This window comes from Streptomyces sp. NPDC001904 (genome assembly GCF_040297005.1).
Classification (GTDB): domain Bacteria; phylum Actinomycetota; class Actinomycetes; order Streptomycetales; family Streptomycetaceae; genus Streptomyces.
The window spans coordinates 282,387-338,506 of record NZ_JBEOYI010000006.1 but is presented as its reverse complement, the minus strand read 5'-3'; the positions used below and the strand labels follow the sequence as shown (position 1 = coordinate 338,506).

General features: G+C 71.3%; 49 protein-coding genes (2 of these 49 cut by a window edge). 16 read left to right on the top strand and 33 right to left on the bottom strand.

What is annotated here, in order from left to right; genetic code table 11:
- Positions 1-2,591, bottom strand: partial view of an SCO1167/SCO6262 family helicase gene (locus ABT127_RS12965; RefSeq protein ID WP_351448230.1) — the 5' portion only. It extends 307 nt beyond the left edge of the window; only the first 2,591 of its 2,898 coding nucleotides appear in the window; its start codon is at positions 2,589-2,591; its stop codon lies off the left edge, out of view.
- A 290-nt stretch (positions 2,592-2,881) separates the two neighbouring features.
- Here ABT127_RS12965 and ABT127_RS12960 point away from each other — a divergent pair, with 290 nt between their 5' ends.
- On the top strand, positions 2,882-3,919 hold the full coding sequence (locus tag ABT127_RS12960; RefSeq protein WP_351448044.1) for a fatty acid desaturase family protein: 1,038 nt from the start codon (positions 2,882-2,884) through the stop codon (positions 3,917-3,919).
- A gap of 167 nt (positions 3,920-4,086) precedes the next feature.
- Complete coding sequence (locus ABT127_RS12955) at positions 4,087-4,269, top strand: tail-anchor membrane protein (RefSeq protein WP_111663510.1); 183 nt, start codon at positions 4,087-4,089, stop codon at positions 4,267-4,269.
- Here the strand turns inward: ABT127_RS12955 and ABT127_RS12950 are convergent.
- The 4 genes from ABT127_RS12950 to ABT127_RS12935 form a co-directional block, all read right to left on the bottom strand.
- Entirely contained in the window at positions 4,266-5,669 is a 1,404-nt protein-coding gene (locus tag ABT127_RS12950; protein ID WP_351448040.1) for a tannase/feruloyl esterase family alpha/beta hydrolase, read from the bottom strand. The two genes, ABT127_RS12955 and ABT127_RS12950, sit on opposite strands and share 4 nt — an antisense overlap.
- 112 nt (positions 5,670-5,781) lie before the next feature.
- Positions 5,782-6,729: a hypothetical protein gene (locus ABT127_RS12945; RefSeq protein WP_351448038.1), complete on the bottom strand. Its 948-nt coding sequence runs from the start codon at positions 6,727-6,729 to the stop codon at positions 5,782-5,784.
- 196 nt (positions 6,730-6,925) lie between these two features.
- Positions 6,926-7,267: a hypothetical protein gene (locus ABT127_RS12940; RefSeq protein ID WP_351448036.1), complete on the bottom strand. Its 342-nt coding sequence runs from the start codon at positions 7,265-7,267 to the stop codon at positions 6,926-6,928.
- A 112-nt stretch (positions 7,268-7,379) separates the two neighbouring features.
- Positions 7,380-7,913: a PadR family transcriptional regulator gene (locus tag ABT127_RS12935; RefSeq protein WP_351448035.1), complete on the bottom strand. Its 534-nt coding sequence runs from the start codon at positions 7,911-7,913 to the stop codon at positions 7,380-7,382.
- A 135-nt stretch (positions 7,914-8,048) separates the two neighbouring features.
- Between ABT127_RS12935 and ABT127_RS12930 the strand changes: the two genes are divergently transcribed.
- The gene (locus ABT127_RS12930; protein ID WP_351448033.1) at positions 8,049-8,801 is read left to right on the top strand and encodes an alpha/beta fold hydrolase; all 753 of its coding nucleotides are present in this window, start codon (positions 8,049-8,051) and stop codon (positions 8,799-8,801) included.
- Positions 8,802-8,843: 42 nt separating this feature from the next.
- Here ABT127_RS12930 and ABT127_RS12925 read toward each other — a convergent pair whose 3' ends face one another.
- Positions 8,844-9,443 (bottom strand): class I SAM-dependent methyltransferase, encoded by a 600-nt coding sequence (locus tag ABT127_RS12925; RefSeq protein WP_351448030.1) that lies wholly within the window; start codon positions 9,441-9,443, stop codon positions 8,844-8,846.
- Positions 9,444-9,659: 216 nt separating this feature from the next.
- Here ABT127_RS12925 and ABT127_RS12920 point away from each other — a divergent pair, with 216 nt between their 5' ends.
- From ABT127_RS12920 to ABT127_RS12900, 5 genes are all read left to right on the top strand, one after another.
- Complete coding sequence (locus ABT127_RS12920) at positions 9,660-10,436, top strand: MHYT domain-containing protein (RefSeq protein WP_351448028.1); 777 nt, start codon at positions 9,660-9,662, stop codon at positions 10,434-10,436.
- Between the two features lie 48 nt (positions 10,437-10,484).
- Positions 10,485-12,977, top strand: a complete 2,493-nt coding sequence (locus ABT127_RS12915) for a sensor histidine kinase (protein ID WP_351448026.1) — start codon at positions 10,485-10,487, stop codon at positions 12,975-12,977.
- A complete protein-coding gene (locus ABT127_RS12910; RefSeq protein ID WP_351448025.1) occupies positions 12,974-13,411 on the top strand; it encodes a roadblock/LC7 domain-containing protein in 438 nt (145 codons plus the stop codon). The genes ABT127_RS12915 and ABT127_RS12910 overlap by 4 nt, the downstream gene beginning before the upstream one ends.
- A gap of 166 nt (positions 13,412-13,577) precedes the next feature.
- The gene (locus ABT127_RS12905) at positions 13,578-13,922 is read left to right on the top strand and encodes a DUF742 domain-containing protein (RefSeq protein WP_351448228.1); all 345 of its coding nucleotides are present in this window, start codon (positions 13,578-13,580) and stop codon (positions 13,920-13,922) included.
- Entirely contained in the window at positions 13,903-14,505 is a 603-nt protein-coding gene (locus tag ABT127_RS12900) for a GTP-binding protein (RefSeq protein ID WP_351448023.1), read from the top strand. Before ABT127_RS12905 ends, ABT127_RS12900 begins: the two co-directional genes overlap by 20 nt.
- A gap of 14 nt (positions 14,506-14,519) precedes the next feature.
- Here ABT127_RS12900 and ABT127_RS12895 read toward each other — a convergent pair whose 3' ends face one another.
- The gene (locus ABT127_RS12895; RefSeq protein WP_351448020.1) at positions 14,520-14,948 is read right to left on the bottom strand and encodes a PPOX class F420-dependent oxidoreductase; all 429 of its coding nucleotides are present in this window, start codon (positions 14,946-14,948) and stop codon (positions 14,520-14,522) included.
- A 118-nt stretch (positions 14,949-15,066) separates the two neighbouring features.
- On the opposite strand from ABT127_RS12895, the gene ABT127_RS12890 reads away from it, so the two are divergent.
- On the top strand, positions 15,067-15,480 hold the full coding sequence (locus ABT127_RS12890) for a roadblock/LC7 domain-containing protein (protein WP_351448017.1): 414 nt from the start codon (positions 15,067-15,069) through the stop codon (positions 15,478-15,480).
- Positions 15,481-15,621: 141 nt separating this feature from the next.
- Positions 15,622-16,500, top strand: a complete 879-nt coding sequence (locus ABT127_RS12885; RefSeq protein ID WP_351448014.1) for a DUF6397 family protein — start codon at positions 15,622-15,624, stop codon at positions 16,498-16,500.
- An 18-nt stretch (positions 16,501-16,518) separates the two neighbouring features.
- On the opposite strand, the gene ABT127_RS12880 is transcribed toward ABT127_RS12885, so the two are convergent.
- The 3 genes from ABT127_RS12880 to ABT127_RS12870 form a co-directional block, all read right to left on the bottom strand.
- A complete protein-coding gene (locus ABT127_RS12880; protein ID WP_351448011.1) occupies positions 16,519-17,043 on the bottom strand; it encodes a tetratricopeptide repeat protein in 525 nt (174 codons plus the stop codon).
- Positions 17,040-17,912, bottom strand: coding sequence for an acyl-CoA thioesterase (locus tag ABT127_RS12875; RefSeq protein ID WP_351448008.1), 873 nt, complete (start codon positions 17,910-17,912; stop codon positions 17,040-17,042). Before ABT127_RS12875 ends, ABT127_RS12880 begins: the two co-directional genes overlap by 4 nt.
- Positions 17,913-17,994: 82 nt before the next feature.
- Positions 17,995-20,568: a DEAD/DEAH box helicase gene (locus ABT127_RS12870; protein ID WP_351448005.1), complete on the bottom strand. Its 2,574-nt coding sequence runs from the start codon at positions 20,566-20,568 to the stop codon at positions 17,995-17,997.
- Between the two features lie 133 nt (positions 20,569-20,701).
- Between ABT127_RS12870 and ABT127_RS12865 the strand changes: the two genes are divergently transcribed.
- Positions 20,702-21,496: a metal-dependent hydrolase gene (locus ABT127_RS12865; RefSeq protein ID WP_351448002.1), complete on the top strand. Its 795-nt coding sequence runs from the start codon at positions 20,702-20,704 to the stop codon at positions 21,494-21,496.
- 29 nt (positions 21,497-21,525) lie between these two features.
- Here the strand turns inward: ABT127_RS12865 and ABT127_RS12860 are convergent, their stop codons facing one another.
- Together ABT127_RS12860 and ABT127_RS12855 are read right to left on the bottom strand one after the other, a co-directional pair.
- Positions 21,526-23,316 carry an ABC transporter ATP-binding protein gene (locus tag ABT127_RS12860; RefSeq protein ID WP_351447999.1) on the bottom strand — a complete coding sequence of 597 codons (1,791 nt, stop codon included), beginning with the start codon at positions 23,314-23,316 and terminating at the stop codon, positions 21,526-21,528.
- Positions 23,313-25,211: an ABC transporter transmembrane domain-containing protein gene (locus ABT127_RS12855; protein ID WP_351447997.1), complete on the bottom strand. Its 1,899-nt coding sequence runs from the start codon at positions 25,209-25,211 to the stop codon at positions 23,313-23,315. Before ABT127_RS12855 ends, ABT127_RS12860 begins: the two co-directional genes overlap by 4 nt.
- A gap of 318 nt (positions 25,212-25,529) precedes the next feature.
- On the opposite strand from ABT127_RS12855, the gene ABT127_RS12850 reads away from it, so the two are divergent.
- Positions 25,530-26,273 carry a hypothetical protein gene (locus ABT127_RS12850; RefSeq protein ID WP_351447995.1) on the top strand — a complete coding sequence of 248 codons (744 nt, stop codon included), beginning with the start codon at positions 25,530-25,532 and terminating at the stop codon, positions 26,271-26,273.
- A gap of 14 nt (positions 26,274-26,287) precedes the next feature.
- On the opposite strand, the gene ABT127_RS12845 is transcribed toward ABT127_RS12850, so the two are convergent.
- From ABT127_RS12845 to ABT127_RS12830, 4 genes are all read right to left on the bottom strand, one after another.
- Positions 26,288-27,796, bottom strand: coding sequence for an ArnT family glycosyltransferase (locus ABT127_RS12845; RefSeq protein WP_351447993.1), 1,509 nt, complete (start codon positions 27,794-27,796; stop codon positions 26,288-26,290).
- Between the two features lie 173 nt (positions 27,797-27,969).
- Entirely contained in the window at positions 27,970-29,406 is a 1,437-nt protein-coding gene (locus ABT127_RS12840; RefSeq protein WP_351447991.1) for a Gfo/Idh/MocA family protein, read from the bottom strand.
- A 105-nt stretch (positions 29,407-29,511) separates the two neighbouring features.
- Entirely contained in the window at positions 29,512-32,472 is a 2,961-nt protein-coding gene (locus tag ABT127_RS12835; RefSeq protein WP_351447988.1) for an FAD-binding and (Fe-S)-binding domain-containing protein, read from the bottom strand.
- Positions 32,473-32,512: 40 nt separating this feature from the next.
- A complete protein-coding gene (locus ABT127_RS12830) occupies positions 32,513-32,956 on the bottom strand; it encodes a MarR family winged helix-turn-helix transcriptional regulator (protein WP_351447985.1) in 444 nt (147 codons plus the stop codon).
- Positions 32,957-33,051: 95 nt separating this feature from the next.
- Between ABT127_RS12830 and ABT127_RS12825 the strand changes: the two genes are divergently transcribed.
- Positions 33,052-34,869 (top strand): ABC transporter ATP-binding protein, encoded by a 1,818-nt coding sequence (locus tag ABT127_RS12825; RefSeq protein WP_351447983.1) that lies wholly within the window; start codon positions 33,052-33,054, stop codon positions 34,867-34,869.
- Positions 34,870-34,981: 112 nt separating this feature from the next.
- Positions 34,982-35,818: an endolytic transglycosylase MltG gene (mltG, locus tag ABT127_RS12820; RefSeq protein WP_351447980.1), complete on the top strand. Its 837-nt coding sequence runs from the start codon at positions 34,982-34,984 to the stop codon at positions 35,816-35,818.
- 61 nt (positions 35,819-35,879) lie between these two features.
- Here the strand turns inward: mltG and ABT127_RS12815 are convergent, their stop codons facing one another.
- The 5 genes from ABT127_RS12815 to ABT127_RS12795 all read right to left on the bottom strand — a co-directional run bounded on the left by ABT127_RS12815 (position 35,880) and on the right by ABT127_RS12795 (position 41,157).
- On the bottom strand, positions 35,880-37,076 hold the full coding sequence (locus ABT127_RS12815; RefSeq protein WP_351447977.1) for an NAD(P)-binding domain-containing protein: 1,197 nt from the start codon (positions 37,074-37,076) through the stop codon (positions 35,880-35,882).
- A 63-nt stretch (positions 37,077-37,139) separates the two neighbouring features.
- Positions 37,140-38,309 carry an LLM class flavin-dependent oxidoreductase gene (locus ABT127_RS12810; RefSeq protein ID WP_351447974.1) on the bottom strand — a complete coding sequence of 390 codons (1,170 nt, stop codon included), beginning with the start codon at positions 38,307-38,309 and terminating at the stop codon, positions 37,140-37,142.
- Positions 38,310-38,311: 2 nt separating this feature from the next.
- Positions 38,312-39,358 carry an ABC transporter substrate-binding protein gene (locus tag ABT127_RS12805; protein ID WP_351447971.1) on the bottom strand — a complete coding sequence of 349 codons (1,047 nt, stop codon included), beginning with the start codon at positions 39,356-39,358 and terminating at the stop codon, positions 38,312-38,314.
- Positions 39,359-39,412: 54 nt separating this feature from the next.
- On the bottom strand, positions 39,413-40,282 hold the full coding sequence (locus ABT127_RS12800) for an ABC transporter ATP-binding protein (RefSeq protein WP_351447969.1): 870 nt from the start codon (positions 40,280-40,282) through the stop codon (positions 39,413-39,415).
- On the bottom strand, positions 40,255-41,157 hold the full coding sequence (locus ABT127_RS12795; protein ID WP_351447966.1) for an ABC transporter permease: 903 nt from the start codon (positions 41,155-41,157) through the stop codon (positions 40,255-40,257). The genes ABT127_RS12800 and ABT127_RS12795 overlap by 28 nt, the downstream gene beginning before the upstream one ends.
- Positions 41,158-41,507: 350 nt before the next feature.
- Between ABT127_RS12795 and ABT127_RS12790 the strand changes: the two genes are divergently transcribed.
- The gene (locus tag ABT127_RS12790) at positions 41,508-41,930 is read left to right on the top strand and encodes a YjbQ family protein (RefSeq protein WP_351447964.1); all 423 of its coding nucleotides are present in this window, start codon (positions 41,508-41,510) and stop codon (positions 41,928-41,930) included.
- Positions 41,931-42,059: 129 nt separating this feature from the next.
- On the opposite strand, the gene ABT127_RS12785 is transcribed toward ABT127_RS12790, so the two are convergent.
- The 9 genes from ABT127_RS12785 to ABT127_RS12745 all read right to left on the bottom strand — a co-directional run bounded on the left by ABT127_RS12785 (position 42,060) and on the right by ABT127_RS12745 (position 51,620).
- Positions 42,060-43,391: a M28 family metallopeptidase gene (locus ABT127_RS12785; protein WP_351447963.1), complete on the bottom strand. Its 1,332-nt coding sequence runs from the start codon at positions 43,389-43,391 to the stop codon at positions 42,060-42,062.
- Between the two features lie 172 nt (positions 43,392-43,563).
- A complete protein-coding gene (locus tag ABT127_RS12780; RefSeq protein ID WP_351447960.1) occupies positions 43,564-44,046 on the bottom strand; it encodes a phospholipase in 483 nt (160 codons plus the stop codon).
- Positions 44,047-44,245: 199 nt separating this feature from the next.
- A complete protein-coding gene (locus ABT127_RS12775) occupies positions 44,246-45,244 on the bottom strand; it encodes a nuclear transport factor 2 family protein (protein ID WP_351447957.1) in 999 nt (332 codons plus the stop codon).
- Positions 45,245-45,329: 85 nt separating this feature from the next.
- On the bottom strand, positions 45,330-46,697 hold the full coding sequence (locus ABT127_RS12770) for an MFS transporter (RefSeq protein WP_351447955.1): 1,368 nt from the start codon (positions 46,695-46,697) through the stop codon (positions 45,330-45,332).
- A gap of 138 nt (positions 46,698-46,835) precedes the next feature.
- Positions 46,836-47,645 carry an HpcH/HpaI aldolase family protein gene (locus ABT127_RS12765; RefSeq protein ID WP_351447954.1) on the bottom strand — a complete coding sequence of 270 codons (810 nt, stop codon included), beginning with the start codon at positions 47,643-47,645 and terminating at the stop codon, positions 46,836-46,838.
- Entirely contained in the window at positions 47,642-48,418 is a 777-nt protein-coding gene (locus ABT127_RS12760) for an SDR family NAD(P)-dependent oxidoreductase (RefSeq protein WP_351447951.1), read from the bottom strand. Before ABT127_RS12760 ends, ABT127_RS12765 begins: the two co-directional genes overlap by 4 nt.
- Positions 48,415-49,725 (bottom strand): histidinol dehydrogenase, encoded by a 1,311-nt coding sequence (gene hisD / locus ABT127_RS12755; RefSeq protein ID WP_351447948.1) that lies wholly within the window; start codon positions 49,723-49,725, stop codon positions 48,415-48,417. Before hisD (ABT127_RS12755) ends, ABT127_RS12760 begins: the two co-directional genes overlap by 4 nt.
- Before the next feature lie 45 nt (positions 49,726-49,770).
- Positions 49,771-50,475 (bottom strand): alpha/beta fold hydrolase, encoded by a 705-nt coding sequence (locus tag ABT127_RS12750; protein WP_351447945.1) that lies wholly within the window; start codon positions 50,473-50,475, stop codon positions 49,771-49,773.
- Between the two features lie 5 nt (positions 50,476-50,480).
- The gene (locus ABT127_RS12745; protein ID WP_351447942.1) at positions 50,481-51,620 is read right to left on the bottom strand and encodes a cupin domain-containing protein; all 1,140 of its coding nucleotides are present in this window, start codon (positions 51,618-51,620) and stop codon (positions 50,481-50,483) included.
- 226 nt (positions 51,621-51,846) lie between these two features.
- On the opposite strand from ABT127_RS12745, the gene ABT127_RS12740 reads away from it, so the two are divergent.
- A complete protein-coding gene (locus ABT127_RS12740; RefSeq protein ID WP_351447939.1) occupies positions 51,847-52,845 on the top strand; it encodes a LacI family DNA-binding transcriptional regulator in 999 nt (332 codons plus the stop codon).
- A gap of 4 nt (positions 52,846-52,849) precedes the next feature.
- Here ABT127_RS12740 and ABT127_RS12735 read toward each other — a convergent pair whose 3' ends face one another.
- From ABT127_RS12735 to ABT127_RS12725, 3 genes are all read right to left on the bottom strand, one after another.
- A complete protein-coding gene (locus ABT127_RS12735) occupies positions 52,850-54,283 on the bottom strand; it encodes an amino acid permease (protein WP_351447936.1) in 1,434 nt (477 codons plus the stop codon).
- A 151-nt stretch (positions 54,284-54,434) separates the two neighbouring features.
- Positions 54,435-55,796, bottom strand: coding sequence for a histidinol dehydrogenase (hisD, locus tag ABT127_RS12730; RefSeq protein ID WP_351447933.1), 1,362 nt, complete (start codon positions 55,794-55,796; stop codon positions 54,435-54,437).
- Positions 55,797-55,899: 103 nt separating this feature from the next.
- On the bottom strand, positions 55,900-56,120 hold the 3' portion of the coding sequence (locus ABT127_RS12725; RefSeq protein WP_351447930.1) for a LysR family transcriptional regulator. Its footprint extends 691 nt past the window's final position; 221 of the gene's 912 nt are visible here — the last part of the coding sequence; the start codon falls outside the window, past its right edge; its stop codon occupies positions 55,900-55,902.

The window sequence follows — 56,120 nt, the reverse complement described above, 5'->3', positions numbered from 1 at the left end:
AGCAGGAAGACCGGCACCTCGCCGTCCTGGAACCGCCGCACCATGTCCTCGCGCCGCGCGACAGGGGTGCCGCCGTGCAGGAACTGGCTCGCGATGCCGCGGTCCGCGAGGTGCCGCTCGACGAGGCGGGCCATCTGCACGTACTGCGTGAAGACCAGGACGCCCGCGCCCTCGGCCAGGATCGTGTCCAGGAGCTCGTCCAGCAGCTCCAGCTTCCCGGAGCGCCCGGCGATGCGCGGGCGGTCCTCCTTGAGGTACTGCGCGGGGTGGTTGCAGATCTGCTTCAGGGCCGTCAGCAGTTTGACGACGAGGCCGCGCCGCTCGAACCCGTCGGCGCCCGAGATCTCCGCCAGCGTCTCGCGCACCACGGCCTCGTACAGACCCGTCTGCTCCTTGGTCAGCGACACCGCCCGGTCGGTCTCGGTCTTGGGCGGCAGTTCGGGCGCGATGCCCGGGTCCGACTTGCGGCGCCGCAGCAGGAAGGGTCCGACCAGCCGGGCGAGGCGTTCGGCCGCCGCGGGGTCCTTGCCGCCCTCGACGGCCTGCGCGTACCGGGTGCGGAAGGTGCCGAGCCGGCCCAGCAGGCCGGGGGTCGTCCAGTCCAGGATCGCCCACAGCTCGGAGAGGTTGTTCTCCACCGGCGTGCCGGTGAGCGCCACACGCGCGCGTGCGCCGATGGTGCGCAGCTCCCTCGCCGTCGCCGAGAAGGGGTTCTTGACGTGCTGGGCCTCGTCGGTGACCACCATCCCCCAGGACGCGGCGGCCAGTCGGGCGGCGTCGAGGCGCATCGTCCCGTACGTGGTGAGGACGAACTCGCCGTCCGCCAGGTCCTCCAGGGACCGTCGCCCGCCGTGGTAGCGGCGCACCGGGGTGCCCGGCGCGAACTTCTCGATCTCGCGCTGCCAGTTGCCCATCAGCGACGTCGGACACACCACCAGCGTCGGGCCCGCGGTCCCGGCCGCGGACTGCCGGTGCAGATGCAGCGCGATCAGCGTGATGGTCTTGCCGAGGCCCATGTCGTCGGCGAGACAGGCGCCCAGGCCCAGTGAGGTCATCCGGGCCAGCCAGTTCAGGCCGCGCAGCTGGTAGTCGCGCAGCTCGGCGGCGAGCGCGGCGGGCTGCTCGATCCGTTCGGCCGGATCCGCTCCCTCGGGGTCCGCGAGCCGGTCCCGCAGCCCCTTGAGCCAGCCCGTGGGGCGTACCTCGACCCGGCGGCCGTCCAGCTCCGTCGAGCCCGTCAGAACGGCGCTCAGCGCGTCGACCGGGGTGACCTTGCGGTCCCGGTGGGCGCGCGCCCGTCGCGCCTCGCCCGGATCGATCAGCACCCACTGGTCGCGCAGCCGCACCACCGGCCGGTTCGCCTCGGCGAGCCGGTCCAGCTCGGCGCGGCTCAACTCCTGGTCGCCGAGGGCGAACCACCAGTCGAACGCCAGCAGCGCGTCGGCGGACAGGACCGACGGGGCGCCCGACGCGAGCGGATCCCCGTCGGCGCCGTCCGGCGGACCGATCACTGCGCGCGCCGTCAGCTTCCGGGCGAGTTCCTTCGGCCAGTGCACCTCGACACCCGCCGCCGACAGGACTCGTGCCCCGTCCCCGAGCAGCTCGGTGACCTCCTCGTCGGCCAGCTCGACCGCGTCCGGGACGGCGGCCGACAGCAGCGGGGCGAGCGGCGCCCACGCGCGCGAGGCACGCCGCAGTGCCAGGAGCGCGTCCATCCGGGCCCGTGCACCGAAGGCCCGCGCGGCCGGGCCGGCGCCCGCCCACACCTCTGCCGCGTCCGCCAGCAGCGTGGGATCGGCGACGCTGTGCAGCTGCGGCACGGCGCGGAACGACGGCCGTGCCTCTTCGTCGGAGGTCCGCTCCAGGCCCAGCACCTCCACCCGCAGGGAGATTCGCACCCCGGCGTCGTGCCCGGCCGCGACATCCGCCGCCCAGGGACGCAGCTCGGGCACCCGGCGCGGGCCGCGGGCGGCGAACACCGCGGATCCGGCGGCCGCCTGCGCGGCGGGGGAGCGCGGCAGCGTGTCGGCCACCGCGTCCAGGAAGGTCCGCAGCAGCCGCTCCGGAGCGTGCAGCCGGGGTGGCTCGTACCCGTCCAGGGGGACGGCGTGTGCCTGCGGTGGCATCGCGGCGGCCAGCTCGCGCACCCGCTCCAGATCGTCGGCGCTCAGCGGACCGGACCGCCACGCGTCGTGCTCCTCGGCGCTGAGTCCGGGCAACAACAGTCCCCGGGCGGCGAGTTGCAGTGCCAGCAGGGCGGCGGCGCCCCAGAACGCCGTGGTCGGATCGGCGTGCGCGGCCGCCCGCGCGCGCGTGAGCACCGGAAGCGCGACCCGTACCGGCAGCGCCACGGCAGGCAGCGTCACCTCCTCGCCGGGCAGCACCAGGGGTAGCTGGATCCGGGAGCCCGCCGCCGGGAGGGGCACCTCGTCGCCGTCGGGGCGCCAGAAGGCGACGGTCGAGGCGCGTGCCGGATCGGCGGGAAGGAACAGGGCGCAGCAGCGCACGAGTTCCGCCGTCTCGGCGGGGGTGGGTGCGGGATGCGTGTGCTCGGAGATGGCTGCTTCCTCGTTCTTCCGTCTCGAAGGCATCGGATGCTCGACGTCGTCCGGATCGACCGGATCGACCGGATGGATCATCTGCGTCGTCAAATTTGACTACCCGCTCTGGAGGCGCCGAGGGTACACCGCGCGACCCGCCGGACGGTCACCCTCCGGTCGTGACCTGGATCACCCCACCCCTAAGGGTGTGGCTAACCCCCTGCGGCGGTCGGGTGGTGGCGCCATGGCTGCCCGAGGCCCCCGATCCGTACGTTCGTCGAGGTCGGGCCGGCGCGCAGCCCGCCGCCTCGCAGTCGCCCACCACAGACCGGAGAGCAGCCATGTCCCTGGCCGTCGCCGTACCGCCCTCGCCACCCGATACGAGCAGTGAATTCACCCCTCTGCTGAGGGATGTCAAAAGGCAGGGGCTGCTCGACCGGCGCAGCGGGTGGTACGTGCGCGTCATAGCGGGCAACGCCCTCGCGCTCGCCGCCGTGGTGACCGGTATGGCACTCATCGGCGGCTCCTGGTGGGTACTGGCGCTCGCGCCCGTCCTCGCCGTCCTCGGTGCCCGTACCGCGTTCATCGGGCACGACGCGGGCCACTCCCAGATCACCGCGAACCGCTCGGTGAGCCGCGCCATCGGTCTCGTCCACGGCAACCTGCTGCTCGGCATGAGCTACTCGTGGTGGAACCAGAAGCACAACAGGCATCACGCGAACCCGAACCACATCGACAAGGACCCCGACGTCGCCGCTGACGTCCTCGTCTTCACCAGCGGCCAGGCCGCCGCGCGCACGGGATTCCGCGGCTGGCTCACCCGCCACCAGGCCTGGCTCTTCTTCCCGCTCACGCTCCTGGAGGGACTGGCCCTCAAGGTGTCCGGCTTCCAGGACCTGCGCCGTCAGAGCGGACGGGAGCGCCTGGTGGAGGGCACGCTGCTCGTCGCCCACGTCGTCGGCTACGTCACTCTGTTGCTGACGCTGATGCCGCTCGGCCACGCCCTCGTCTTCGCCGCGCTGCACCAGGCGCTGTTCGGGCTGCACCTGGGGATGGCCTTCGCACCCAACCACAAGGGCATGGAGATGCCCGACCCCGACGGCGACAAGTGGGGGCACCTGCGCCGCCAGGTCCTCACGTCGCGCAACATCGAGGGCGGCCCGCTGACCGACTGGTTCCTCGGCGGCCTGAACTACCAGATCGAGCACCATCTGTTCCCCAGCATGCCCCGCCCGCACCTGCGCCTCGCGCAGCCCATGGTCAAGGCGCACTGCAGGAAACTCGGCGTCCCCTTCACCGAGACCGGTCTCATCGACTCCTACCGCCAGGCACTGCGGCACATGTATGAAGTGGGAGAGCCGCTGCGGGCCGACATCTGACACGCCCCCGCGGAGGGCACCCCGTTCCGGGGCGCCCGGGGGCGCGGCATCAGGGACATCTCAGGGTCGTCCACAGGAACCGTGGACGCCGCGGGCCCGTTGCTCACAGCAGAGGCGAGCCCGCTCCAACCGTGCGAGGGCGAGCCGCCCCGAAGGAGGCCAGACACATGTCGAGGAACGCGAAGATCGCCGTGGGAGGCGTGGCGGCCGGGATCATCCTGCTGATCTGGCTGCCCTGGTGGGCCGCCCTGCTCATCGTGCTGGGCGTGCCGACCGCGGCCTACCTGATGCTCGACCCGTCACAGCGGCGCAGGCTGCGCCGCGTGTCACGCCGGGAGATCGGGCGCTAGGGCCTGTCCGAGGAGCCACGCTCCCAGGAGGCGCCGACGGCACAGGAGTTGACGACGTCACCGCTCGCCGGCCGCGCCACGGTGTGGTCCGCGGGCGGCCTCGTGCCGTGCTCCACCCACGCGGTGAGCGTGTCGAAGGCGTCCCGGTAGCAGGGCAGGATCGGCCGCAGCCGGTCCGGATACGTGTCGTACAGACCGTCGGTGTGGGTGCCGTCCTGGATCCGGTACGTGCGATGCAGTCGCCCGCGCCCTTGTGCGGCCGTCATCCGCGCGTACACGTCGGCGTCCGTGGCGATCGGCAGCAGCGTGTCCAGGTCGCCCTGGAGCGTGAGCAGGGGCTTGCCGACGCGCCCGGTCAGCGCCACCCGCTCGACGGCCCGGCGGACCGACTCCGGGCGCTCGGTGTACCGGTAGGAGGCGTCGGAGGCGCAGGGCGCGAGGATCTCGTCCAGCGTCCTGCCGGCCGAGGCGCCCGGACAGTCCGGGTCGTACGCCGGGTCGAACGCGGCGCGGTACACCTTCTGTGTCAGGCCCCAGTACGCCTTCTGGTGGTAGGGCCACAGGAACTCGGAGCCGCGGGCGAACCCGGCCGCGTACATGTCCTCCGCGTCGGCCGTTCCCCGGCCGTACGCCACGGCGGTCGGCAGCGAGGTGAGCAGGCCGGGGCCGTGCGCCGTCCACAGCGCGCCCTCCCAGTCGACGCCGCCGTCGTACAGCTCGGGGTGGTTCTCCAACTGCCAGCGCGTGAGGTATCCCGCGTTGGAGATGCCGGTCATGTAGGTGCGCCGGGGGGAGTGGCCGTAGCGCAGGGCGACGGCCTTCTTCGCCGCTCGCGTGAGCTGAGTGGTGCGGTCGTTCCATTCGGCGACGGCGTCCCCGGCGCGCGTACCGTCACGGTAGAAGTCCGGGCCGGTGTTGCCCTTGTCGGTGGCCGCGTAGGCGTATCCCTGGGCCAGGACCCGGTCGGAGACGGCCGTGTCGGTCGAGTACTGCTTGCGGTTGCCGGGCGCCGCGGTCACCACCAGACCGCCGTTCCAGTGCTCGGGCAGCCGGATCACGAACTGTGCGTCGTGGTTCCAGCCGTGGGTGGTGTTCGTGTGCGAGCTGTCGCGGAAGTAGCCGTCGAGCTGGATTCCCGGCACGCCGGCAGGATTCAGGGTGCCCTTGGCGGTCAGCCCGGCCTGGTCGGCCATGTCGGTGTACGGGGTGCCCGCGAGGCCCGCCGTGGTCAGGTCCTCCAGACAGGCCCGCTGCTGGAATGCCGCGCCCGGCACGCGCGTGTGCTCCTGCCGTGCGCACCGCGCGACCTGTGGCGTGGCCGCACTCGCGAGGTGCGACCCGGAAGCGGTCAGCACCACGAGGGCGGCGGCCAGCAGGGGAACGGCTCTGGGCGTACGCATCGAACGGCCTCCTCATGAGGGGATGAAGAGGCCTCATCGTCGGCGCGCGACGCGCGCGCACCTATGGGGCGGAGCCACATCGGGCGTCAACGTCCTATGTGGCCCCGGCAGTTCAGACCGGACGCACCGCCATCTTGTCGAGCGCCTCGAGGAGTCCGGGCAGCTCCGCGCCCCGGCCGACCGGGAGGACTTCGCCGGGTTCGTCGTCGAGCAGGACGAAGGCGATGTCGTCCGTCCGCGCCACCATCGACCAGCCAGGTCCGTCGGCCCGCAGGGTCCGGGCGTCGCCGGACGCGAACGCCGAGCGCACGCGGCCGAGCGGGGGAGGCGAGTCCACGTAGGCCCGGACCTCTGCCAGCACGCGGCGGATGCCTTCGTGGGGCCCGCCCCGGGCTGTGCTCCCCTGCGCGGCGTCGTCGTCCGCGGCGGGCGTGTGCTCCGGGGAAGTCGTGTCGTCCGAGCTGCCCGTGGTGGTGTCGTCCGTCGCGTCGTCGGACTTGTCGCCGTCCGCCCCGTGCGCCGTCCCGTCGGTGCCGTCGGCGCCCGGAGCGGCGAACTGGCCGTCGTCGATCTGCGCGCGCCACGTGGCCCACTGGAGGGCTATCTCGTCCGCTCCCAGGCGTCGCTGGGCCGGCCCCCAGGTCTCCGTGTCGGGCGGGGTGAGCGGCGGCCCGTCGTCCGCGTCGGGGTCGGGCGCCGGGTCGTGGGGCGCGGGGACGCCCGGCGCGGACACCGCGAGCGCCAGCGGCCAGCCGGGCAACGCCGACACCATGCTGTTCTCGTCGGGGGAGAGGTCGTACTCCATGCCGCAGTCCCAGGACGCGATGGCGACGGCGACCAGGGACACGTCGTCGACGACGACCGTCCAGCGCGCGCCGTCCCCGTCCTGGCCCAGCACCAGCCCGTACCCCTCGGCCAGGGGCGCGAGCCCCAGCGCGGCACACGCCTCCGGGTAGTCGTCGCCGAGCACGCTGGGGAACTTCGCGGGCGTCAGCAGCACCGCGGTCAGTACGTACAGCGCGTCGTCCCCGGTGGCGACAGCGTCGTCCGTCCCGGCCATGCCAGCCTCCCCTGAGCTACTTTCCGTCCGCGTGACCTTAGTCAGTCGTGGACGATGTCGTACAGGGGCGATGACCAGGAAAATCAGTCACCGGGACGGACGTGTACGCGGCTGGTGGACGGCATGTCGACAAGACGTGTGCACTTTGTGCTCCTCGCGTGTCTCGCGTGCCGGGGGTGGGGCGTGACCGGTGACGTCAGCCGGCAGGCAGGTTGAGGAGGCTGCGGGCGACGGTCCGGGGCGACTCGTCGCGCTCCCGCGCGAGCGCGACGAGCGCCCGGCACGCCAGTTCGTTGACGCCGAAGGCCAGGGCGTTCGGATCCACCCAGCTCACGGCCTCGTCGACGCGTTCCTGGTCGTCCTCGGCGCATGCCGCCACATAGGCGGCCGCCGCCTCGAACAGATTGGGTGCCCGTCGCGCTCCACTCGCGGTCGGCCGGGACGCGTGCGCTGCCTGTGCCTCGTCCCGCCGCCGTTCTTCGCGGCGTGCGGCCCTCTTGTGCCACGTGCTCCATGCCTTGCGGACTCTGTCGAGCATGAGGGCCACCGTCCTCGGTTGATCGTCTCCGGTCGATCAAGTGCACCGACGCGGCGTCGAGTTGAAGCCATGGTGGCAGAAGGCGACCGGTCCGGCTCCGGGGCGGAAGCCGTCAACTCGCCTCTGGGGCGAGCGAGGTGAGAATGTCGCGCAGCCAGACGAGTTCGGTACGGCTGGTGGCTCGGGCGATGGTCAGGATGCCTCTTCGGAAGGGGTCGTCCAACTCCTCCGCGCGCAGAGGCCGTTCGCCCGCGTAGAAGAAGCTCGCGGGCTCCTCCAGGAAGACGAGGCGCTGTCGCAGGACGTCCGCCTGCTCCCGCGGATCCTCCAGGTGCCGCAGGAACGCGAGCACGGTGAACCAGCGGTTCTCGTCGGTGATGTCCGCGCGGGCGGGCTCCCGGAGCCTGTGCCGCAGATCCGCGCGACCCGCGTCCGTGAGGCTCAGCATGTGCCGGGGCGCCGCCACCGCACCGGGCTGCGTCTCGCGCGTGAGCAGCCCCGCCTTCTCCATGCGCTTGATCGCCGGGTACATCGTGCTCTCGGCGACGGGCCGTACGTGGCCGGTGAGTGCCGTGATGTGTTTGCGCAGCTCGTAGCCGTGCAGAGGGGTGTCGTAGAGGAAACCGAGGATGGCGAGCTCCAGCATGCGCTCATTGTGGCGCACGTGCTCATGGTGTCGAAGTACCTCGAATGCGTAGTACTTCGGAGGCGATGTATTGTCGCAGGCGAAGAGAAATGGCGGTCGGAGAGGGTCGGGAAGCGATCCGGGCGGGAGTGCGTCATGCATCAGGCGTCGTTCGACGCGTCGGGGAACCGTGTCCGATGGACGGAAGTGGCGGGTGCGGAGCCGGCCCGGGTGTGGCTTCACGGCCTCGGCGCAGTCTCGTCCGCCTACCACGCCCATGTCGCCGCCCGGCCCGAACTGGCCGGACGCCGTTCGTTGTTCGTGGACCTGCCGGGACACGGCATCAGTGACCGGCCCGCTGACTTCGGCTACACGCTGGAGGACCACGCGGACGCGCTGGCCGTCGCGCTCGACGCCGCGGGGGTCAGCGAGGCGGAGATCGTCGGGCACAGCATGGGCGGTGCCGTGGCGATCGTTCTCGCCCACCGGCGGGGTGATCTCGTGTCACGCCTCGTCGTCACCGAGGGGAACCTCGATCCGTACCCGCCCCTCACCGCCGGCAGCAGCGGAATCGCGTCCTACGAGGAAGACGCGTTCGTGACCGGGGGCGGCTACGCGCGGGTGCTGGAGAACGTCGGTCCCGTATGGGCGGCCACCATGCGCCTCACCGACCCGCTCGCCCTGCACCGCAGCGCCGTCGGCCTCGTCCGCGGCACCGAGCCCACCATGCGCCACATGCTGGAGGCGCTGGACATCGACCGGGTCTACGTCCAGGGCGCGCTGAGCGGCGAACTGCCCGGCGCGGAGCGTCTGACGGCCTCGAGTGTCCGGATCGTCGAGGTACCCGGCGCGGGACACAACGTCATGTTCGACAACCCCGACGCCTTCGTGGCCGCTGTGCACGGGTGACGAGCCCGGACGGTCGGTCCCGGACCGGCTCGACGGACCGGCTCAGCTCTCGCGCACCGCCAGCGCGAGGAAGCGGGCGTCCTCGTCGACGTACGACGTCAGCCGCCAGCCCGCATCGGCCAGCAGCGGGCGCAGCCGGGGCTCCGCCCGCAGGTCGTCCGGGGTGAGCTGCCGGCCGTGGCGTGCGGCCAGGGCGGCCCGGCCGATCGGATGGAAGAGGGCGAGCACCCCGTCGGGCCGCACCACGCGCGCGAGTTCGCGAAGATTCTCCTCCGGGTGCGGCAGGTGCGAGATCAGCCCCGCTCCGAAGACCGCGTCCAGGGCGCCCGTCCGCAGGGGCAGCCGGGACACGTCCGCCAGCAGCAACTGCCCGTCGCCGTCCCGGCCCGCCCGCACGGCCGCCGCCAGCATCGCCGGTGTCAGATCGGCGCCCAGCACCGATCCCGACGCGCCCACGGCCGCCCGCAGCGGAGGCAGCGCCCGGCCCGTCCCGCACCCCGCGTCGAGCACTCTGCCACCGGGGCGCAGCCCCAGTGCGGACACCGCGGCCGCGTACGCCGGACCGTCGTCGGGGAAGCGGGCGTCCCAGTCGGCGGCCCGGGCCGAGAAGAACTCCTGCACGCGTGTGGGGTCATCGCTCATGCGGACCATGATTGCGCAGCCCACTGACAAAGGCGGCGACCCGACAACCGGACGAGACGTCGAAAGATGCCCATCCGAACCGAAAGTCCGCAAGCGCGTACGGTGCACACGTTCGACCCTGGCGCGGTCGTTCAGTGCCGCATCTCAGTCATCTTCCAACACCTTTCGAAATGCGCCCCAGTCGTGCGCCCCCACCGGGGCTAGCGTCCCTGGCCCATGGGACACCTGGACCACGCCACCTTCGGCTGGCTGACCCCCGTGCTGTCGTATCTGATGGCCTGCGTCGGCGCGGCGCTCGGCCTGCGCTGCACCGTGCGCGCCCTCAACACGACCGGGCGCACCCGGCGCAACTGGCTCATCACGGCGGCCTCGGCCATCGGCACCGGGATCTGGACGATGCACTTCGTGGCGATGCTCGGCTTCGGCGTCACCGGTACCGAGATCCGCTACAACGTGCCGCTGACCATCCTGAGCCTCGTCGTCGCGATGGCGGTCGTCGGCGCCGGGGTCTTCGCCGTCGGCTACAGCCGCGAGCGGACCCGGGCCCTCGCCCTGGGCGGCCTCACCACCGGGCTCGGCGTCGCGAGCATGCACTACCTGGGGATGGCCGCCCTGCGCCTGCACGGCAGCATCAGTTACGACCCCCTCCTGGTGGCGCTGTCCGTGGTGGTCGCCGTCATCGCCGCGACCGTGGCGCTCTGGGCCGGCCTCAACATCAAGTCACCCGCGGCGGTGGTGGTCGCGTCCCTGGTCATGGGCGGCGCGGTGAGCAGCATGCACTACACCGGCATGTTCGCGGTGAGTGTGCGGGTCGCCCCCGCCACGACCTCCCTGACCGGCGCCTCGGCGATGCAGTTCGTCTTCCCCCTCGCGGTGGGACTGGGCTCGTATCTCTTCCTGACCTCGGCGTTCGTCGCACTGTCCCCGACCGCGCATGAACGGCGGGCCTCCGCGTCGGCCCAGCAGGCACTGGAGGGCAGCACGGCCCGCTGACCACAGGCCGCGACGCGTCCGCCGACACCCACCCCGATCGAGGAGACCATGCGCCCGCCCCGCCGTACCGCCGGCTCAGGCCCGCCACCGACATCCGCGCCCATGGCGCGCGGCCGGCGCGCACACGCCGGACCTCCGGCCGCCGAGGACGCCGTCACCGACTCCGGCCTCCTGCCGAACGGGCGACCCACGCGCGCGGGGCGCCGGCACCTGCGCCCCCGGACGGTCCGGGCGAAGATCATCTGTCTGCTGATGGTGCCCGTCGTCTCCCTGCTCGCCCTGTGGGGTTACGCGACCGTGGCCACCACCCAGGACATCGCGCGGATCCGGCAGGCGCAGCAGGTCGACTCCCGGGTGCGCAAGCCCGTCACCCGGGCCGTGACGGCGCTCCAGGCGGAGCGGGAAGCGGCGGTCGGCTACGCCACCGCGCCCGCGGCCGACCGCGGCGACGTGCTCAAACGGCTCGGCACCAGCACCGATCGTGCCGTCGCCGCCCTGCGTACGGGTCGGGACACCACCGTCGCCGACGGTATCGACCTGCCGCACGGCGTGGCCGACCGCCTCGCTGCCTTCGTGGCGGGCGCCGAGAGACTGCGCGCCGTACGCGTCGAGGTCCTGGAGCGCCGAACCGGCTGGGACACCGCCTACGGGCAGTACACCGGGAGCATCGGCGCGGCCTTCACGACAGTCGGGTCACTCAGCGGGATCCAGGACCCGGCATCGGGCTCGGACGCGCGCGTGCTGCTCGAATTCGGCCGCGCGGCCGAGATGCTGTCCCGGGAGAACGCCCTGCTGACGAGCGCTCGCCTGACCGGAGACCTGGACGACGCGCGGCTCCGCCTCTTCATCGGAGCCGTCGAGACCCGCAGGACGCTGACCGACACGGCCGCCACCGATCTGCGCGGGCCGGCACGAGCCACCTGGAACCGCCTCGCGGAGGGGAGCGCGTACGACGACGTACGCGCCGTCGAGGACCGGACGCTCAGCGCGCAGCCCGGGCGCAAGGCGCTCGCCGCGGCGTCCACGGACACCTGGGTCGTGGCACACGCGACCGTGCAGGACGGCATGCGGGCCGTCGGGGCCGACACCGCCACGGGGCGCGCCGATCCGTTCACCAGGGGGCTGCTCTCACCGGCCGGAGCGGCCGTGCTGTTCGGCCTCGTCGCCGTGGCCGCCTCGCTGGTGATCTCCGTCCGGATCGGCCGCGGTCTCGTCGTCGAACTGATCAGTCTGCGCAACACCGCCCTGGAGATCGCCCGGCGCAAACTCCCGCACGCCATGCGCAAGCTGCGGGCCGGCGAGGAGATCGACGTGGCGGCGGAGGCACCCCAGGGGCCACCCGCCGAGGACGAGACCGCACAGGTCTCCGAAGCGCTCACCACGGTGCACCGCGCGGCCCTGCACGCCGCCGTGGAGCGCGCCGAACTCGCCAACGGCATCTCCGGCGTCTTCGTGAACCTCGCCCGGCGCAGCCAGGTCCTCGTCCACCGTCAACTCGGGCTCCTGGACAGCATGGAGCGCCGCGCGGAGGACCCGGGCGAACTCGGCGACCTCTTCCGCCTCGACCACCTCACCACCCGGATGCGCCGCCACGCGGAGAGCCTCATCATCCTCTCCGGAGCGGCACCGGGCCGCGCCTGGCGGGTGCCCGTCCCGCTGACGAACGTCTGCCGCGCCGCGGTCTCGGAGATCGAGGACTACGCGCGCGTGGAGGTGCGCCACCTCGCGGCCGTCGACGTCGCGGGCGCGGTCGTCGCCGACCTCACCCACCTGCTCGCCGAACTCGTCGAGAACGCCGCCCAGTTCTCACCCCCGCACACCAAAGTGCGCATCAACGGTGAGCCCGTCGCCAACGGCTATGCGATCGAGATCGAGGACCGCGGTCTCGGCATGGGCAGAGAGGCCCTCGACGAGGCGAACGAACGCATCCGGCAGTCCGAGACGCTCCACCTGTTCGACAGCGACCGGCTCGGCCTGTTCGTCGTGAGCCGCCTGGCCCGTCGGCACGACATCAAAGTGAACCTGCGCACCTCCCCCTACGGGGGCACCACAGCGGTGGTCCTCATGCCGACCTCCCTGCTGCACAAGAACGGCGCGGAGACCTCCGGCGCCCCCCACCCACCGTCCGAAGAAGAGCGCCGCTACGCGCGCGTGCCCGAGCCCGAAGCAGCGCCCATGAACGGAAACCCCGTACCCGCACCGACATCCCGCCCGGCGCTCGCCCCCTCGGCGGGACCGGCACCCGACGAACCGCCGCATCCTCCCGGTGTCACCGCGCTCCGGCTGCGCGTGCCCCCGGCCGCTGACGACGACGAGGCCGCGGACACCAGAGGCCTGCCGCGCCGCGTGCGCCAGGCCAGCCTCGCGCCCCAACTGCGTACGCGCCCCGAGGACCAACCCCCCTCCGTGCGCAGTGCTCCGGAGCCGGGGGAGCGCAGCCCCGAACAGGTCCGGGCCCGGATGGCGTCCTTCCGGGACGGCTGGCTCCGGGGCGGCGGACGTCCACCAGGCAGTGACAGCAGCGGAGGAGACCTCACATGATCAAGGAACCGACCACGGGCACGGCCCACGGCTCCGGCGAACTCGACTGGCTCCTCGACGACCTGGTCACACGGGTCACGGAACTGCGGCACGCCGTGGTGCTCTCCAACGACGGCCTGGCCGTCGGCGCGTCCAAGGGCCTCGTCCGCGAGGACGCCGAGCATCTCGCCGCCGTCGCCTCGGGGTTCAACAGCCTCGCCAAGGGCACCGGCCGCCACTTCGGCACCGGTGGCGTGCGGCAGACCATGGTGGAGATGGACGACGCGTTCCTCTTCGTGGCCGCCGCCGGGGACGGCTCCTGCCTCGCGGTGCTGAGCACCGCCATGGCGGACATCGGGCTCGTCGCCTACGAGATGGCGCGCCTGGTGGCGCGGGTCGGCGAACACCTGCACACACCGGTCCGGTTCGCCGGACCGTCGGCCGGCACGGTCTGAGAGAAGCGGCTGACACTCCATGGACGACGACGCGGACGACACCGACCACCCGGACGACGACCTGTTCGACGCAGCCCGTCAGGGCGCGCACCAACGCACGGGCGCGCACCCGCGAGGCAGTCAGGACATACCCGGCGGCCAGTGGTTCGACCAGGAAGCCGGACCGATGGTCCGCCCTTACACCGTGACCGCCGGCCGCACGTCGGCGGGCCCGCAGGGGGCGCAGTGCGACCTGATCGCCCTGGTGTCACTGGAATCCGCCGCGCCGGACGTCCTCGACGACGCCGTGTTCGGGCCCGAACACCGGTCGATCATCGACATGTGCCGCGCGGAGACGCAGACCGTCGCCGAACTCGCCGCGGGCATCCAGGTCCCCGTGGGCGTCGTCCGGGTCCTCCTCGGCGACCTGCTGGAACGGGGCTGCGTCAAGGTGAGCAGCCCCGTTCCGCCCGCACGGCTACCGGCTGAAACGATCTTGAGGGAAGTCATCGATGGACTCCGAGCACTCTGACGCCACTGCCGAGGGCGCCTCCCTGGCTCTGAAGATCCTGGTCGCGGGCGGCTTCGGGGTGGGCAAGACCACCCTGGTCGGCGCGGTCAGCGAGATCCGGCCGCTGCGCACCGAGGAACGTCTCAGCGAGCTGGGCCAGTCGGTGGACGACACGGCGGCCGTGACCCGCAAGACCACGACGACCGTGGCCATGGACTTCGGGCGCATCACCATCAGATCCGGCCTGTCGCTCTACCTGTTCGGCACGCCGGGACAGGACCGCTTCTGGTTCCTGTGGGACGAACTGTCGCAAGGGTCCCTCGGCGCCGTCGTCCTCGCGGACACCCGGCGGCTCGAGGACTGCTTCCCCGCCGTGGACTACTTCGAGCACCGCGACATCCCGTTCGTCGTGGCGGTCAACTGCTTCGCGGGCGCCAGGGCGTTCGGGGCGCACGAAGTGGCGCAGGCCCTCGACCTCGACCGCGGGACCCCCGTGGTGCTGTGCGACGCGCGCGACAAGGACTCGGGGAAGGAGGTGCTGATCAGACTCGTCGAGTACGCCGGGCGGATGTACACCGCCCGGCTGCTCGACTCGGTCGGCTGACCGGTCCGGCCGGCTCAGTCGGCTACGTCACCGAGCGCCACGACCTTGTCGACACGGACCCGCACGACGAGTTCGCCGGGCACGCCGTTGCGCCTGCCGAACTCCTCGGCGCGGTCCGCGCCCATGTACCGGCCGCCGATCCTGGTGGCCGAGTCCACCAGCTCGGCCGGGTCCTCGCTGAGTTCGGCGTGGCCCTGGATCGTCACGAACGAGAACGGCGGCCGCTCGTCGTCCACGCACAGGGCGACGCGGCCGTCGCGGGCCAGGTTGCGGCCCTTCACCGTGTCCTTGCCGGTGTTGAAGACGATGTCGTCGCCGTCCAGGACGAACCAGACCGGCGCGATGTGCGGGCTGCCGTCCGCCCGCACCGTGGACAGCTTGGCCGTGCGCGTGCCCTCGGAGACGAAGGCATGCCATTCCTCATCGGTCATCTTGTGTGCCATGGGCCCATCCTGCTTGCCCGGAGAGCGGCCGTGGTGAAGGCTTGCGAGACAAATCCTCCGGGCAGGGGAGCGTCGTGCCCGGGGACGGGGAGTCACAGGGGATCGGGGAGACAGGAACATGGCGGAGAACACGGGACTCGGTTGGCTGCTCGACGACCTGACGGGGCGTGTCGAACACGTGCGCCACGCCCTGGTCCTGTCCAACGACGGCCTCGTCACCGGTGCCAGTTCGGATCTGGGCCGGGAGGACGCCGAACACCTCGCCGCCGTCTCGTCCGGACTGCACAGCCTCGCCAAGGGGTCGGGTCGGCACTTCGGCGTGGGGGGTGTCCGGCAGACGATGATCGAGTTCGATGACGCCGTCCTGTTCGTCACCGCCGCCGGGGACGGCAGCTGCCTGTGCGTGCTCAGCGACGCGGAGGCCGACATCGGGCAGGTCGCGTACGAGATGACCCTTCTGGTCAACCGGGTCGGCGAACACCTCGGGGTCGACAAGCGGCAGCCGGAGCGAACCGTCTCAAGGAAGCTCTGACCTGCGGTTTTTGAGTGCGGTGGAGTTATCCACAGGCTCGCACGGGAAAGGCTCAGCCGCGCTACGGTTTCCCCAGTCGGTCACGGAGAGTGACTGAAGAGTTCCGTTCGGCGGGGGAGAACCATTGTGCAAGGCAACACCATGACCAGGCCCCAGGGCAGCGCGGCGCGTGAACTGGGTCTGAAACGAAGCGAATTCGATCTGGCCGTGCGGCTCGGCCGGATCCGCACCGTCGCGGCACCGGACGGCGGACTGCGCCGGGTCCCGCGCGCGGAGATCGACCGCATCCGCGAAGCCGAAGGATTCCCGGACGCCCTGCGCGAGCAGGTCCGCGTGGTGGGCACCGCGCAGGGCGCGTCGATCATGGACATTCCGGCGAGCCGGTTCACCCGGCTCGCGCGCGCCGGGCTGCTGAGGCCGGCGAAGTTCTATGTGAACCGGTACAGGACCGTGGTCTGGCTGTACCTGGCGCAGGAGTTGAAGGAATTCGCGCGGTCCGAGGTCCACACCCCGCTCCTGACCGGCCGTTCCCCGGCCGCCATGCGCGCCCGGATCGCCGCAGGGGAGGACCTGCGGCCCCGGACCTGGCGGGCCCGGCACGCCGCACACCTGCTCGGTCAGTGCGGCGATCCCTGGGAGCGGGCCGCCGCGATCACCACGTTCCTCGCCCCGGACCTGCTCGCCGAGACGGTCGAGTGTCCTCACGAGCGGGCCCACCTGCTGCGTCTGCGGCCCCACGAGAGCTGGTACGGCGCACCGGACTCGCCCACGGCACAGGTCGTCGAGCGGATCCTCGTCGCCGACGGTCCGGACGAGATCAGCTGGCTGCGGACGAATCTACTGCTCAGTCTGGACAAGGCCCGTCGTTTCCGACCGGCGCCACTTCTTCCCGCTCCGCCGCCCGCCCTCGGCGGACCGCACAGGCCTCCGCCCCCGGCGCACCCCGAGAACTTCACGGTCCCCGTCCCCGCCGAGCCGGCCCGGAGCCTGTGGGGGCGCCTGCTCGGCAGACGAGGCTGAGGCCCCGGACGGGTCGCGCTACGCGGAGCCGTCGCCCTCCACGGCGTCGAGGTCCCGGGCGTAGTACTCGATCGCCGCTCGATAGCCCACGACGTCCGGGTCGGCGCTGGTCGCGGCCAGCACCGTCAGCAGCAGCCGCATGCCGTCGTGAGAGCGCCCCACGTTGTACAACGCCATCGCCAGGAACGTCTTGAGCGCGTTGTCCTCGGGGAACTCCTCGGTCGCCGCACTCAGCGTGGCGACGGCGTCCGCGTGGCGCCCGAGCGTGCGGTAGGTGCTGCCGAGGCCGAGCAGCGCGCCGCGCCGGTCCTCCGTGGACAGCCCCGGGCCCGCGAGCGCGTCGACGTAGTGCGGGACGGCCTCCGCCTCAAGTCCGAGCACGTCATGGGCCCACGCCGTCTGGTAAGCGACTCGGACGTCATCGGGGAACCGGGTGCGCAGGGCGAGCAGCCGCTCGAGGGCCTCTTCCCGGTGGCCGGTCTCGCGCAGCCGCACGGAGTCCGCGAGCAGCGTCTCCAGGTCGCCCGACGCCGCGGCGCTCACGATTCGAGCTTCCGGAACAGGCCCTCCTGGACCACGGACACCAGCAACCGCCCCTCGGCGTCGTAGATGCGGCCCCGGGCCAGACCACGGCCGCCGGTCGCGATCGGCGACTCCTGGTCGTACAGGAACCACTCATCGGCACGGAAAGGACGGTGGAACCACATGGCGTGGTCGAGCGAGGCCATGTCGAAGCCGCGCGGGCCCCACAGCGGCTCGACGGGCAGCCGCACGGCGTCGAGGAGCGTCATGTCGCTGGCGTACGTGAGCGCGCAGGTGTGCACCAGCGGATCGTCACCGAGGGGACCGACCGCGCGCATCCATACGGCGCTGCGCGGCTCGGCGCCCTCGACCTCCTGCGCGGTCCAGCGCAGCCGGTCCACGTATCGGATGTCGAAGGGCTGGCGCCGGGCCATGCGCTCCAGGGCCTCGGGCAGCGCCCCCAGATGTCCCTTGATCTCTTCGGCGATGGTCGGCAGCGACTCCGGGTCCGGAACCTCCCGGGCCGGCGGCAACTGGTGCTCGAAGGCTCCCTCTTCGGGCTTGTGGAAGGAGGCGGTGAGATTGAAGATCGTGCGGCCCTGCTGGACGGCGGTGACCCGGCGCGTGGTGAAGGAGCGGCCGTCGCGGACCCGTTCGACCTGGTACACGATGGGCACGCCCGGACGGCCCGGGCGCAGGAAGTACGCGTGCAGCGAGTGCACGGGACGGTCGCCCTCGGTGGTACGGCCCGCGGCCACCAGGGCCTGCCCGGCGACCTGCCCGCCGAAGACGCGCTGCAGGGACTCCTGCGGGCTGCGCCCACGGAAGATGTTGACCTCGATCTGCTCCAGGTCGAGCAGGTCGACAAGCCGCTCCGCGGGATTCGTCATGCGTGGTTCTCTCTCGTGTGGGCGCCCGGACGGGTCCGGCGCGAGGACGCGGCCGGACCCTGTCGTCCGGCCGGTCGGAGGACTACAGCTGGCCGACGTCCGTGACCCGGACGATGGCACGGCCCTCGGCGTCGGAGGCCGCGAGGTCGACCTCGGCGCTGATGCCCCAGTCGTGGTCGCCGTTCGGGTCGGCGAAGGTCTGGCGGACCTTCCACAGACCGTGCTCGGGATCCTCCTCGATCATGAGCAGCTTGGGACCGCGTGCGTCGGGGCCGGTACCGAGGTCCTCGTACTCGTCCCAGTACTTGTCCATGGCGTCGCCCCAGGCGTCGGCGTCCCAGCCGGCGTCGCCGTCCAGTTCCCCGAGCTCCTCGACGTCGTCGAGCGCGGCGAGCTCCACCCGACGGAACATCGCGTTGCGGACGAGGACGCGGAAGGCGCGGGCGTTCGCAGTGACCGGCTTGACCTGGTCGGCCTTCTCCTGGGCCTCCTCGGCGGTCATCACCTCCGGGTTGGCCAGCTGCTCCCACTCGTCCAGGAGGCTGGAGTCGACCTGGCGCACCATCTCGCCCAGCCAGGCGATCAGATCCTCCAGGTCCTCCGACTTGAGGTCGTCGGGGACGGTGTGGTCGAGCGTCTTGTAGGCACTGGCCAGGTAGCGCAGCACGATGCCCTCGGTGCGCGCGAGCTCGTAGTGGGAGACGAACTCGGTGAAGGTCATCGCCCGCTCGTACATGTCCCGGATCACCGACTTCGGCGACAGCGGGTGGTCACCGACCCACGGGTGGCTCGTGCGGTACGTGTTGTAGGCGTGGAAGAGCAGGTCTTCCAGGGGCTTCGGGTAGGAGACGTCCTGGAGACGCTCCATGCGCTCCTCGTACTCGACCCCGTCCGCCTTCATCAGCGCGACGGCCTCACCGCGCGCCTTGTTCTGCTGGGCGTGCAGGATCTGCCGCGGGTCGTCGAGCGTGGACTCCACGACCGACACCATGTCCAGCGCGTACGACGGCGACTCCTTGTCGAGCAGGTCGAAGGCGGCGAGTGCGAACGTCGACAGCGGCTGATTGAGCGCGAAGTCCTGCTGGAGGTCGACGGTCAGGCGGACGATACGGCCCGTGGCGTCCGGCTGGTCCAGCTTCTCGACGATGCCGCCGTCGAGCAGCGAGCGGTAGATCGCGATCGCCCGGCGGATGTGCCGCAGCTGGGCCTTGCGCGGCTCGTGGTTGTCCTCGAGAAGCTTGCGCATCGCGTCGAACGCGTTGCCCGGGCGCGCGATGACCGAGAGCAGCATCGTGTGCGTGACACGGAAGCGGGAGGTCAGCGGTTCCGGCTCGGAGGTGATGAGCTTGTCGAAGGTGCTCTCCGTCCACCCCACGAAGCCTTCGGGAGCCTTCTTGCGGACGACCTTGCGCCGCTTCTTCGGGTCGTCGCCCGCCTTCGACAGCGCCTTCTCGTTCTCGATGACGTGCTCGGGCGCCTGGGCCACGACGAAGCCCGCCGTGTCGAAGCCGGCCCGCCCGGCCCGGCCCGCGATCTGGTGGAACTCGCGGGCGCGCAGCGTGCGCACCCGGGTGCCGTCGTACTTGGTGAGCGCCGTGAAGAGCACCGTCCGGATCGGGACGTTCACGCCGACGCCGAGGGTGTCGGTGCCGCAGATGACCTTCAACAGGCCTGCCTGGGCGAGCTTTTCGACGAGGCGCCGGTACTTGGGCAGCATGCCCGCGTGGTGCACGCCGATGCCATGACGCACGTAACGGGACAGGTTGCGGCCGAACTTGGTGGTGAACCGGAAGTTGCCGATCAGCTCGGCGATCTGGTCCTTCTCCTCGCGCGTGCACATGTTGATGCTCATCAGCGCCTGCGCACGCTCGACGGCCTGTGCCTGAGTGAAGTGCACGATGTAGACGGGCGCCTGCCGCGTGTCGAGCAGTTCGGTCAGCGTCTCGGTGAGCGGCGTGAGCCGGTACTCGTAGGACAGCGGCACCGGGCGGGTGGCCGAGCGGACCACCGAGGTGGGGCGTCCGGTGCGGCGCGTCAGATCCTTCTCGAACATCGAGACGTCGCCGAGCGTCGCCGACATCAGGATGAACTGCGCCTGCGGAAGTTCCAGCAGTGGGATCTGCCAGGCCCAGCCTCGATCGCCCTCCGCGTAGAAGTGGAACTCGTCCATGACGACCTGGCCGATGTCGGCCTGGGCGCCGTCGCGCAGCGCGATGGAGGCCAGCACCTCGGCGGTGCAGCAGATCACGGGCGCGTCCGAGTTGACCGACGCGTCGCCGGTGAGCATGCCGACGTTCTCGGTGCCGAAGATCTTGCACAGCTCGAAGAACTTCTCCGAGACGAGCGCCTTGATCGGGGCCGTGTAGAAGGTGACCTCGTCCCGGGCGAGCGCCGCGAAGTGCGCACCCGCCGCGATCATGCTCTTGCCGGACCCGGTGGGCGTCGAAACGATCACGTTCGCACCCGACACCACCTCGATCAGCGCCTCCTCCTGGTGGGGATAGAGGGTGAGACCACGCTCCTGGGCCCACGACTCGAAGGCGTCGTAGAGGGCGTCCGGATCTGCGGTCTGGGGGAGCTGATCGATAAGGGTCACGTCACCATCTTGCCTGCCTTCCGCCTCGATCCGGCAATCGGATGCCCGTACGAAGATCACGAAGGTTACTCTGGGTCGCCGACGGGGCGTCAGGGTGCGCACCCCCTCAAGGGGTCAACAAAGCGTCGGTACAAGGGACATGTCGACACCACGCGGACGGTCGGCACAAGTGGGACAGGGGCGGAACAGAGCGATGATGGGACCGGCACACTCGTTGTCAGGAGCGGCGGCCTGGCTGGGGGTGGGCGCGGCGGCGGCGGCCGCGGGGCATCCGATGCCCTGGCCGGTCGTCCTGGTGGGCGCGCTGATCTGCGCGGGCGCGGCACTCGCCCCCGACCTCGACCACAAGGCGGCGACCATTTCGCGCGCTTTCGGCCCGGTCTCCAAGTGGCTCTGCGAGATCGTCGACAAACTCTCGTACGCCGTCTACAAGGCGACCAGGAAGCCGGCCGACCCCCGTCGCTCGGGCGGACACCGCACCCTCACCCACACGTGGCTGTGGGCCGTCCTCATCGGCGCCGGAGCATCGGTCGCGGCGATCACCGGTGGCCGGTGGGCCGTCCTCGCCATCCTCTTCGTCCACATGGTGCTCGCCATCGAGGGACTGCTGTGGCGGGCCGCCCGCGGCTCCAGCAGCGACGTGCTGGTGTGGCTGCTCGCGGCCACCAGCGCCTGGATCCTCGCCGGCGTCCTGGACCAGCCGGGCAACGGCTCGGACTGGCTGTTCACCGACCCCGGCCAGGAGTACCTGTGGCTGGGCCTGCCGATCGTGCTCGGCGCCCTGGTCCACGACATCGGGGACGCCCTCACCGTCTCCGGCTGCCCGATCCTGTGGCCCATCCCCGTCGGCCGCAAGCGCTGGTACCCGATCGGCCCGCCCAAGCCCATGCGCTTCCGGGCCGGCAGCTGGGTCGAGCTGAAGGTGCTCATGCCGGTCTTCATGGTGGCCGGCGGAGTGGGGTGCGCGGCCGCGCTCAACTTCATCTGAGCCCGGCCGCACACCGCCCACCGGCACGGTCACCCGTGCCAGGACCGCCACAGCGCGGCGTACGCCCCGTCGGCCGCGACCAGCTCGTCATGACTGCCCAGCTCACGGATGCGGCCGTCCTCGACCACGGCGATCACGTCCGCGTCGTGCGCGGTGTGCAGCCGGTGCGCGATGGCCACGACCGTGCGGCCGTCCAGGACCCGGGCGAGCGAGCGCTCCAGGTGGCGGGCCGCGCGCGGATCGAGGAGCGAGGTCGCCTCGTCCAGGACCAGGGTGTGCGGGTCGGCGAGGACCAGCCGGGCCAGGGCGATCTGCTGGGCCTGGGCGGGGGTGAGCGCCGTCCCGCCCGACCCGACCTCGGTGTCGAGGCCCTCGGCCAGACCCTGCGCCCACCCGTCGGCGTCGACCGCGCCGAGCGCCGCCCACAGCTCGGCGTCCTCGGCGTCGGTACGGGCCAGCCGCAGATTGTCGCGGAGCGAACCGACGAACACGTGGTGCTCCTGGTTGACCAGCGCCACGTGCGAGCGGACCCGCTCCGCCTGCATCCGGGACAGCTCCGCGCCGCCGAGCGTGACCTGCCCGGTACGCGGCGCATAGATCCCGGCGAGCAGCCGGCCCAGCGTCGACTTGCCCGCACCGGACGGCCCGACCAGGGCGAGCCGCGTGCCCGGCCGAACCTCGAGGGACACCTTGCGCAGCACGTCGACGCCCTCGCGGTAGCCGAAGTGCACCTCGTCCGCGTGCACGTCACGTCCCTCGGGACGTACCGAGGCGTCGCCCGCGTCCGGCTCGATGTCCCTTACGCCGACGAGCCGGGCCAGGGACACCCCGGCCACCTGCAGCTCGTCGTACCAGCGCAGGATCAGGCCGACCGGGTCCACCAGCATCTGCGCGATCAGCGCACCGGTGGTCAGCTGGCCGACGTCGATCCAGCCCTGGAGGACGAAGACGCCGCCGATCAGGAGGACGGACAGCAGTACCAGGACGTGCACGGCGTTGATCACGGGGAAGAGGACCGAGCGCAGGTAGAGCGTGTAGCGCTCCCACGCCGTCCATTCCTTCACCCGGCGCTCGGACAGCTCCACACGGCGGTCGCCGAGCCGGTGCGCCTCGACGGTGCGTCCGGCGTCCACGGTCTCCGCGAGCGCCGCGGCGACGGCGGCGTACCCCGCGGCCTCCGAGCGGTACGCGGACGGCGCCCGCTTGAAGTACCAGCGACAGCCGATCACCAGGACCGGCACCGCGATCAGGATCGCCGGGGCGAGCGGCGGCGCGGTGACCGCGAGCCCGCCGATGAGCAGGGCCGCCCACACCACACCGATGGACAGCTGCGGCACGGCCTCCCGCATCGCGTTCGCCAGGCGGTCGATGTCCGTGGTGATCCGGGAGAGCAGATCGCCCGTGCCGGCCCGCTCCAGGACGCCGGGCGGCAGCCCGACCGAGCGCACCAGGAAGTCCTCGCGCAGGTCCGCCAGCATCCGCTCGCCGAGCATCGCCCCGCGCAGCCGCACCTGCCGGGTGAACACGGCCTGCACGACCAGGGCGAGCGCGAAGACGGCGATGACGCGTTCCAGGTGCAGGTCGCGCAGGGCGCCCGCGCCGTCCGTGACGTCCTCGATCAGGCCGCCCAGCAGATAGGGGCCGACCATCGACGCAACGACCGAGACCGTGTTGACGCCGATGAGCAGCAGAAAGGCGCGCCGATGGCGCTGGTACAGCTCGCGCACGTAGGCGCGCACCGTCGCCGGCGCGCCGATCGGCAGGGTGTTCGCGGTCGTCGGGGCCGCCGGGTCGTAGGCCGGTGGCGCTACGCCGATCATGCCGTCTCCTCGATGTCGATCTCGATGCCGGTTTCGGAAGCCGACCGTGGGCCCGTGCGCACGGCCGCCGGTTGCTCGTCGGCCTCACGGGTGACGACCGCGCGGTACCGGGGTTCGGTACGCACCAGCTCACGGTGCTCGCCGACCGCGACAACCGCGCCGTCCTGGACGAACACCACACGGTCCGCGCGGTCCAGGAGCAGCGGCGACGAGGTGAGGACCACCGTCGTGCGGCCCTGCCGCAGGGTCCGCAGCCCCTGGGCGATCCGGGCCTCGGTGTGCGAGTCCACGGCCGACGTGGGTTCGTCGAGGACCAGTGCCTCCGGGTCGGTGACCAGCGACCGGGCCAGCGCCAGACGCTGGCGCTGGCCGCCCGAGAGGGAGCGTCCGCGCTCCGTGATCCGGGCGTTCATCGGGTCCTCGTCCAGGGACGCCTGGGCCAGGGCGGCGAGGACGTCCGTGCACTGTGCCGCGGCCAGCGCCTCTTCCGGCCGGACCGATCCGGAGGACGGCACGGAGAAGAGTTCGGCGAGTGTGCCGGAGAGCAGCACCGGGTCCTTGTCCTGGACGAGCACGGCCGAGCGGGCGACGCCCAGCGGCAGCTCGTCCAGCGGCACCCCGCCGAGCAGGACGGAGGGCAGCCCGGTCTCCTTCGCCCCGGTCTCCTCGGCTCCGCGCTCGTCGGTACCGGCTGCTGCGTCGTCCACGGCGTCCCGGCCATCGGCCGGCTCCACCGAGGCCGGGTGTCCGCCGAGCCGGTCGGCGAGCCGGCCCGCCAGGTCCGGGTCTCCGCACACCACGGCGGTGAGGAGCCCGGCCGGGGCGAGCACGCCGGTGGCCGGGTCGTACAGATCACCGGACGGCGCGGTCGCGTCGAGAAGCCCGCCCGCGGGCTCGGTGACGCGCTGCAGCGAGAGCACCCTGGCGGCGCGCTGTGCCGACGGCCGCGAGAAGGAGTACGCCATGGCGATCTCCTCGAAGTGCCGCAGCGGGTAATTGAGGATCATCACGGCGCTGTACACGGTGACCAGTTCGCCCACGCTGATCCGGCCCTCGCGCGCGAGGTGGACGCCGTACCAGACGACCACGATGAGCAGCAGACCGGGAAGGAGGACCTGGATCGCGGAGATGAGCGACCACATACGGGCGCTGCGCACCGCCGCCTTGCGCACCTCCTGAGAGGCGCGGCGGTAGCGGTCGAGGAAGAGTTCCTCGCCGCCGATGCCGCGCAGCACGCGCAGTCCGGCGACCGTGTCCGAGGCGAGTTCGGTGGCCCGGCCCGCCTTCTCCCGCTGATGGTCCGCGCGCCGGGTGGCGCGGGGCAGCAGCGGCAGGACGGCGAGGGCGAGAACCGGCATGCCGATCGCGACGACGGACCCCAGCGCGGGCTGGTACACCACGAGTGCCACGCAGACCAGGACGACGGTGAGCGCGGCGGCGGCGAAGCGCGACAGCGCCTCGACGAACCAGCCGATCTTCTCGACGTCACCGGTGGACACCGCGACGACCTCACCGGCGGCGACCCGCCGGGTCAGCGCGGCGCCGAGCGCGGCGGTCTTGCGGGCGAGCAGTTGCTGCACCCGGGCGGCCGAGGTGATCCAGTTGGTGACGGCGGTGCGGTGCAGCATGGTGTCGCCGAGCGCGATGGCGGCACCGAGCAGCACGATCAGCCCGCCCGCGGCGGCGAGCCGGGTGCCGGAGCGGTCGACGACGGCCTGGACGGCGTAGCCCACGCCGTACGGGAGCCCGGCGACGGCGCTGAAGTGGAGCAGCCCCCAGGCGAGGGACTTGAGCTGGCCACCGATCTGGTTCCGGCCGAGCCAGAACAGGAACCGGGGGCCGGAGCGTGCGTCGGCCACGCCCGGATCGGAATACGGAAGGTCGGAGATCTGCATGACGTCCCAGGTATCGACATGTCGATAAGAAGAGGAGGGTGAATGAAGAGGAGGAACAGGCCGGCGAGGTGACGGAGGCGGCGAGGGCGGAAGAGGTCGCGGAGGTGGCGGAGAGGAAGAAGGCGGAGATCAGGCGGGGTGGAGACGGGCAGCGGGCGGAAGGAGCGGAAGCGGACGGAACAAACCGTGAAAGGTTCGCGCCCCTCAGTGACCGGAGGCAAACGGTTTTTGGGCGGGCGGCAAAGTTTCGGCCGGGTACGGCCGTGGCGCCCGGGCCCGGCGCGGGGGTTCGCCGATCGAAGTGCGAGCATGGAACGCATGCGTATTGCGGGTGCGGTTCGGGCGGGTGTCGCGGCGGCGGCCTGCGGGGTGTTGCTGACGACGGTGGCGGCGTGCGGCGGAGACGGCGGAAGCGCCACGTCAGGCGCGCACAACGCGGAGGACGATGCGCACACCGGTGCGGCACGACCGGCCGCCACGAAGACGATCCCGGACGTCGGCGCCCGCTACCAGAAGCAGATTCCCGCGAACTCACGGCAGGTCGTCGCGGTCTACGGGGACGGGAAGAACTCCGCGGACTCCACGATCGTCCTCTACACCAAGTCGGGCGACACCTGGAAGAAGGCCCGCAGCTGGTCCGGGCACAACGGCAAGAAGGGCTGGACGACGAACCACCGGGAGGACGACAAGCGCAGCCCCGTCGGCGTGTTCTCCCTCAGCGACGCCGGTGGCGTCCTGGCCGATCCCGGGGCGAAGCTGCCCTACACGCAGACCGCGTCGATCCAGGCTCCGCACTACTGGGCGAAGTCGCACTGGCACGACTTCGACTACGTCATCGCGATCGACTACAACCGCGTGAAGGGCACCGCGCCGAACGACCCGACGCGTCCGCAGGGCCAGACCAAGGGCGGCAGCATCTGGCTGCACATGGACCACGGCAGCGGCACCTCGGCCTGCGTGAGCCAGTCGAAGGCGAACATGCAGTACCTGCTCAAGACGCTCGACCCCGCCCAGCACCCGGTGGTGGTGATGGGGGACAAGGCCGAACTCGGGGCGGCCTGACACCGGGCCCGCCCTCAGTAGGCGCGCCGCAGGGACGGCCACAGCGTGGACCACTTCGGATGCGGGCCGGTGCACAGGACCACGGAGCCACCCTGTTCCTCGTTGTCGACGTCGTGGCCGTTGTCGACGCCGGCCACCGTGCGACAGCCGGCGAAATGCCGCTCGATGGCGGAGGCGTCGCGCGTACGGACGAGCAGTACGGGCCCGTTCGCGGAATCCGGCGGCGGCCCCCAGTCGGCGTAGCTCATGTGGCCCGAGTACGGGCGCGGCAGCCCGCGTGCGGGGCCGTACCGGTCCAGAGCGCCCGCCTCGCCGTAGTTGACGGCGAACAGCACCGCCCGGGACCGGTCCGCGGCGGGGACGACGGCCCAGCCCTCGCGCGCCGCGTCGGCGAGTTCCGGCCAGCCGAGCTGCTCCCCCTGCTCCGGGTCGGCCGCCATCGGGACGGCGAGTTCGTCGGGCGGCAGCACCGGCAGCACGAGCACGGCGTCGACCACGGCCGACAGAACCAGCAGCACGCCGACGAGAGCACGCCGGACCCGCGCGCGACCGGCCCGAACCCACCGCAGCACCGGCTCGCACCCCGCGGCCAACAGCACGACGAGCAGCGGCACGGTGTAGTACCCCTTGCCGCCCGCGGCCAGGGTCACCACGCACAGCAGCGGATACGCCACCGCGAACGCCCGCGCCCACCGCAGCTCGCCCGCGCGCCACAACCGACGCCAGCCGGCGATCCAGACGGGCACGAACAGCGGGGAGAGATAGACGAGCTGCTGCGGTACGAGCAGCACACGGTTCTCCGCACCGTCGTCCTCGCTGATGCCCCGCGCCACCGTGAACTGCGGCCAGTCGTGCGTCGCTTGCCACACCACGTTCGGCGCGGCGAGCGCCAGCGCCAGGGCACCGCCGAACACCAGCCAGCGGGTCCGCAGCACCTCGCGCGGGCCCACCCGTACGAGCGCCGTGAGCAGGACGGCGGCCAGCGCCACCACGAGATACTTGTTCTGCACCCCGAGCCCCGTCACCGCACCGGCCGCGAGCCACCAGCGCCGGTCGCCGCCGCGCAGCAGCCGCAGCACCAGCAGGCTCAGCGTCACCCACACCAGCAGATCGAAGGTGGCGGTGGACACCATGTGCCCGACGGCGAGGAGTTGCGCGGCGGTCGCCGCGAGCGCCGCGGCGAGCAGTTGGGCACCGCGCCCGCCGCCCAACTCCCGTGCGATCAGCGCGACCACGAGCACCGTGGCCGCCGCGGACAGCGTCGCGCACACCCGCAGTCCCACGAGGCTGTCGCCGAAGACGGCGGTGGACGCGCGGGCGAGCAGCGGCGTGAGCGGTGGCTGATCGACGTAGCCCCAGTCGAGGTGTCGACCGGCGGCGCGAAAGTACAACTCGTCGCGGTGATAGCCGTAGCGCGCCGACAGCAGGCTCAACCCTGCCGCGTACAGCACGAGGACGCCGAGCAGTGGTGCCCACGCCACCGGGGCGAGCACGCCCGTGCCCCGCCGTTCGCCCTCGACCATCCCGCGCCCCCCGCCGTCGACCGGTGCGCCGGGAGCGTACTGGCGGTACCGGAACCGGTCGAGGGGGCCGGAGACGTTCGGTGGGCGGAGTGTCCCCCCGCACGCCTCCTCTCCACCGTCACACGTCCACTGTCACTCCCGCTCCACCGCCGCTGCTCCTACAACCGCCGCTCCTACTCCTCGGGCGGCTTCTCAGAGTCGACGCCGCCGCGCCTCTCGCGCCACCGGCCGCGCGTGAAGTCCGGGATCGGCTGCGGCGCGCCCTTCGCCTTGATGGAGAGATGGCTCAGCGGTACCGGCGCGGTCCAGGTCGCGGCGTCGTACACGTCGAAGTCCGGAACGAGACCGAGCCGCATCGTCTGCATGAGGCGGTAGATCATGATGTAGTCCATGCCGCCGTGGCCGCCGGGCGGATCGGCGTGCTCCTTCCACAGCCAGTGGTCCCAGTCGGCGTACGTCGAGAAGTCGCCCCAGGCGTCGTCCTTGTGGTCCGGCTCCAGGTAGATGCGTTCCGGATAGTCCTCGAACACGCCCTTCGTCCCGCCCAGTTGATTGATCCGCGAGTAGGGGTGCGGGGTGCTGACATCGTGTTCGAGCCGGATCACGCGGCCCTTCGCCGTCTGGACGAGGCTGATCGTGCGGTCCGACTCGATGTAGGACTCCTTCCAGCTCGGGTCGTCGGCGGGCATGTGCGCGGCCCGGTACTCGGCGAGGCCGAGGGACGGCGTACCGAAGCTGGAGATGTGCGTGACCCGGTCGCCGCGGTTGACGTCCATGTAGTTGGCGACCGGACCGAAGCCATGGTTGGGGTAGAGATCGCCGCGCAGCCGCGTGTGCCACAGGCGGCGCCACGGGCCCTCGTAGTAGTCGGGGTCGAACATCAGGCCGCGCAGATCGTGGTTGTACGCCCCCGCGCCGTGCAGGAGCTGCCCGAACTTGCCCCCGTGTGCCATCCGCAGCACACGCATCTCGTTGCGGCCGTAACAGCAGTTCTCCAGCTGCATGCAGTGCCGGCGCGTGCGCTCGGAGAGGTTCACCAGCTCCCACAGCTGATCGAGCTGGAGCGCGATGGGGCATTCGACACCGACGTGCTTGCCGTTCAGCATCGCCGTCTTCGCCATCTCGAAGTGCCAGTCCCAGGGCGTCGCCGCGTACACGAAGTCCACGTCGCCGCGCTTGCAGAGATTCTCGAAGTCGTGATCGCCCTTGGTGTACGTCGCCGGGGCGGGCCGGCCCGCGGCCGTCACCTTGGCGGCTGCCCGCTCCGCCTTGTCCTTCACCGGGTCGCACACCGCGACCACGCGAACGCCCGGCACCGCCAGGAAGAGGTCGATCATGCTGCCACCGCGGTTGCCGAGGCCGATGATCCCGACGCGCACCGTGGAGCGCCTTTCGAACGGTACGCCGATCATCGTCGCGCCCTGCCGTGCGGGCGCCGCGCTCTGCGGCAGGTGCTCGTCCGCGGACGGCACGGCGTGTGCCGTCCCCGACCCCAGCGCGCCGAGTCCGAGACCGAGTCCGGCTCCCGTCACCCCCGCCGTGCGCAGGACGTCGCGTCGTGAACGGCCCTCCGGCTCCTGGGTGTGGAGAGGCAGGCTGTCGTCGTGCATCGGACCTCCAGGGTGGTGGGTGCGGTGCGTGGCAAACGCAAGCCACCCTGGAGGCGGTGAACGTGGGGCGCAAGAGCCCTGCGTGGTCGGAGAGTTGGACTTTCTTTACCGGGCCTTTGGACTCCCGTGGGCGGCGCGACCGGCACCCGCCGGCCGTGTCGCACGCTCCAGCTCCACGAGAACCGAGTAGTAGGTGCGGCCCGTGGCGTGATCCATGCCGACCTCGCACATCCGGTTCGCCGACAGATGCGCGTCGTAGGAGCGGGACGTGACCTCCGCGGCCTCCTTCGCCGTCGCCGACTCGGTCAACTCCTTGTGCAGCATGCCCCGGTCGCCCGCGAAGGCGCAGCAGCCCGCGTCGTCCGGGATCACGACCTCATCGGCACAGGCCTCGGCGACCGCCCTCAACTGGTCCACGTCACCGAGGTGCTCCATCGAGCAGGTGGGGTGCAGCACGGCCGAGCCGATCGTCCGCTCGACCGTGAGGTGCGGCAGCAGTTCCTCGGCCGCCCACACCAGCGAGTCGACGATGGTCAGCTCGGCGTGCAACGCGCGGTTGTCGTCGGTGAGATACGGCACCACCTCGTGCGCGATGCCGAGCGTGCACGAGGACGCGTCCACGACCAAGGGGAGACGGCCGCCCGCGGTCCAGCCCCAGGCCGCCTCGACGATCCGGTTCGCCATGATCGTGTTGCCCTCGTCGTAGCCCTTGGAGTGCCAGATCGTGGCACAGCACGTCCCGGCCACGTCGTCGGGGATCCAGACCGGCTTGCCCGCGCGTGCGGAGACCGCGACGACGGCCTGGGGGAGGGACACGTCGCCGGGAGTGCCGAAGATGCGGTTCACACAGGCCGGGTAGTACACGGCCGTGGCGCCCGCGCGTGCGGTGCGCGGCATCGTGCGGGCCGCCGCGGCGGGGATCTCCGGCAGCCACTCGGGGACGAGGTCGGGGCGGATCGCCTTGCGGGCGGCGGTGGTGACGCCCCTCAGCAGCCGGTCGCTGATCTTTCCCGCGGCTCCCACGGCCAGCCGGGCCGACGCCTCGACCGCCTTGAAGTTCTTCGCGGTGAGCGCGGCCACCTTCTCCTCGCGCGGCGAGTGCCGAGCGTGCCGGAAGCCCTTCATGTAGGCGCCCGTGTCGATGCCGACGGGACAGGCCAGTTTGCAGGTGGAGTCCCCCGCGCAGGTGTCGACCGCGTCGTATCCGTAGGCCTCGATCAGCTCGTCCTCGACCGGCGAACCCGACGGCTGCCGCATCATCTCGCGGCGCAGCACGATCCGCTGCCGCGGTGTCGTGGTCAGGTCCTCGCTGGGGCAGGTGGATTCGCAGAAGCCGCACTCGATGCACGGATCCGCGATCAGCTCGACCTTCGGGATCGTCTTCAGGCCGCGCAGATGCGCCTTCGGATCGCGGTCGAGGACGATACGCGGCGCCAGCACCCCGTCCGGATCGATGACCTGCTTGGTGCGCCACATCAACTCCGTCGCCCTGGGGCCCCATTCGAGCTCCAGGAAGGGTGCGATGTTGCGGCCCGTGGCGTGCTCGGCCTTCAGGGATCCGTCGAACCTCTCCACGGTGAGCGTGCAGAAGTCGTCCATGAAGGCCGCGTACCGGTCCACGTCCGCCGGCTTCCCCGCGTCGAACGCCAGCAGGAAGTGCAGGTTCCCGTGCGCGGCATGACCCGCCACGGCGGCGTCGAAGCCGTGCCGCGTCTGGAGTTCGAGCAGCGCCTCGCAGGCCTCCGCCAGGCGCCCGGGCGGCACGGCGAAGTCCTCCGTGATCAGCGTCGTACCGGAGGGACGCGAACCGCCGACCGCCGTCACGAACGCCTTGCGCGCCTTCCAGAAGCCCGAGATCGTCTTCGCGTCCCGCGTGAACTCATTGGTCACCGAGGCGACGGGCGCGACCAGATCCAGCCCGTCGAGCACCCGCGCGGCCTTCTCCTCGTACGCCGCCTGCTGCTCCTCGTCCGGCGCGCGGAACTCCACGAGCAGCGCCGTCGTCTCCTTCGGCAGCCGGGCCCAGTCCTGCGGCACGCCCTGCACGCTCACCGAGGCGCGCAGTGTGTTGCCGTCCATCAGCTCGACGGCCAGCGCCCCCGCCTCGTTGAAGACCGGCACCGCCGTGGCAGCCGCCGGAAGAGAAGGGAAGAACAGCAGCGCCGTCGACACCCTGCGGTCCAGCGGAAGCGTGTCGAAGACGACTTCGGAGATGAAACCGAACGTGCCCTCCGAGCCCACCATCAGGCCGCGCAGGATCTCGACCGGAGTCGAACCGTCCAGGAACGCGTCGAGCCGGTAGCCGTTCGTGTTCTTGATCTCGTACTTGGCGCGGATCCGCCGGGTCAGCTCGGTGTCCGCCTCGATCTCGCGCTTGATCGCCAGCAGGCCCTCGCAGAGCGCCGGCTCGGCCTGCGCGAGATCCGCGTCCGCCTGCGGGTCCGCGGTGTCGACGACCGTGCCCGACGGCAGGACGAAAGTCAGCGAGGCGAGCGTCCTGTACGAATTGCGCGTCGTGCCCGCCGTCATGCCCGAGGCGTTGTTCGCGACCACGCCGCCGACGGTGCAGGCGATCGCGCTCGCCGGGTCGGGGCCCAGGACCCGCCCGTGACGCGCGAGCGTGGCATTGGCGCGCACGATCGTGGTGCCCGGGCCGATACGGGCCCGCTCACCGGCGCCGAGCACCTCGACGCCCGCCCAGAACCGCCGCACGTCGACGAGGATGTCCTCGCCCTGTGCCTGCCCGTTCAACGACGTGCCCGCCGCGCGGAAGACGACCTCGCGGTCCTTGCCGTGTGCGTACGACAGCACCGCCGAGACGTCGTCGATGTCCTCGGCGACCACCACGACCTGCGGCACGAAGCGGTACGGGCTCGCGTCCGAGGCGTAGCGCACCAGGTCCGAGACCTTCGTCAGCACCTTGTCCGCACCGAGCAGCTCGGTGAGGTCCGTGCGCAGCGGCTCCGGCGTGCCGCCCGCCTGGCCGTCCGCGACCCGGTCGGGCGCCGGGTCGATCGGTCGGGACCCCGGACGCAGGGCTTCCGGCTTCGGCTCCAGCAGCGGCATGGCCTCTCCTTGCTCGGCGGACGGTCGGCGGTCCGCGGTGTCAGCAGTCCCGCTCGCGCGGGGCTTCGAACAGGGCGTTCAGCAAGACCGTCAGCTGGGCGCGCTGCTCCGTGTCCAATGGGGCCAGGATCTCCTCTGCCGCCGCTCGGCGCGCGCTGCGCAGCTCCCGCAGGGCGGCCCGGCCCCGCTCCGTGAGCTCGATCCGGATGACCCGCCGATTGGTGGGGTCCGGCACGCGGCGGACCAGCTCGCCCGCCTCCAGGCCGTCCACCACCGTGGTCACGGCGCGCGGCACCACCTCCAGGCGGTCGGCCAGATCGGCCATCCGGGGCGGCGTGTCGTAATGGACGAGGGCGCGCAGCAGGCGCGACTGGGCGGGAGTGATCCCGACCGGCTCCAGCTGGCGCTTCTGGATGCGGTGCAGGCGGCGGGTCAGCCGCAGCAGCTGTTCGGCGAGGAACCCGTCGGCGTCCGGGGTGTTCATGCCGGGAACATTACCAGGACTTTGTGCATTGTGAGTATAGGTAACAATGAGCTATGCTCCTCGAGTCGCTCATCATCGCAGAATCTAGGAGGCCCATGCCCCGCGACGACATCACCTGGACGCCGCCCCCCGATGCCGAGAGCTCGGGCCAGCCGCGACAGATCCGACGCATCCTGTCCCTCTTCCGCCCCTATCGCGGCCGCCTCGCCCTCGTCGGGCTGCTGGTCGGTGCCTCCTCCCTGGTCACCGTCGCGACGCCGTTCCTGCTCAAGGAGATCCTCGACGTCGCCATCCCGCAGGGCCGCACCGGGCTGCTCAGCCTGCTGGCCCTCGGCATGATCGTCAGTGCCGTCGTCACCAGCGCGTTCGGCGTGCTGCAGACGCTCATCAGCACCACCGTCGGCCAGCGCGTGATGCACGACCTGCGCACGGCCGTCTACGGCCGGTTGCAGAGCATGTCCCTCGCCTTCTTCACCAGGACCCGCACCGGCGAGGTCCAGTCCCGCATCGCCAATGACATCGGCGGCATGCAGGCGACCGTGACCTCCACGGCGACCTCTCTGGTCTCGAACCTGACAAGTGTCGTCGCCACGATCATCGCGATGGTCGCCCTCGACTGGCGCCTCACGGTCGTGTCCCTTCTTCTTCTGCCGGTCTTCGTGTGGATCAGCCGGAGGGTCGGCCGCGAGCGCAAGAAGATCGCCACCCAGCGCCAGAAGCAGATGGCCGCGATGGCCGCCACGGTCACCGAGTCGCTGTCCGTCAGCGGCATCCTGCTCGGCCGCACCATGGGGCGAGCAGACTCCCTCACCCAGTCCTTCGCCGACGAGTCGGACGGCCTGGTGGACCTCGAAGTCCGGTCGAACATGGCGGGCCGCTGGCGCATGGCGATCATCTCCATCGTCATGGCTGCCCTGCCCGCGGTCATCTACTGGACGGCCGGCATAGCCCTCCAGCTCGGTGGCCCCACGGTCTCCATCGGCACGCTCGTCGCGTTCGTCTCGCTCCAGCAGGGCCTGTTCCGGCCGACCGTGAGCCTGCTGCAGACCGGCGTCCAGATCCAGACCTCGCTCGCCCTGTTCCAGCGCATCTTCGAATACCTCGACCTGCCCGTCGACATCACGGAGCGGGCGGACGCGGTCCACCTCGACACCGTCAAGGGAGAGGTCCGTTTCGAGGACGTCGAGTTCCGCTACGACGTCGCGGACGACCGGCACGGCCCCGTCCTCGACGGCATCGACCTCACCGTTCCCGCGGGCGGCAGCCTCGCCGTCGTCGGTCCCACCGGCTCCGGCAAGTCCACGCTCAGCTATCTGGTGCCCCGGCTGTACGACGTCACGGGCGGCCGGGTCACGGTCGACGGCGTCGATGTGCGCGACCTGGACTTCGACACCCTCGCGCGGGCCATCGGCGTCGTCTCCCAGGAGACCTACCTGTTCCACGCCTCGGTCGCGGAGAACCTGCGGTTCGCCAAGCCCGACGCCACCGACGCGGAGCTGCACGCCGCCGCGCGCGCCGCTCAGATCCACGACCACATAGCCTCGCTGCCCGACGGCTACGACACCGTGGTCGGTGAGCGCGGGCACCGCTTCTCGGGCGGCGAGAAGCAGCGGCTGGCCATCGCCCGCACCATCCTGCGCGACCCGCCGATCCTCATCCTGGACGAGGCGACCAGCGCCCTCGACACCCGCACCGAGCACGCCGTGCAGGAGGCCATCGACGCCCTCTCGGCCGACCGCACCACGCTCACCATCGCGCACCGCCTGTCCACGGTCCGCGGCGCCGACCAGATCGTGGTCCTGGACTCCGGCCGCATAGCCGAGCGCGGCACCCACGACGAGCTGCTGGACCACGACGGCCGGTACGCGGCCCTGGTGCGGCGCGACGCTCAGCTGGAGAAGACGGCGGCGTGAAGCCGCAGCAACACCGGAGCCCCGTCGCGGGCACTGGCCCACCCGGGGGCGGTGCGGGTTCCGGAGTGAAGATATGCCGTAAATGCCCTGATGTGCGGGTTACCGTTCCCGCATGCTGAACGAGACTCCGCGACGGAGCACGATCCGACTCACGCGCAGAGGGCGCGTCGTCCTGCTGGCGACCGGGGCCGTCGCGGCGGCCACCGCGGTGGTGGTACCGCTGACCATGTCCGGCGGCGACCAGGGCAGCCCCCAGGCGCTGACCATTCCCGAGGGCTGGCGTTCGAGCCAGGTCTACGACGCCGTCGACAAGGCGCTCGGTGTACCGGCCGGCACCACCAAGAAGGCCGTGCCCAAGTCGGGCCTCAAGCTGCCGAGCGACGCGTCGGGCAACCCCGAGGGGTACCTCTTCCCGGCGACGTATCCCCTGGGCGACAAGTCGACACCGCAGTCCCTGCTCGCGTACATGGTCAACACGGCCAACAAGAAGTTCCAGGGGCCGAACTCCACGGCGGGGGCCCAGCCGAACACGGTGAGCCAGTACCAGACCGTCACCATCGCGAGCATCGTCGAGGCCGAAGCCGACAACAAGGAGGACATGGGCAAGGTCGCCCGCGTCATCTACAACCGGCTGAACCACGGCATGCCGCTGCAGATGGACTCCACGCTCAACTACGGTCTCGGCCGTTCCACGCTGACGACCACCGAGAAGGACACCAAGAGCGACAGCCCGTACAACACCTACGCACGCATGGGCCTGCCGCCGTCACCGATCGGCAACCCCGGCGAGCAGGCGCTGAAGGCGGCCGCCGCCCCGCCCCAGGGCGACTGGCTGTACTTCGTCACGGTCAAGCCGGGCGACACCCGCTTCACGGCGGACTTCGCGGAGCAGCAGAAGAACGTCGCGGAGTTCAACAAGAACAAGGCGGCGGAGAAGAAGAACGGCTGAGGCCGCGGGCCCGCGGCCGGTACGGCGGGCGCGGCTGGACTTGCCGCGCCCTCGAGGCGGCTCAGGCCACGACCGCCGACTCCCGGGCCTCCCACCCTTCGTGCCCTTCCCGTCCTTTCCGCCCTTCCCGGTCCTCGGGGTCTTCCCCGTTCCTCGGGCTCTCCCGGTCGAGCAGCCGCTGGATCTCTCGTACCGCGGCGCGCCCCGCACGGTTCGCGCCGATCGTGCTCGCCGACGGCCCGTACCCCACCAGATGCACGCGCGGATCGAGCGCCGCGCGCGTCCCCGCCATCCGGATGCCGCCGCCGGGCTCGCGCAGTTTCAGCGGAGCCAGATGGTCGATCGCCGCGCGGAACCCGGTGCCCCAGAGGATCACATCGGCCGCGACCTCGCGTCCGTCGTCCCAGGCCACACCCGCCGGTGTGATCCGGTCGAACATCGGCAGCCGGTCCAGGACGCCGCTCGCCCGGGCCTCGCGGATCGCGTCGTTCACCGGCAGCCCGGTCACCGACACCACGCTCAGGGGCGTGAGTCCCTGCCGCACCCGCTCCTCGACCAGGGCGACCGCGGCGCGGCCCCGCTCCTCGTCGAAGGGGCCCTCACGGAAGACGGGCGGCCGCCGCGTCACCCAGGTCGTCGACGCCGCGAACGGGGCGATCTCCATCAGATGCTGGGTGCCGGACGCACCCCCGCCGACCACGACCACCCGCTGTCCCGCGAAGGCCTCGGGCCCCGGATACTGCGCGGTGTGCACCTGCCGCCCCAGGAACGTCTGCTGTCCCGGGTAGCGCGGCCAGAACGGTCGGTCCCAGGTTCCCGTCGCGTTGATCAGCGCGCGCGTCGACCACACCCCGTCCGAGGTCTCGACGAGCAGCCGTCCACCGGTCCCCTCGCGCACCTGCCGCACGTCGACGGGCCTCCGCACCCGCAGCCCGAAGGTCTTCTCGTACGTGTCGAAGTAGTCGGCGATGACCTCCGACGACGGCCGCGCCGGATCGGCGCCGGTCAGCTCCATGCCCGGCAGCGAATGCATCCCGTGCACCTTGCCGTACGTGAGCGAGGGCCAGCGGAACTGCCAGGCACCGCCCGGCCGGGGCGCGTGATCGAGGACCACGAAGTCCCGCTCCGGCTCGAAGCCGACCCGCCGCAGATGGAAGGCGGCGGACAGACCCGCCTGCCCCGCGCCGATGACCACGACGTCGACCTGTCGCGCAGCCTCGGTGCCGGCGGGCGCCTCTCGTACTCCGATCTCGTTCACATTTCTACCAACTCGGCCGGGGCCCGGGATCTTCCCGGGCCCCGGCCGGCAGCGCTGCCCGGCTCAGCGCCCGCCGGCCACCAGCAGCGGTGATCCACCACCGGCAGCCACCGGGGCCACGAGCCCACGGGCCACCAGCTCGGGGATGACGCCCTCCCCGAACCAGTACGCCTCCTCCAGATGCGGATAGCCGGAGAGCACGAAGTGCTCGATGCCGAGCGCGTGGTACTCCTCGATCCGGTCGGCGACCTCGGCGTGGCTGCCGACGAGCGCCGTCCCCGCGCCGCCGCGCACGAGACCGACCCCGGCCCACAGATTGGGCGAGATCTCCAGGCCCTCCCGCTTGCCGCCGTGCAGCGCGAGCATGCGCTGCTGCCCCACCGACTCGCTGCGCCCGAGCGCGGTCTGCGCCGCCGCGACCGTCTCGGGGGAGAGGTCGTCGAGCAGCCGGTCGGCGGTGGTCCACGCGTCGCGCGCCGAGTCGCGGGTGATCGTGTGCAGCCGGATCCCGAACCGCACGGTCCGCCCCTCCCGCTCGGCGAGCGACCGGATCCAGTCGACCTTCTCCTTCACCTGCTCCGGCGGCTCGCCCCACGTCAGGTAGACGTCCGTGTGGCGCGCCGCGACCGGCCCGGCCGCGGCCGACGAACCACCGAAGAAGATCTGCGGCACGGGCTCGGGCGGCAGGGCCGAGTAGCCGGCGTCGATCCGGTAGTGCTCGCCCGCAAAGTCGTACGGGGACTGGGCCTTCCCGCCCCACACGCCGCGCACGACGGAGAGGAACTCGTCGGTGCGGGCATAGCGGTGGTCGTGGTCGAGGTGATCGCCGTAGCGACGCTGCTCGGCCGAGTCGCCACCGGTGACGACATTGAGCAACAGCCGCCCCTGGGTGAGGCGTTGGTACGTCGATGCCATCTGCGCGGCGAGCACCGGGGAGATCACGCCGGGCCGGAACGCGACGAGGAACTTGAGCCGGCGTGTGTGCTGGGCGAGCGCCACGGTCGTCAGCCAGGCGTCCTCGCACCAGGTTCCGGTCGGTGTGAGGACCGCCTCGAAGCCCAACTGCTCCGCTGCCTTGGCGATTTGGATCAGATAGTCGAGGCTGGGCGGCCGTACCCCGGTGACCGCGCCGGACGGCGTGTCGCCGAGCGCCCCACCGCTGAACGCGTGCCGGTCGACCAGGCTCCGTCCGTCGCCACCGGTCGGCAGGAACCAGTGCAGGGAAACGGTCATGGTCAGGACTCCTTGGCGTAGGTGCGCGGCGCGGTGCTGGAGGCGGGCAGATCACCGTTGAACCGCGTGTCGACGAAGTCCGCGAAGTCGACCTTGCGCGGAATCAGCTTCAACTTCGTGAAGGCGTCCGCTATTTGCTGCTCCGAGGCGATGACGTCCTGGTCGATGGCGACGGTGACGCGGGTACCGTTCGTCCGCTTCACCGCGTCGAGCGCGACGTCGTACGGCAGCCCGGTGTCCTTCGCCCAGACCTTCGCCCACTCCTCGGGGTGCTTGTAGACCCAGTCCTGGGCGCGCCGCAGCCGCCCCAGGTAGTCCTTGATGGCCGCGGACTTCTTCTTGTCGGCGAGGGCGGTCGGCGAGGCCACCTGGAAGGCCAGTCCGTTGGTGACCCCGTCGCCGTCCGTGAGCACCCGGCCCTGCTTCGCACGCAGCACCTGCGAGGTGTACGGGTCCCAGACCGCCCACGCGTCGACCTTGCCGCCGGTGAACGCGGCCAGCGCGTCCGCCGGCTGGAGGTACTTGACCTTCACGTCCCCGAACCCGAGACCGGCCTTCTTCAGGGAGGCGACCAGCTGGTAGTGCGCGGACGACCCCTGCGCCACCGCGATCGATTTCCCCTTCAGCTCGGACGGCGAACGAAGCGCCGAGTCCTTCGGTACGAGGATGGTGTCGCCCTTCGCGGTGCCGTGACTGGCCGACACCACCTTGATCTTCGAATCGGCGCCGGCCGCGAAGACGGGCGGGGTGTTGCCGACTCCGCCGATGTCCACGGCCTTGGCGTTGACGGCTTCGAGCAACGGTGGGCCGGAGGTGAAGGTGGACCAGCGGATCTTGTAGTCGAGGTCGTCGAGCTCGCCTGCGGCGCGCAGAACCGCCTCCGAACCGCCCTTCTGGTCACCGACGTTGAGCGTGAGCGAGCCCTTGCCGTCCGTGCCGCCACCGCCCGCGCCCGCGGTGGACGTGGTGGCGGACGAGGAGCCGGAGCAGGCGGCGAGGAGCAGGGCGAGCGGGGTGAGCAGGGCGGGGAGGGGAAGGAGGCGTCGCATCGTTGAAGTCCGTTCGGGGAGGTGAGGTCGGGGAGGAAGGGAGAGGAGGTGGGATCAGGTCGCGGGTTGCTTCGCGACCGGCGTGGAGGGGGCGTTCGGCCTACGGTGCTCGTCGCCGGAACCGCCGTCGTGGATGTCGCCGCCGACGATGTCGCTGTTGCGGGTGTCGCTGTCGTGGGTGCCGTCCTCGACACCGAGTCGCCGGAGCAGCTCCGCCCGCAGTTCGGCGAAGCGGGGGTCGCCGATGTCGCGCGGCCGGTCCAGATCGATGCGGGTCTCGTACGCGATGACGCCGTCGTCCATCACGAGCACCCGGTCGGCGAGGAGCACCGCCTCCTCGACATCGTGGGTGACCAGCAGGACGGCGCAGCCCCGCCGCTGCCACAACTCGCCGACCAGGCGCTGCGCCGTGATCCGGGTGAGCGCGTCCAGCGCCCCGAACGGCTCGTCCAGGAGCAGCAGTTCGGGCTCGCGCACGAGGGCGCGGGCGAGTGAGGCGCGCTGGGCCTCGCCGCCGGAGAGGGTCTTCGGCCAGGCGTTCGTCCGGTGCGCGAGACCGACCTCCTCCAGCGCCTTTTCGGCGACGTCCCGGCCCGGGGAGCCCGGCAGGCCGAGCAGGACGTTGCGCCACACCCGCTTCCACGGCATCAGACGGGGAGCCTGGAAGGCCACGGCCTTGCGGCGCGGCACCAGGACGGTGCCGTCGATGTCCCGGTCGAGACCGGCCAGAATCCGCAGCAGGGTCGACTTGCCGCATCCGCTCCGCCCGAGCAGAACGACGAACTCGCCCTCCTGGACGTCGAGATCGAGGTTGTCGATGACGGCCCGCCCGTCGAAGGCGCGGGTGAGCCCTGCGACCCGCACGGCGGAGCGGGTGGTGGCGGCGGTGGGCGGGGTCACCGGCCGGTGAACGTCGGTCGCCATTGCAGCAGCAGCCTTTCGAGGGTTCGGACGACGAAATCGGCGAGCAGGCCGAGGAACGCGTAGACGATCAGGCAGACGACGATGACGTCGGTCCGCAGGAAGTCCCGTGCCTGCACCATCAGGAAGCCGATGCCGGCGTCGGCGTTGATCTGCTCGGCGAAGACGAGCGCGAGCCAGGAGATGCCGAGCGAGTAGCGCAGCCCGGTCATGGCGCCGGGCAGCGCGCCCGGCAGCACGACGTGGCGCACGAGTCCCCAGCGGCTCAGCCCCAAGGACTCGCCCGCTTCGACGAGTTGGGAGTCGACGCCGCGAATTCCCGCGTAGACGTTGAGGTACAGCGGGAACGACACGCCCAGCGTGATGATGGCGATCTTCGGGGCCTCGCCGATCCCGAACCAGATGATGAACAGCGGGATGAGCCCCACGAAGGGCACGGTCCGCAGCATCTGCACGCTCGCGTCGACCAGGTCCTCGCCGATCCGGAACAGTCCCGAGACCAGAGCGAGCCCGACCCCGACGACGACGCCGAACAGCAGCCCGAGGGCGACGCGTTGCAGCGAGACGCCCATGGCGGTGGGCAGCGAACCGTCGGCGAACAGATCACGGGCGACACCGGCGATGGTGCCGGGCGCGGCCAGCACCTCGGACGTCAACACCCCTGTAGAGCTGAGGAGTTGCCACAGGGCGAGCAGAAGAAGAGGGCCGGAGGTGCGACGCAGCCACCGCGGCACACGGGTGCGGCGGGCGGAGGACGGAACGATCGGCACCAGTTCCAGCGCGGGCGCGGCATCGGTGGACGGAGCCGGTTCCACGTCGCCGGACGTGCCGGATATGTCGCTGGGTGGATTCTGGGGCGGGGCATGACTGATGCTCATGGCACTCCAGGGCAGGGGAGGGGGCGCTCCGGCAGTGGCCGCAGCGGCGCGGGGCGCGCTTCAGCGACGCGTCGGCGCATGCGTGCACCGAAGCGGAACGAGCGGAAAGGAGAGACCTAAGGTGAGAAGAAGGGCGTCAGCAGCCGCGGCGACACGCGGCGGAGGCCACCCGCAGCAGGTCGATGTGACCGCGCGTGGTGAGCAGGGCTGAACGCAACATGCGCCAGAACGTAGCCACATGTCGACGTACCGTCAATGCTGTCTCGCTGTGTGGACTCCGGTCCCAGGTGCCGGGATCCGGGCGACGGCGTTCCGTCGCTCGACGGCCCCGGTGGGCGACAATGGCACGTATGCCCGATGCCTTTACGACCCAGGTCCTCGACGTCACCACCGGATCCGCCGAGCGGATCGTCGACCTCACCCGCGACTGCGCGTCCTTCCTGCGGGACGTCGCCGGCGGCCGCGACGGCCTGCTGAACATCTTCGTTCCGCACGCCACCGCGGGCATCGCCGTCATCGAGACGGGTGCGGGCAGCGACAACGACCTCCTCGCGGCCCTGCACACCCTGCTCCCCTCCGACGACCGCTGGCAGCACCGCCACGGCAGCCCCGGCCACGGCCGCGACCACGTCCTCCCGGCGATCGTGCCGCCGCACGCGACGCTGCCGGTGATCGGCGGAGAACTGGAACTGGGGACGTGGCAGTCGGTGTGCCTGGTGGACACCAACATCTCGAATCCCGACCGTCAGGTCCGGTTGAGCTTCCTGGGATGACCGAGATCATCGCTCAGGGTGTGGCCGCGCCTCTTCGCGGGAGCGTCAGCGGGAGGACGTACGGCGGTTGATCCCGCGAGAAACGGACGCGCGGCACACGGTGCGATCACCGTGTGCCGCGCGTTCACGTCAGAAGGTCAGTTTCCAGCTGTCGATGTAGCCGGTGTCCTGCGCTGCCACGTCCTGGACCCGCAGCTTCCACGTCCCGTTGGCGGTCTCGCTCGACGCGTTGACCGTGTAGGTGGCGATCACGTTGTCCGCGGAGTCGCTGGAGCTGGAGCTCTTGAGCCGGTACGCGGAGCCGTCGGGGGCGAGCAGGTCGACGACCAGGTCACCGCGGTAGGTGTGCTTGATGTCGACGCTCACCTTGAGTGTGGCGGGCGCGTTGCCGGTGCGGCCGGTGACGGAGACGGGCGACGTCACGGCCGCCCCGTTGTCAGGTACGGCCACGTCCGCGGTGTTCTCGAAGACCGTGCCGGAGGGCGGCGGAGTGGTCGCGGCGGACAGGCCCCAGACGGCGTAGGCGATCGCGTCGCTGTTCCGGTCGAGCGCCGTGTCGTTGATGTTGGCCGAGGTGTCGCAGGACGCGTGGTAGCACCGGTCGAAGGCCAGGCCGGAGGTGCCGCCCCACTTCTGGGCCTGGGCTGCGGTCTTGATGTAGTCGGCGCCGGAGAAGAGACCGCCGACGGGTATGCCGGCGTTCTTGAACGGCGCGTGGTCGGAGCGGCCGTCGCCCTCCGTCTCGATCTCGGTCGGTACCGAGATGCCGGCGTAGTAGTCCTTGAACGTCTGCTCGATCGTCGGGTCGTCGTCGTACACGAAGTAGCCGGGGTTGGGCGAGCCGATCATGTCGAAGTTCAGATATCCGGTGATCTTCGCGCGGTCGGCCGTAGCGAGGCGGTTGACGTAGTACGTCGATCCGACCATGCCGAGCTCCTCCGCTCCCCACCAGGCGAAGCGCAGGTGTTTCGACGGCTGGTAGCCGGCCCGGGAGACGGCGAGGGCGGTCTCCAGGGTCGCGGCCGACCCGGAGCCGTTGTCGTTGATCCCCGGACCGGCCGTGACGGAGTCGAGGTGCGCGCCGGTCATCAGGACCTGGCTCGCGTCGCCGCCGGGCCAGTCGGCGATCAGGTTGTACCCGGTGGACCCGCTGGAGGTGAACGTCTGGAGCGTGGTGGTGAATCCGGCGGCGTCCAGCTTGGCCTTCACGTAGTCGATGGAGGCCTTGTAGCCGGCCCTGCCGTGGGCGCGGTTGCCGCCGTTGGCGGTGGCGATGGACTGGAGCTGGGCGAGGTGCGCCTTGACGTTGGCGACCGGGATGTCCGGGGCCGCGAGGACGGCGGCGGACGACGGGGCGGTGGACGGGGCCGCGGATGCAGGGACGGTGGGAGCGAGGAGGGCGGCGAGTGCGAAGGAGGCCGCTGCTGCCACCGTCGTGGGTCTGGGGAAGGAGAGAGTCATGTGGGGGCTCCGGGTTCCGTACGCGCGAAGGGATCGGGTGTGGAACTGGCCGTGCGCCCCTCCCCGCGGCGGGCGGGAAGGGGCGCGGTGCGTGCCCGATCGTGGACTCTTGACGGCGCACCGTCAAGACGGCATCCGGGCGGTCGTGTCCGCTCAGCGGACGCGGCCGATATCAGCCCACCAGGGCGTCGGCCGGGGCGACCGAGCCGAGCTTGTCGACCGCCTGGTAGTACGTCCAGGCCAGGGCCTTGCAGGAGGTGGCGCTGGCGCCGGAGTAGGTGGCGCAGACCCGCTTGAGGTCCTCGTACAGCATGGTGTCGAGACGCGCCTTGTTGGCGGAGAAGGTGCCCGCGGCCTTGTAGTTGCGGTAGCCGAAGTCGTGGCGCGCGCAGGCCGTCTTGAACGGGAAGCCCAAGGGGTTGTCCGGCGAGGTGGAACAGTAGTCCGTGGACCAGTCGAATCCGTAGGCGCTCCAGGCGCTCTGGTTCTGGCGCGCGGCGTTCCAGCTGTTGTAGCTGGACGCGCTGGTCTGCGTCCAGGAGCTGAGTACCTGCGGTTTGTCCGCCGGAGCCGCCGAGGCGGGCGAGGCCGCCAGGATCGCTGCGGTGAGAGCGGCGGCGGGAACGGCCATCAGGCCGAGGAGTCTGGAACGCATGACGGTGACCTCCGTGGACGACACGAATGCGGGTGCCATGGGGCGGGCGTTCACCCCGGGCAGAGGCATGATGCATCGTCATCAGCCGTCCCACTAGAGGGCGTTGACCTCATCCATCATGTGCGAACCGTCTGTCTCGCGTGCGGGCCCGGCGCCGTGCTGCGCCGGGCCCGCACATGTCTCGCGAGGGCAGGAGCCGTCAGTAGATGTTGGCCGCGACCTCCGCGTCGTCGCTCCGGCCCGCGTTGATCTGGGCGCGCAGCGCGATCTCGTCGTACACGCGGACCTCCTTGACGATGCGGCCGCCTTGGATCAGGAACTGCGAGACGCCCAGCACCGTGACGGGCCGGCCGGTGGGCGGTCCGAAGGCGGGGATGCCGCAGTACGTTCCGTGCATGGTCCACGTCACGGCCACGCGCAGGCCCGCGTACCGCTCGGCGTGGTGGGTCTGGACGTCCCGCACGGCGAAGCGGGCGTCGGGGAAGGGGCCGACCATCTCCAGCAGATCGGCCTGGTAGCGCTCCGGGCGGATGACCGTGCGGTCGCCGATGGTGTGCAGGAAGAGGTCCCGCGCCATGAAGTCGTTGACCTTGTTCAGCCGGCGCTGCGACCAGACCTGGTCGATGAAGTCGAGGACCATCTCGCACTCCGGGCGGAAGTCGTCCGGGCGCGGACCGCTGACGCCCTCCGCGAGGACGTCCTTCGGCGGCTCCTCGGTCATCGACCCGGTGTAGCCCTGGAACTGGAGGCCGCGCGCGGCCTCGTCCGGGTCGATGCCCTTCTGGAGGCAGTCCGCCAGGTCGTCGCGCACCACCCACTCCTCGACCATGCGGCCGCGCCGGTAGAGGCAGTTGGCGACCGTGCGCTTGCGGACACGGATGTTGCGGCCGTCCACGAGGTGCTCGTCGGCGGAGAAGACCAGGTGCGAGCTGAGGAACGCGTCGTCTCCGCGCGCCTCCCACACCACGTCCTCGGCCTGCCCGATGTGGCCCGGAGTGGAGGCCATCCGCATCGTGCTGCCCTCGATGACGCCGTCGCGCCCGACGACCGTGCCGAGACTGGCGTGAACGATGGAGTCGGGCTCGTAGTTGTCGACGATGTGGGCGATGTCGCGCTTGACCCAGATGCGGTCGGTCACCTCGCGGATGAAGTCGTCCGGGTCCTCGTAGGGGAGGTATGCGACGGGGTCCAGAGCCATGGTGCTTCCGTTCCAATGCGGTGTGAATGCGTATGTAGCGATGGGCTGATGGGGGATGGGCGGGAGAGGAGGTGCCGACCGCGGATCAGGCGGGCCGCGGTGTGTCCTGGCGGGGGAACTTGTCCGCACCCAGCCGGCTCCGGTACGTCTCCGTCATGAAGCCGGTCACCACGACGAGCGCCAGGACGGCGCCGACGGCCAGATAGGCCCACACGGCGTAGATCGAACCGAAGGTGTCGACCAGCAGCGTCGCCACGAACGGGGTGATCCCCATGAAGATGGAGAACGAGCTGTTGTACGCGATGGCGCTCGCGCTGAACCGGGTACGGGTGGCGAAGAGTTCCGCCGCGCAGACCGTGATGATGCCCGTGAGGAAGAACTCCGGCACCAGGTAGATGAGTTGGCTGGCCACGGCGGCGCCGAAGGTGCCCCGGTCTCCCACCCAGAAGGCGAGCGGGACGAGGACGATGCAGGCCGCGGCGCCCGTGATGAGCATCGGCTTGCGTCCGACGCGGTCCGAGAGCTTGCCGGCCAGCGGCAGCAGCGGGATGAGGACGGCGATCGAGATCGCGTTGGAGGCCAGGCCCATCCAGCGGGGCAGGCCGAGCGTGTTCGTCAGGTACTGCGGATAGAACGTCACCCAGGTATAGGACAGGATCGCGCACATGATCGAGATTCCGCAGTAGACCAGGATGGGACGCCACTGCGAACGAAGGGCCTCGATCACCGGCGACTTGACGACATCGGTGCCGTCCTCGGTGGCCCGTACGAACTCCGGGCTCTCCGAGATGCGGCTGCGCATCCACAGGCCGATCAGGCTCAGCGGGATCGCCAGCAGGAACGGTATGCGCCAGCCCCACGAGTCGAGCGCGGGACCCTCGAACACCCAGCTGGTCAGCGCCGCGACACCCGCACCGGCGAGCGTGCCGACGAAGCAGCTGTTGGAGGCGTACGAGGTGTAGTACGCGCGCCGGTCGGGCTCGGCCCACTCGACGATGAACGCCACCGCGCCGACGTACTCACCGCCGGAGACGACCCCCTGGACCACGCGGAGCCCCAGGAGCAGGAGCGGCGCCAGAATGCCGACCTGGTGGTACGTGGGCAGGGCCGCGACGAGGGCGGTCGACGCACCCATGGCCACCAGGGTCCACAGCAGCGTCTTCCTGCGGCCCACTCGGTCGCCCCAGCGGCCCAGAACGGTCCCGCCGAGGGGACGGACCAGACACGCGATCGCGATGATCGCGTACGTGCCGAGCACCGCGACCGTCCTGTCGCTCTCGGGGAAGAACGCCGGAGCCATGATCGGCGCCATGTAGCCGTACAGGCCGTAGTCGAACTGCTCGACGAAGTTGCCGACGCTGCCCGCGCCGATGGCCCGGCAGATCGCACTCCGCTTCGCCGCCTCGTCGGGGGCGGCTGCGGGGGCTGTGCGGGGTGGCGCTGCAGAGGACATGGCTGCTCCGATCGCGCGGTGGATGAGGGGATGTCCGAGGGATGCACGCGAGGCATGCATACGTATGAACTAGAGGTGAACGTTAAAGTTCCGGAAGTGGGGCGTCAAGAGGTGCGGGCGGGGCCGGCGAAAGGGGTGTCACAGCGGCGACGGACCGGGCGGCCCGGATGGTCCTGAAGGTCGCGAAGGCTCCGACGGCCGGGCGAGGGCGCCCATGGTGTCCATCAGCACCTGCGCCATGTTGAAGACGATCATCCGGGCTCCGGCCTCCTCGGCGGCCCGCGCCGCATCGAGGCCAGGGACGATCGTCATCACCGTCCGCCCGTTCGCGGCGGTGGCCCGGTGCGCCTGCTCGACCAGGCCGTTCGCGACCTCCGGGCCGGGGAAGCCGCAGTCCGCCGCCAGATCGGCAGGGCCCACCAGGACCGCGTCCACGCCCTCGGTGCCGGCGATCGCGTCGGCGCCCGCGCAGGCGCGCCGCGTCTCGATCATCGCCACGACCAACGTCTCGCGGGACGCGGCCACATGTTCGGCCGCGGTGACCGTGCCGAACCGTCCCGACCTGCTGTACGTGGCGAAGCCCCGCTCGCCCCAGGGCGGGTAGTGGCTCGCGGCCACGGCCCGCCGGGCGTCCTCGGCGCCGTCCACGTGCGGGTGGACGAGGCCGGCCGCGCCCAGGTCCAGGCAGCGCAGCGCCAGCGCGGGCTCGGCCGTGCCGACGCGTACGAGCACGTCGACGCCGTGGGCCTCCGCCGCCGTGATGTGGTGCTGGAGCAGCGCCGTGTCCGCGGGCCCGTGCTCGCAGTCGATGAGCACGTAGTCCAGACCGGCTACGCCCGCCATCTCCACCAGCGTCTCCGAAGGCAGCCGCAGCAGGGCGCCACGCAGCGATTCGCCGTCCGCCAGACGCTGCTTGAGGCTGCGGCGCGGGGTGCGAGGGGCGCTCATCGTGCCACCATCCCCGCCGACAGGTCGATGTCGGCGCCGCACATGCCACGCATCCGCAGCATCGCGGTCACCGCCTGACCCACCTCGTCCTCGGTCACCATCCGTCCGAGCGCGGCACGCGACACGAAGGCCTCCTCGGCCTCGGCGTAGCTGCTGCCCGTGCGCTCGGCCTCGAGCCGGAAGTTGCGCTCCATGCGCGGGCCCGAAACCGGCCCGGGAGACAGGGAGTTGACCGTGACACCCTGCGGGCCCACTTCGCCCGCCAGCGTGGCCGTCAGGCCGATGACCGCCATCTTCGACGCGCAGTACGGTGTGCGCCGCAGCAGCGGTCGCTTGCCCGACACGGAGGCGATGTTGATGACATCGCCGGAGCCACGGCGTGTCATGGCGGGGAGGAACGCCCGGCACATCAGGAACACGCCGCGTACGTTCACGTCGAAGACCTCGTCCCACTCCTCGGGTGAGATGTCGGTCAGTGGTGCCACCGGACCGGCGATACCCGCGTTGTTGACCAGGATCGATATCTCCTCGTCCGCGAGAGCCGAGGCGAGTGCGTCGACGTCCGCGGGGCGGGACACGTCGCAGACCCGGGGGACGACCCAGGGACCGAGTGCGTCGGCGGTGCGCTTCAGGGTGTCCGCGTCGCGGCCGGTGATCACCACGCGGGCGCCGTCGGCCAGCAGGGACCGGGTGATGGCCCGGCCCAGGCCGCTGCCGCCCCCGGTGACGAGCGCGGTCCGCCCGGCGAGCGGCGCTTCGGTGCCGGAGGTCATGCGCCGGCCTCCCCGTTCCACGTCAGCTCCTTGTCGCCGTACTTCGCGGCCCGTACGTCACCGGAGCGCGCGTGTCCCTCGAAGAGCTCGACGCGGGCGGCGCGCCCGCACACCTCGCCGAGCAGCGCCGACGAGGCGGTGTCGGTGACTTCCTGGTGGGTGACCGTCTTGAGGTACTTGCCGACCCACAGGCCGCCCGTGTAGCGGGCGGCGCCGCGCGTGGGCAGGACGTGGTTGGTGCCGATGACCTTGTCGCCGTAGGAGACGCAGGTGCCCTCGCCGAGGAAGAGGGCGCCGTAGTCCCGCATCCTGTCCAGCGCCTGGCGCGGGTTCTCGGTCAGCACCTCCACGTGTTCGCTGGCGTAGGAGTCGGCGACCTCGAAGGCCTCGTCGAGGGTGTCGGTCACGACGATCTCGCCGTGGTCGCGCCAGGCCGGTTCGGCAAAGTCCTTCGTCGGCATGCCGGGCAGCAGCCGCTCGATGTGCCGCTCGACCTCGCGGCCCAGCTCCTCGGACGTGGTGACGAGCACGGCGGGGGAGTCCGGGCCGTGCTCGGCCTGGGACAGCAGGTCGACGGCGACCACGAAGGGGTCCGCGTGCTCGTCGGCGATCACCAGGATCTCCGTCGGCCCGGCGAACAGGTCGATGCCCACCTCGCCGAACAGCTGCCGCTTGGCCTCGGCCACGTACGCGTTGCCGGGGCCCGCCAGCATCGGCACGCTGCCGATGGTCTCGGTGCCCACGGCCAGCGCCGCGACGGCCTGGACGCCGCCGAGCAGGTAGATCTCGTCGGCCCCCGCCAGGTGCATCGCCGCGACCGTCGCGGCCGGGATCTCGCCGCGGATCGGCGGTGTGCAGGCCGCGACCCGGGGCACGCCCGCGACCTTGGCGGTCACGATGGTCATGTGGGCCGACGCGGTCAGCGGGTAGCGGCCGCCGGGCACGTACGCGCCGGCGGCGGAGACGGGCACGTGCCGGTGGCCGAGCCGTACGCCGGGCAGCGTCTCGATGTCGACGTCGAGCATCGAGTCCCGCTGGGCCTGCGCGAACGTACGCACCTGCTCCTGCACGAAGCGGATGTCGTCGAGGACCTGCTGCGGGACACCGGCGACGATGCGCTCGATCTCCTCCGGCGACAGGCGGAAGGACTCCGGGCTCCAGTTGTCGAACTTCTCCGAGTACTGGCGCACCGCCTCGTCACCGCGCTCGCGGATGTCGTCGAGGATGGCGCGCACCCGCTCGGCGACGTCCGCGCGGGCGGCGGTCACCTGAGCGGCGGGGACGGGGGACTTGAGGAATCGAGGCATGACGGCTCTCTTCAACTCGCTTCTGGATGGGACGTCTTGAGACGTTCAGGGGGCTGGGGCGGCGGCCGCCGCTGTGACCACGTCGCGCAACGCCGCGCTCACCGCGTCCGGTCGCTGCCACGGCACCAGGTGTCCGGCGTCCGGCAGTTCGCGCAGACGTGCATGGGGCAGGGCCTCGGCAATGGCGTGGTGGAAGGCGGGCGGGCACAGCGCGTCCCGGCTGCCCGAGAGGACGACGGAGGGGCAGCGAGCGGAACGCAGCGCCGTGAACGCGTCCCTCCGGGTGGCCTGGGCGGCCAGCTGGACGCGCCCGGCGGTGGGGCCGACGGCCTGGGCCATGCGGCGGTAGCGCTCGGCGCCCGCCGGGGTCGGCCGGCGGTCGGGGAACATGTCCGGCAGCGTGCGCTCGACCACGTCCGCGAACCGGCCGACCGCGATCAGTTCGTCCAACTCCTCCCAGGCGAAACGCTGTTCTGCGTTCGGCCCGGCGGCGTTCGTCGCCATCACGCACAGCCCCGCCACCCGCTCCGGCGCCCGCCGCAGCGCCTCGAACCCGACGATCGCCCCCAGGCTCAGCCCGACGAGGACGAACGGCCCGGCCACAGCATCCAGCACATCGTCCGCGAGCACGCCGATGTCCGGACGGGTCAGCGCGACATGGTGGACGTCGTGGCCCTCGGGGAAGGCGACCTCCGCCCACAGGCTCGCGTCGCAGAGCATGCCGGGCACCACGACCAGGGGCAGCGGCACGCCGGTCACCAGCGCCGCGCGGAGCGGGGCAGCAGCGCGTACGGGGCGACGTACCCGTTGTGGTCCAGGCCCAGGCCCGCGTCGGCGGCGGCCTTGAGGACCTCCTCGTCCCACTCCAGCCGGACGCGGCCGTCCCCGGAGTTGACCACCAGGAGGTCGCCCTCCTCGTCGCCGACGTTGCGCAGCGTGCGCCACGCGTCCTGCGGCACCGACAGCATGTCGCGCGGGCCGAGGCGCACCGCGACCTGGTCGGTGCGGTTGAGCGTGACCTCCCACTGACCGCTCTTGACGATCAGGGTCTGGGTCTCGTGCTGCCGGTGCTGCGAGACACCCTGGCCGGGCTCGGCGCGCAGCCAGGCGAGATTGTGGCCGTGCGGGTTGAACACGCGCGGCTCCTGGTGCGGGTCCTCGGTCATGCCGTAGCCGATGACGCAGCTCAGCCGCGCCCCGCCACCGGGCAGGGAGCTGTCGAGGAAGGGGTGCTCCGACCACACGAGATCGTCGGACCCGGCGACCCGGCGCCGCATCTCCTCGGGGCTGTAGTGCCGCAGCCGGTCGATGTGCTCCTGCGCCATGGGGGTGACCAGCTCGGACTCCGGCGGGAGGGTGTCCCCGGCGACGGTGTCGACGAGCTGGTTGTCGGCAGTGAGGTGCAGGCCGTGCTGCGCCGCCTCGCGCAGGACGGAGGGGCCCCAGATGATGCCGCCGGTCCTGTCCATGCCGAGCACGGTGAACAGCCAGCCGTCGTCCGGGCCCGTGTTGGTGAAGCCGCGGAAGATCCACGTGGGGACGGAGGCGATGTCCCCTGCCTTCAGTGGCAGTTCACCCTCGGTGCCGTCGGCGCCCCAGCGCAGCAGGTACTCGCCGTCGGTGCAGATGAACACCTCGGCGGTGTAGTGCAGGTGCAGGTTGTTGGTGATGCCGTGCGGCATGGCGGCGGCACCGATGTTGTAGCCGTGCGGCAGTCGGAGATTGACGTGCTGGCCGGAGGACTGGGAGACGCCCGGCCCGATCATGGCGTAGTTCTCCTTCCGGTCCGAGCCGGGCGTGCGGCAGTCGATGAAGGCCTGGTTGCAGGAGACGAAGTCACTGCGGCGCACCGTGCGCTGCTCCAGCTCGGAAGTGGACACGACGACATCGGGCATGGGTGCTCCCTGGGCAACGAGAATCAGCAAGACTGGAATACGTATGCATTGCCATGACAGGTGTCGGAGGTGTGCCCTGTCAAGGGGGAGAACCTGATGAATCCCGCTCGGGAGGTCTGGGAATCCGGGAGCGACATACGTATACGGCGAGGGCGTACGTATACTGGCCGGGCCTGACGGCGGATTCTGGGCCCGGGCGGTACGCGGTGTCGACGAGGAGAGAGTCATGGCGATCACGAGTCACGACGTGGCGAGACTCGCGGGTGTCTCGCAGCCCACGGTGTCCCGCGCCCTGCGTGACGACCCCCGGGTCTCTCCGGCCACGCGCGAGAAGGTCAGGCGGGCCGCCCAGGCGCTCAACTACGTCCCCAGTGAAGCGGGCCGCACCCTGTCGACCCGGGCCACCCGGCGCGTCGGCGTCATCGTGACCGACATGACCAATCCGTTCTACCCGCATGTCGTCGCCCCGCTCCACGACGAGCTGCGGCAGCTCGGCTACCGGATGATGCTGCTCACCGAGCACTCCGACGAGGCGGTCGCCGAGGAGAAACTCCTGGACCAGTCCCTCGACGGCGTCGTCCTCGCCACGGCGACCACCGACTCGCGCCTGCCCGCCCTGCTGGAGCGGCGCGGCATGCCCTACGTCTTCTTGAACCGGGACACCGGCCAGGCCGGCGACTTCGCCTCCGTCGTCGACAACGAAGGCGGTGGACGCCTCGTCGCGAAGGAGCTCGTCGGCCTCGGCCACCGCCGGATCGCGGGCATCTTCGGGGCGTCCAACACCACGACGGGACGCGAGCGCGAGCTGGGCTTCCGGCTGGCCCTGGCCGACGCCGGTATCGGGTTGCCGGAGGACCGGGTGGTGCGTGGCGCGTTCGAGTACGAGACGGGGTACGCGGCGCTGCCCGCGCTCCTGGCGGCCGCGGAGCCGCCCACCGCAGTGTTCTGCGGCAACGACGTGGTCGCCATCGGCGTGCTCAACGCCGCGCTCAAGGCGGGCGTCAAGGTCCCCGACGACCTCACCGTCGTCGGCTTCGACGACCTGCCCATGGCGGCCTGGGAGGTGTTCCGGCTGACCACCGTCCGGCACGATCTGAGTGAACTCGCCTGCCAGGCGGCCAGGTTGCTGGTCCGCCGGATCGGCGGGGACGTCGATCCGGCGGGCGAACGGCTCGTCCTGCCGACCGAGTTCGTCCCGCGGGCCACCCACGCCGAGGCCCGCTGAACCGTCAGGTCCGGGTGGCTTCGCGGACGGGTCCGGACGTGGTGGCGGCCGCTGCGAGACGGCGCTGGCGCACCACCCCCACGGCGGCGAGGACGGCGGCGAGCCCGAGCGAGAGCCACAACTCGAGCCGGTGGCCCGGCAGTACGGCCATCAGTACCAGGACCCCGGCGATGAACGCGATGGTGGCGAGCGTCAGGTAGGGGAAGCCCCACATGCGTACCTCGGTCGGCCGGCCGTCCTTGCGGCGCACGGCGTACTGCGTCAGCGCGATGACCATGTACATCATCAGCGCGATCGCCCCGCTGGAGGCGATGAGGTACGAGAACACGTCCGGCAGCAGATAGTTGGCGATCACCGCGGCGATCCCGACGACGGTCGACGCGAGCACCGCGTTGCGGGGCACTCCGTGCGTCGAGGTGCGGGCGAAGGCGGCCGGGGCGTCACCCCGTCCGGCCAGTGAGAACAGCATCCGCGATGCCGTGTAGACGGCCGAGTTGAGGCAGCTGCACACGGCCACGACGAGCACCACGTCCATGATCCGCGCGGCTCCCGGGATGTTCATCCGGTCCAGGACGGCCTGGTAGGAGCCGGTCGCCAGGTCGTCGGCGTTCCAGGGCACGAGGCAGACCACGACGAGGATCGAACCGATGTAGAAGAGGCCCAGGCGCCAGACGACCGCGCGGATCGCCTTCTTGATGTTCTTGCGCGGCTCCTCGGACTCCGCGGCCGCGATGGTCACGATCTCGCTGCCCTGGAAGCTGAACATCGCCGTGAGCAGTCCGGCCAGGACCGCCGTGACACCCTTCGGGGCGAAGCCGCCGTGGCTCCACAGGTTCGACACCCCGTGCGTGTCGGACCCGGGCAGCAGCCCGAGCACGGCGAGCACCCCGAGGACCAGGAACGCCACGATCGCGACGACCTTGATCAGCGAGAACCAGTACTCGAACTCCCCGTAATTGCGCACCGCCAGCAGATTGCTGCCGGTCAGCACGAGGATCACCGCGAGGGCCGGGATCCAGCTGGGGACCGACGTGAGGCCCGAGACGACCTCCCCGGCGGCGATCGCCTCGATGGGGATGACGAGGATGTAGAACCACCAGTACAGGTACCCGATCGAGAAACCGGCCCAGCGGCCGAGCGCCCGGTCCGCGTACGTGGAGAACGAGCCCGTGTCGGGGTTGGCGACGGCCATCTCGCCGAGCATCTGCATGACGAGCACCACCAGGGCGGCGGCCAGCAGGAACGAGACGATCACCGCCGGACCCGCGGTGGCCACGGCGGCCGACGAGCCGACGAAGAGCCCGGCACCGATCACCCCGCCGATGGAGATCATCGTGATCTGGCGGCCCTTCAGGCCCTGCGTGAGCGTCGCGCCCGTGGCGGAGGACGGCTCTGTGTCGCCCGTGGCGGGAGACGACGGTGGGGAGGGATGTTGCATGGGAGGATCCTTGGCTCGTGTGCGACTGCTCGTGTGCGACTGCTCGCGTACGAGGGGGAGCCGCGCCGCGCCTGACCGAGGCGCATGCCCCCCAGGAGGGGTGGGCCGGGGACGGCCGTCGCCGGCCCCGGCCCGGTGGTGAACGCAGCGGTCAGAGCTGCTCGCGCAGCGCGCCGGGGACGGAGTCGAACGCGCCGGAGGTGCGGCCGATCCGGTCGATGCGCAGCGTCGCGGTCGCGCCGTGGGCCGCCAGGCCCTCGAAGGCGGAGATCCGCTCGACGGCCGGAGCCAGCGCGGCCGTGCCTTCCTTCGCGGCCCGCTGGTACGTCAGCGGCTTGAGGAAGCGCGAGACCGACAGACCGGCGTTGTAGCGCGCCGTCTTGCCCGTCGGCAGCACGTGGTTGGTGCCGGCGATGCCCTTGTCGGAGTACGCGACTGTGGACCACTGCCCGATGAACAGCGAACCGTAGTTGGTGAGGTTCTCCAGGTAGAAGTCGTCGTCCTCGGTGTGCACCTCGAGGTGCTCGGGGGCGATGACGTCCGCCACGGCGACGGCTGCGTCCCGGTCCTCCACCACGATCACGGAACCGAAGTCGCGCCAGGCGGGACCGGCGATGTCACGGGTGGTGAGGGTGGCGAGCTGGCGCTCCATCTCCGCGACGACGGCGAGGCCCGTCTCCTCGGACGTGGTGATCAGCGCGGCGGGGGAGTTGGGGCCGTGCTCGGCCTGACCCAGCAGGTCCGCCGCCACCCACTCCGGGTCGGCGGAGGCGTCGGCGATGACCGCGACCTCCGAGGGGCCGGCGAGGAGGTCGATGCCGACCTGGCCGAACAGCTGACGCTTGGCCTCCGTGACGAAGGCGTTCCCGGCGCCGACCAGCATGTCGACCGGGGCCTCGCCCAGCAGACCGAAGGCCATCGCGCCGAGCGCCTGGACGCCGCCGAGGGCGAAGACACGGTCGGCGCGCGACAGGTAGGCGCCGTACAGCACCGCGGGGTGAGCGCCGTGCTCACCCGACGGCGGGGTGCACGCCACGACCGTGGGCACGCCCGCCGTCTTGGCGACGTTGACCGTCATGAACGCGCTGGCGAGCAGCGGGAAGCGGCCGGCGGGCAGGTAGGCGCCGACGCGGGAGACGGGCACGTAGCGCTGGCCGCCCCGCACGCCGGGGGCCAGCTCGATCTCGAAGTCCGTCAGGTGCTCGCGCTGTGCGGCGGCGAAGCGGTGGGTGCGCTCGTAGCCCATCTCCAGGGCGGTGCGGACGTCCGCGGGCAGGGCGTCGCCCGACTTCTTCAACTCGGCTGCCGGAACCTCGAGTTCACCGGACCAGCCGTCCAGCTCCTGGGCGTAGGCGCGCACCGCGTCCATGCCCTTGCGCTCGATCTCCCCGAGCATCTCGGAGACGCGCTCGACGACCTTCGGGTCGCGCTGGGCGGGCGGACCGTCGACGGACGGCTTCTTGAGCCACTTGAGGGGAGGGAGGGCCTGTGCTTCGTCGTGCGTGATCTGCATGGCGAGGACGCTAGACGGGCTGCTGCCACAGGACTAGAGGGGCGATTCCTGTCCGATCCACAGGGTTTCCCTGTACGTGAGAGTGGGCTGCACGGGGAGCCGGTCAGAAGCCGCGTTCGGAGCGGATCTCGCGCAGGGTGTCCTCGGCGATGCGGACGAGTTCGCGGGTGGCGCGGGACAGCGGGTGCCCCCGGCGTCGTACCAGCGCGATGGTGTCGTAGAGGGGATCGGCGAAGGGAACGGTGCGCAGCCCCGCAGGGAAGGCCGGACTGTCGACCACCGCACGGCTGGCGATCGTGTCGCCGACCCCGGCCGCCACCAGCT

Bases quoted from the DNA above. Each gene is read 5' to 3' on its own strand.
- ABT127_RS12770 (WP_351447955.1), bottom strand. From the start codon at position 46,697: ATGTCCTCTGCAGCGCCACCCCGCACAGCCCCCGCAGCCGCCCCCGAC.
- ABT127_RS12860 (WP_351447999.1), bottom strand. From the start codon at position 23,316: ATGATCGGCGTAGCGCCACCGGCCTACGACCCGGCGGCCCCGACGACC.
- ABT127_RS12885 (WP_351448014.1), top strand. From the start codon at position 15,622: ATGACCAGGCCCCAGGGCAGCGCGGCGCGTGAACTGGGTCTGAAACGA.
- mltG (WP_351447980.1), top strand. From the start codon at position 34,982: ATGCTGAACGAGACTCCGCGACGGAGCACGATCCGACTCACGCGCAGA.
- hisD (WP_351447948.1), bottom strand. From the start codon at position 49,725: ATGCCTCGATTCCTCAAGTCCCCCGTCCCCGCCGCTCAGGTGACCGCC.
- ABT127_RS12865 (WP_351448002.1), top strand. From the start codon at position 20,702: ATGATGGGACCGGCACACTCGTTGTCAGGAGCGGCGGCCTGGCTGGGG.
- ABT127_RS12930 (WP_351448033.1), top strand. From the start codon at position 8,049: ATGCATCAGGCGTCGTTCGACGCGTCGGGGAACCGTGTCCGATGGACG.
- ABT127_RS12745 (WP_351447942.1), bottom strand. From the start codon at position 51,620: ATGCCCGATGTCGTCGTGTCCACTTCCGAGCTGGAGCAGCGCACGGTG.
- ABT127_RS12810 (WP_351447974.1), bottom strand. From the start codon at position 38,309: ATGACCGTTTCCCTGCACTGGTTCCTGCCGACCGGTGGCGACGGACGG.
- ABT127_RS12935 (WP_351448035.1), bottom strand. From the start codon at position 7,913: ATGCTGGAGCTCGCCATCCTCGGTTTCCTCTACGACACCCCTCTGCAC.
- ABT127_RS12765 (WP_351447954.1), bottom strand. From the start codon at position 47,645: ATGAGCGCCCCTCGCACCCCGCGCCGCAGCCTCAAGCAGCGTCTGGCG.
- ABT127_RS12780 (WP_351447960.1), bottom strand. From the start codon at position 44,046: ATGCGTTCCAGACTCCTCGGCCTGATGGCCGTTCCCGCCGCCGCTCTC.
- ABT127_RS12825 (WP_351447983.1), top strand. From the start codon at position 33,052: ATGCCCCGCGACGACATCACCTGGACGCCGCCCCCCGATGCCGAGAGC.
- ABT127_RS12910 (WP_351448025.1), top strand. From the start codon at position 12,974: ATGATCAAGGAACCGACCACGGGCACGGCCCACGGCTCCGGCGAACTC.
- ABT127_RS12875 (WP_351448008.1), bottom strand. From the start codon at position 17,912: ATGACGAATCCCGCGGAGCGGCTTGTCGACCTGCTCGACCTGGAGCAG.
- ABT127_RS12895 (WP_351448020.1), bottom strand. From the start codon at position 14,948: ATGGCACACAAGATGACCGATGAGGAATGGCATGCCTTCGTCTCCGAG.
- ABT127_RS12785 (WP_351447963.1), bottom strand. From the start codon at position 43,391: ATGACTCTCTCCTTCCCCAGACCCACGACGGTGGCAGCAGCGGCCTCC.
- ABT127_RS12900 (WP_351448023.1), top strand. From the start codon at position 13,903: ATGGACTCCGAGCACTCTGACGCCACTGCCGAGGGCGCCTCCCTGGCT.
- ABT127_RS12845 (WP_351447993.1), bottom strand. From the start codon at position 27,796: ATGGTCGAGGGCGAACGGCGGGGCACGGGCGTGCTCGCCCCGGTGGCG.
- ABT127_RS12835 (WP_351447988.1), bottom strand. From the start codon at position 32,472: ATGCCGCTGCTGGAGCCGAAGCCGGAAGCCCTGCGTCCGGGGTCCCGA.
- ABT127_RS12855 (WP_351447997.1), bottom strand. From the start codon at position 25,211: ATGCAGATCTCCGACCTTCCGTATTCCGATCCGGGCGTGGCCGACGCA.
- ABT127_RS12805 (WP_351447971.1), bottom strand. From the start codon at position 39,358: ATGCGACGCCTCCTTCCCCTCCCCGCCCTGCTCACCCCGCTCGCCCTG.
- ABT127_RS12955 (WP_111663510.1), top strand. From the start codon at position 4,087: ATGTCGAGGAACGCGAAGATCGCCGTGGGAGGCGTGGCGGCCGGGATC.
- ABT127_RS12800 (WP_351447969.1), bottom strand. From the start codon at position 40,282: ATGGCGACCGACGTTCACCGGCCGGTGACCCCGCCCACCGCCGCCACC.
- ABT127_RS12940 (WP_351448036.1), bottom strand. From the start codon at position 7,267: ATGCTCGACAGAGTCCGCAAGGCATGGAGCACGTGGCACAAGAGGGCC.
- ABT127_RS12905 (WP_351448228.1), top strand. From the start codon at position 13,578: ATGGTCCGCCCTTACACCGTGACCGCCGGCCGCACGTCGGCGGGCCCG.
- ABT127_RS12760 (WP_351447951.1), bottom strand. From the start codon at position 48,418: ATGACCTCCGGCACCGAAGCGCCGCTCGCCGGGCGGACCGCGCTCGTC.
- ABT127_RS12795 (WP_351447966.1), bottom strand. From the start codon at position 41,157: ATGAGCATCAGTCATGCCCCGCCCCAGAATCCACCCAGCGACATATCC.
- ABT127_RS12960 (WP_351448044.1), top strand. From the start codon at position 2,882: ATGTCCCTGGCCGTCGCCGTACCGCCCTCGCCACCCGATACGAGCAGT.
- ABT127_RS12850 (WP_351447995.1), top strand. From the start codon at position 25,530: ATGCGTATTGCGGGTGCGGTTCGGGCGGGTGTCGCGGCGGCGGCCTGC.
- ABT127_RS12945 (WP_351448038.1), bottom strand. From the start codon at position 6,729: ATGGCCGGGACGGACGACGCTGTCGCCACCGGGGACGACGCGCTGTAC.
- ABT127_RS12740 (WP_351447939.1), top strand. From the start codon at position 51,847: ATGGCGATCACGAGTCACGACGTGGCGAGACTCGCGGGTGTCTCGCAG.
- ABT127_RS12775 (WP_351447957.1), bottom strand. From the start codon at position 45,244: ATGGCTCTGGACCCCGTCGCATACCTCCCCTACGAGGACCCGGACGAC.
- ABT127_RS12925 (WP_351448030.1), bottom strand. From the start codon at position 9,443: ATGAGCGATGACCCCACACGCGTGCAGGAGTTCTTCTCGGCCCGGGCC.
- ABT127_RS12830 (WP_351447985.1), bottom strand. From the start codon at position 32,956: ATGAACACCCCGGACGCCGACGGGTTCCTCGCCGAACAGCTGCTGCGG.
- ABT127_RS12950 (WP_351448040.1), bottom strand. From the start codon at position 5,669: ATGCGTACGCCCAGAGCCGTTCCCCTGCTGGCCGCCGCCCTCGTGGTG.
- ABT127_RS12890 (WP_351448017.1), top strand. From the start codon at position 15,067: ATGGCGGAGAACACGGGACTCGGTTGGCTGCTCGACGACCTGACGGGG.
- hisD (WP_351447933.1), bottom strand. From the start codon at position 55,796: ATGCAGATCACGCACGACGAAGCACAGGCCCTCCCTCCCCTCAAGTGG.
- ABT127_RS12920 (WP_351448028.1), top strand. From the start codon at position 9,660: ATGGGACACCTGGACCACGCCACCTTCGGCTGGCTGACCCCCGTGCTG.
- ABT127_RS12915 (WP_351448026.1), top strand. From the start codon at position 10,485: ATGCGCCCGCCCCGCCGTACCGCCGGCTCAGGCCCGCCACCGACATCC.
- ABT127_RS12790 (WP_351447964.1), top strand. From the start codon at position 41,508: ATGCCCGATGCCTTTACGACCCAGGTCCTCGACGTCACCACCGGATCC.
- ABT127_RS12840 (WP_351447991.1), bottom strand. From the start codon at position 29,406: ATGCACGACGACAGCCTGCCTCTCCACACCCAGGAGCCGGAGGGCCGT.
- ABT127_RS12735 (WP_351447936.1), bottom strand. From the start codon at position 54,283: ATGCAACATCCCTCCCCACCGTCGTCTCCCGCCACGGGCGACACAGAG.